The organism is Agrococcus terreus (assembly GCF_014645235.1).
Taxonomy (GTDB): Bacteria; Actinomycetota; Actinomycetes; order Actinomycetales; family Microbacteriaceae; genus Agrococcus; species Agrococcus terreus.
Map to the genome: position 1 here is coordinate 726,585 of NZ_BMLM01000002.1, position 55,744 is coordinate 782,328.

At 74.6% G+C, this 55,744-nt stretch carries 53 protein-coding genes (1 of these 53 running past the window's edge); 26 read left to right on the plus strand and 27 right to left on the minus strand.

Annotated elements, in window-relative coordinates; all coding sequences use genetic code 11:
• Positions 1-27: 27 nt before the first annotated feature.
• Entirely contained in the window at positions 28-351 is a 324-nt protein-coding gene (locus IEW90_RS13325) for a hypothetical protein (protein WP_188718751.1), read from the plus strand.
• 54 nt (positions 352-405) lie between these two features.
• On the opposite strand, the gene IEW90_RS13330 is transcribed toward IEW90_RS13325, so the two are convergent.
• Positions 406-2,637, minus strand: coding sequence for an ATP-dependent Clp protease ATP-binding subunit (locus IEW90_RS13330; protein ID WP_308421884.1), 2,232 nt, complete (start codon positions 2,635-2,637; stop codon positions 406-408).
• 114 nt (positions 2,638-2,751) lie between these two features.
• Here IEW90_RS13330 and IEW90_RS13335 point away from each other — a divergent pair, with 114 nt between their 5' ends.
• The 3 genes from IEW90_RS13335 (at position 2,752) to IEW90_RS13345 (ending at position 5,164) form a co-directional block, all read left to right on the plus strand.
• Complete coding sequence (locus IEW90_RS13335; protein WP_188718752.1) at positions 2,752-3,528, plus strand: alpha/beta fold hydrolase; 777 nt, start codon at positions 2,752-2,754, stop codon at positions 3,526-3,528.
• Between the two features lie 95 nt (positions 3,529-3,623).
• Entirely contained in the window at positions 3,624-4,370 is a 747-nt protein-coding gene (locus IEW90_RS13340; protein ID WP_229679679.1) for a Pr6Pr family membrane protein, read from the plus strand.
• 197 nt (positions 4,371-4,567) lie between these two features.
• Complete coding sequence (locus IEW90_RS13345) at positions 4,568-5,164, plus strand: uridine kinase family protein (protein ID WP_188718753.1); 597 nt, start codon at positions 4,568-4,570, stop codon at positions 5,162-5,164.
• A 99-nt stretch (positions 5,165-5,263) separates the two neighbouring features.
• Here the strand turns inward: IEW90_RS13345 and IEW90_RS13350 are convergent, their stop codons facing one another.
• The 4 genes from IEW90_RS13350 to IEW90_RS13365 form a co-directional block, all read right to left on the minus strand.
• Positions 5,264-6,085 carry a hypothetical protein gene (locus IEW90_RS13350; protein ID WP_188718754.1) on the minus strand — a complete coding sequence of 274 codons (822 nt, stop codon included), beginning with the start codon at positions 6,083-6,085 and terminating at the stop codon, positions 5,264-5,266.
• A gap of 80 nt (positions 6,086-6,165) precedes the next feature.
• Positions 6,166-7,581, minus strand: coding sequence for a sensor histidine kinase (locus IEW90_RS13355; protein ID WP_229679680.1), 1,416 nt, complete (start codon positions 7,579-7,581; stop codon positions 6,166-6,168).
• Entirely contained in the window at positions 7,574-8,251 is a 678-nt protein-coding gene (locus IEW90_RS13360; protein ID WP_188718756.1) for a response regulator transcription factor, read from the minus strand. The genes IEW90_RS13355 and IEW90_RS13360 overlap by 8 nt, the downstream gene beginning before the upstream one ends.
• Positions 8,252-8,300: 49 nt before the next feature.
• Entirely contained in the window at positions 8,301-8,957 is a 657-nt protein-coding gene (locus IEW90_RS13365; protein ID WP_188718757.1) for a dihydrofolate reductase family protein, read from the minus strand.
• Positions 8,958-9,197: 240 nt separating this feature from the next.
• Between IEW90_RS13365 and IEW90_RS13370 the strand changes: the two genes are divergently transcribed.
• Complete coding sequence (locus tag IEW90_RS13370; protein ID WP_188718758.1) at positions 9,198-9,659, plus strand: Hsp20/alpha crystallin family protein; 462 nt, start codon at positions 9,198-9,200, stop codon at positions 9,657-9,659.
• A 48-nt stretch (positions 9,660-9,707) separates the two neighbouring features.
• On the opposite strand, the gene IEW90_RS13375 is transcribed toward IEW90_RS13370, so the two are convergent.
• The 6 genes from IEW90_RS13375 to dnaK form a co-directional block, all read right to left on the minus strand.
• The gene (locus IEW90_RS13375) at positions 9,708-10,391 is read right to left on the minus strand and encodes a hypothetical protein (RefSeq protein WP_188718759.1); all 684 of its coding nucleotides are present in this window, start codon (positions 10,389-10,391) and stop codon (positions 9,708-9,710) included.
• An 11-nt stretch (positions 10,392-10,402) separates the two neighbouring features.
• Positions 10,403-11,506, minus strand: coding sequence for a hypothetical protein (locus tag IEW90_RS13380; protein WP_188718760.1), 1,104 nt, complete (start codon positions 11,504-11,506; stop codon positions 10,403-10,405).
• A gap of 82 nt (positions 11,507-11,588) precedes the next feature.
• Positions 11,589-12,023 (minus strand): heat shock protein transcriptional repressor HspR, encoded by a 435-nt coding sequence (locus tag IEW90_RS13385; protein WP_188718761.1) that lies wholly within the window; start codon positions 12,021-12,023, stop codon positions 11,589-11,591.
• A complete protein-coding gene (locus IEW90_RS13390; protein ID WP_188718762.1) occupies positions 12,023-12,979 on the minus strand; it encodes a DnaJ C-terminal domain-containing protein in 957 nt (318 codons plus the stop codon). Before IEW90_RS13390 ends, IEW90_RS13385 begins: the two co-directional genes overlap by 1 nt.
• A gap of 17 nt (positions 12,980-12,996) precedes the next feature.
• The gene (locus tag IEW90_RS13395) at positions 12,997-13,692 is read right to left on the minus strand and encodes a nucleotide exchange factor GrpE (protein ID WP_188718763.1); all 696 of its coding nucleotides are present in this window, start codon (positions 13,690-13,692) and stop codon (positions 12,997-12,999) included.
• Positions 13,689-15,554 carry a molecular chaperone DnaK gene (dnaK, locus tag IEW90_RS13400; protein ID WP_188718764.1) on the minus strand — a complete coding sequence of 622 codons (1,866 nt, stop codon included), beginning with the start codon at positions 15,552-15,554 and terminating at the stop codon, positions 13,689-13,691. Before dnaK ends, IEW90_RS13395 begins: the two co-directional genes overlap by 4 nt.
• A 260-nt stretch (positions 15,555-15,814) precedes the next feature.
• On the opposite strand from dnaK, the gene IEW90_RS13405 reads away from it, so the two are divergent.
• Entirely contained in the window at positions 15,815-16,498 is a 684-nt protein-coding gene (locus tag IEW90_RS13405) for a DUF1345 domain-containing protein (protein WP_188718765.1), read from the plus strand.
• A gap of 28 nt (positions 16,499-16,526) precedes the next feature.
• On the opposite strand, the gene IEW90_RS13410 is transcribed toward IEW90_RS13405, so the two are convergent.
• Together IEW90_RS13410 and IEW90_RS13415 are read right to left on the minus strand one after the other, a co-directional pair.
• The gene (locus IEW90_RS13410; protein ID WP_188718766.1) at positions 16,527-17,678 is read right to left on the minus strand and encodes a cation:proton antiporter; all 1,152 of its coding nucleotides are present in this window, start codon (positions 17,676-17,678) and stop codon (positions 16,527-16,529) included.
• Positions 17,679-17,680: 2 nt separating this feature from the next.
• The gene (locus IEW90_RS13415; protein ID WP_188718767.1) at positions 17,681-18,163 is read right to left on the minus strand and encodes a cation:proton antiporter regulatory subunit; all 483 of its coding nucleotides are present in this window, start codon (positions 18,161-18,163) and stop codon (positions 17,681-17,683) included.
• 193 nt (positions 18,164-18,356) lie between these two features.
• Here IEW90_RS13415 and IEW90_RS13420 point away from each other — a divergent pair, with 193 nt between their 5' ends.
• Positions 18,357-19,829, plus strand: a complete 1,473-nt coding sequence (locus IEW90_RS13420; RefSeq protein ID WP_188718768.1) for an MFS transporter — start codon at positions 18,357-18,359, stop codon at positions 19,827-19,829.
• Positions 19,830-19,938: 109 nt separating this feature from the next.
• Here IEW90_RS13420 and IEW90_RS13425 read toward each other — a convergent pair whose 3' ends face one another.
• Positions 19,939-20,859 carry a putative endonuclease domain-containing protein gene (locus IEW90_RS13425; RefSeq protein ID WP_188718769.1) on the minus strand — a complete coding sequence of 307 codons (921 nt, stop codon included), beginning with the start codon at positions 20,857-20,859 and terminating at the stop codon, positions 19,939-19,941.
• Positions 20,860-21,008: 149 nt separating this feature from the next.
• On the opposite strand from IEW90_RS13425, the gene IEW90_RS13430 reads away from it, so the two are divergent.
• The gene (locus IEW90_RS13430) at positions 21,009-21,557 is read left to right on the plus strand and encodes a 2'-5' RNA ligase family protein (RefSeq protein ID WP_229679681.1); all 549 of its coding nucleotides are present in this window, start codon (positions 21,009-21,011) and stop codon (positions 21,555-21,557) included.
• A gap of 69 nt (positions 21,558-21,626) precedes the next feature.
• Here IEW90_RS13430 and IEW90_RS13435 read toward each other — a convergent pair whose 3' ends face one another.
• Together IEW90_RS13435 and dcd are read right to left on the minus strand one after the other, a co-directional pair.
• Positions 21,627-22,544: a hypothetical protein gene (locus tag IEW90_RS13435; RefSeq protein ID WP_188718770.1), complete on the minus strand. Its 918-nt coding sequence runs from the start codon at positions 22,542-22,544 to the stop codon at positions 21,627-21,629.
• Between the two features lie 64 nt (positions 22,545-22,608).
• Entirely contained in the window at positions 22,609-23,190 is a 582-nt protein-coding gene (gene dcd / locus IEW90_RS13440; RefSeq protein WP_188718771.1) for a dCTP deaminase, read from the minus strand.
• A gap of 103 nt (positions 23,191-23,293) precedes the next feature.
• On the opposite strand from dcd, the gene IEW90_RS13445 reads away from it, so the two are divergent.
• Complete coding sequence (locus IEW90_RS13445) at positions 23,294-23,740, plus strand: hypothetical protein (RefSeq protein ID WP_188718772.1); 447 nt, start codon at positions 23,294-23,296, stop codon at positions 23,738-23,740.
• 73 nt (positions 23,741-23,813) lie between these two features.
• Here IEW90_RS13445 and IEW90_RS13450 read toward each other — a convergent pair whose 3' ends face one another.
• Entirely contained in the window at positions 23,814-24,665 is an 852-nt protein-coding gene (locus IEW90_RS13450) for a DUF1206 domain-containing protein (RefSeq protein ID WP_188718773.1), read from the minus strand.
• A 139-nt stretch (positions 24,666-24,804) separates the two neighbouring features.
• On the opposite strand from IEW90_RS13450, the gene IEW90_RS13455 reads away from it, so the two are divergent.
• Positions 24,805-27,432: a DUF4062 domain-containing protein gene (locus IEW90_RS13455; protein ID WP_188718774.1), complete on the plus strand. Its 2,628-nt coding sequence runs from the start codon at positions 24,805-24,807 to the stop codon at positions 27,430-27,432.
• Between the two features lie 11 nt (positions 27,433-27,443).
• On the plus strand, positions 27,444-30,068 hold the full coding sequence (locus IEW90_RS13460; protein ID WP_188718775.1) for an ATP-binding protein: 2,625 nt from the start codon (positions 27,444-27,446) through the stop codon (positions 30,066-30,068).
• A 124-nt stretch (positions 30,069-30,192) separates the two neighbouring features.
• On the opposite strand, the gene IEW90_RS13465 is transcribed toward IEW90_RS13460, so the two are convergent.
• Both IEW90_RS13465 and IEW90_RS13470 read right to left on the minus strand, forming a co-directional pair.
• A complete protein-coding gene (locus IEW90_RS13465; RefSeq protein WP_188718776.1) occupies positions 30,193-31,308 on the minus strand; it encodes a carboxylate-amine ligase in 1,116 nt (371 codons plus the stop codon).
• 114 nt (positions 31,309-31,422) lie between these two features.
• The gene (locus IEW90_RS13470) at positions 31,423-32,526 is read right to left on the minus strand and encodes a carboxylate-amine ligase (protein WP_188718777.1); all 1,104 of its coding nucleotides are present in this window, start codon (positions 32,524-32,526) and stop codon (positions 31,423-31,425) included.
• An 81-nt stretch (positions 32,527-32,607) separates the two neighbouring features.
• On the opposite strand from IEW90_RS13470, the gene ku reads away from it, so the two are divergent.
• A complete protein-coding gene (gene ku / locus IEW90_RS13475; protein ID WP_188718778.1) occupies positions 32,608-33,690 on the plus strand; it encodes a non-homologous end joining protein Ku in 1,083 nt (360 codons plus the stop codon).
• 1 nt (position 33,691) lies between these two features.
• Positions 33,692-36,319, plus strand: a complete 2,628-nt coding sequence (locus tag IEW90_RS13480) for an ATP-dependent DNA ligase (RefSeq protein ID WP_229679682.1) — start codon at positions 33,692-33,694, stop codon at positions 36,317-36,319.
• A 172-nt stretch (positions 36,320-36,491) separates the two neighbouring features.
• Here the strand turns inward: IEW90_RS13480 and IEW90_RS13485 are convergent, their stop codons facing one another.
• Positions 36,492-37,010 carry a DinB family protein gene (locus IEW90_RS13485; protein WP_188718779.1) on the minus strand — a complete coding sequence of 173 codons (519 nt, stop codon included), beginning with the start codon at positions 37,008-37,010 and terminating at the stop codon, positions 36,492-36,494.
• A 112-nt stretch (positions 37,011-37,122) separates the two neighbouring features.
• Between IEW90_RS13485 and IEW90_RS13490 the strand changes: the two genes are divergently transcribed.
• The 5 genes from IEW90_RS13490 to paaZ all read left to right on the plus strand — a co-directional run bounded on the left by IEW90_RS13490 (position 37,123) and on the right by paaZ (position 42,688).
• Positions 37,123-37,347 carry a hypothetical protein gene (locus tag IEW90_RS13490; protein ID WP_188718780.1) on the plus strand — a complete coding sequence of 75 codons (225 nt, stop codon included), beginning with the start codon at positions 37,123-37,125 and terminating at the stop codon, positions 37,345-37,347.
• A gap of 198 nt (positions 37,348-37,545) precedes the next feature.
• A complete protein-coding gene (locus IEW90_RS13495) occupies positions 37,546-38,730 on the plus strand; it encodes a thiolase family protein (RefSeq protein ID WP_188718781.1) in 1,185 nt (394 codons plus the stop codon).
• Between the two features lie 97 nt (positions 38,731-38,827).
• Entirely contained in the window at positions 38,828-39,577 is a 750-nt protein-coding gene (locus IEW90_RS13500) for an enoyl-CoA hydratase/isomerase family protein (protein WP_188718782.1), read from the plus strand.
• On the plus strand, positions 39,574-40,458 hold the full coding sequence (locus tag IEW90_RS13505) for a 3-hydroxyacyl-CoA dehydrogenase family protein (protein ID WP_188718783.1): 885 nt from the start codon (positions 39,574-39,576) through the stop codon (positions 40,456-40,458). Before IEW90_RS13500 ends, IEW90_RS13505 begins: the two co-directional genes overlap by 4 nt.
• A 169-nt stretch (positions 40,459-40,627) precedes the next feature.
• Positions 40,628-42,688 (plus strand): phenylacetic acid degradation bifunctional protein PaaZ, encoded by a 2,061-nt coding sequence (gene paaZ, locus IEW90_RS13510; RefSeq protein WP_188718784.1) that lies wholly within the window; start codon positions 40,628-40,630, stop codon positions 42,686-42,688.
• Positions 42,689-42,816: 128 nt separating this feature from the next.
• Here the strand turns inward: paaZ and IEW90_RS13515 are convergent, their stop codons facing one another.
• From IEW90_RS13515 to paaI, 5 genes are all read right to left on the minus strand, one after another.
• Entirely contained in the window at positions 42,817-43,473 is a 657-nt protein-coding gene (locus IEW90_RS13515) for a LysM peptidoglycan-binding domain-containing protein (protein WP_188718785.1), read from the minus strand.
• A gap of 234 nt (positions 43,474-43,707) precedes the next feature.
• Positions 43,708-44,190, minus strand: a complete 483-nt coding sequence (locus tag IEW90_RS13520; protein WP_229679683.1) for a nucleotidyltransferase domain-containing protein — start codon at positions 44,188-44,190, stop codon at positions 43,708-43,710.
• Between the two features lie 50 nt (positions 44,191-44,240).
• Positions 44,241-44,852, minus strand: a complete 612-nt coding sequence (locus IEW90_RS13525) for a TetR/AcrR family transcriptional regulator (RefSeq protein WP_188718787.1) — start codon at positions 44,850-44,852, stop codon at positions 44,241-44,243.
• A 111-nt stretch (positions 44,853-44,963) separates the two neighbouring features.
• Entirely contained in the window at positions 44,964-46,289 is a 1,326-nt protein-coding gene (gene paaK, locus IEW90_RS13530; protein ID WP_188718788.1) for a phenylacetate--CoA ligase PaaK, read from the minus strand.
• Positions 46,290-46,366: 77 nt separating this feature from the next.
• Positions 46,367-46,861, minus strand: a complete 495-nt coding sequence (paaI, locus tag IEW90_RS13535) for a hydroxyphenylacetyl-CoA thioesterase PaaI (protein ID WP_229679684.1) — start codon at positions 46,859-46,861, stop codon at positions 46,367-46,369.
• Positions 46,862-47,006: 145 nt separating this feature from the next.
• Here paaI and paaA point away from each other — a divergent pair, with 145 nt between their 5' ends.
• The 8 genes from paaA (at position 47,007) to IEW90_RS13575 (ending at position 53,456) form a co-directional block, all read left to right on the plus strand.
• Entirely contained in the window at positions 47,007-47,999 is a 993-nt protein-coding gene (paaA, locus tag IEW90_RS13540) for a 1,2-phenylacetyl-CoA epoxidase subunit PaaA (protein WP_188718789.1), read from the plus strand.
• A 119-nt stretch (positions 48,000-48,118) separates the two neighbouring features.
• Complete coding sequence (gene paaB / locus IEW90_RS13545; protein WP_188718790.1) at positions 48,119-48,424, plus strand: 1,2-phenylacetyl-CoA epoxidase subunit PaaB; 306 nt, start codon at positions 48,119-48,121, stop codon at positions 48,422-48,424.
• Positions 48,421-49,320 (plus strand): 1,2-phenylacetyl-CoA epoxidase subunit PaaC, encoded by a 900-nt coding sequence (paaC, locus tag IEW90_RS13550; protein WP_188718791.1) that lies wholly within the window; start codon positions 48,421-48,423, stop codon positions 49,318-49,320. Before paaB ends, paaC begins: the two co-directional genes overlap by 4 nt.
• The gene (gene paaD, locus IEW90_RS13555; RefSeq protein ID WP_188718792.1) at positions 49,320-49,820 is read left to right on the plus strand and encodes a 1,2-phenylacetyl-CoA epoxidase subunit PaaD; all 501 of its coding nucleotides are present in this window, start codon (positions 49,320-49,322) and stop codon (positions 49,818-49,820) included. Before paaC ends, paaD begins: the two co-directional genes overlap by 1 nt.
• A gap of 16 nt (positions 49,821-49,836) precedes the next feature.
• Positions 49,837-50,979, plus strand: a complete 1,143-nt coding sequence (gene paaE, locus IEW90_RS13560; protein ID WP_188718793.1) for a 1,2-phenylacetyl-CoA epoxidase subunit PaaE — start codon at positions 49,837-49,839, stop codon at positions 50,977-50,979.
• Positions 50,980-51,081: 102 nt separating this feature from the next.
• Complete coding sequence (locus IEW90_RS13565) at positions 51,082-51,855, plus strand: enoyl-CoA hydratase/isomerase family protein (RefSeq protein ID WP_188718794.1); 774 nt, start codon at positions 51,082-51,084, stop codon at positions 51,853-51,855.
• Positions 51,856-51,905: 50 nt separating this feature from the next.
• Positions 51,906-52,646, plus strand: coding sequence for a maleylpyruvate isomerase family mycothiol-dependent enzyme (locus tag IEW90_RS13570; protein WP_188718795.1), 741 nt, complete (start codon positions 51,906-51,908; stop codon positions 52,644-52,646).
• A gap of 96 nt (positions 52,647-52,742) precedes the next feature.
• Positions 52,743-53,456, plus strand: coding sequence for a DUF805 domain-containing protein (locus tag IEW90_RS13575; protein ID WP_188718796.1), 714 nt, complete (start codon positions 52,743-52,745; stop codon positions 53,454-53,456).
• Between the two features lie 37 nt (positions 53,457-53,493).
• Here the strand turns inward: IEW90_RS13575 and IEW90_RS13580 are convergent, their stop codons facing one another.
• Both IEW90_RS13580 and IEW90_RS13585 read right to left on the minus strand, forming a co-directional pair.
• On the minus strand, positions 53,494-53,928 hold the full coding sequence (locus IEW90_RS13580) for a class I SAM-dependent methyltransferase (RefSeq protein WP_188718797.1): 435 nt from the start codon (positions 53,926-53,928) through the stop codon (positions 53,494-53,496).
• Between the two features lie 169 nt (positions 53,929-54,097).
• Positions 54,098-55,744, minus strand: partial view of an ATP-dependent Clp protease ATP-binding subunit gene (locus IEW90_RS13585; RefSeq protein ID WP_188718798.1) — the 3' portion only. 876 nt of this gene lie beyond the right edge of the window; 1,647 of the gene's 2,523 nt are visible here — the last part of the coding sequence; its start codon lies off the right edge, out of view; its stop codon occupies positions 54,098-54,100.

Genomic DNA, 55,744 nt, shown 5'->3' on the forward strand with positions numbered 1-55,744 from the left:
GAGGATCCGGCTCCGGCGAGGAGCATCATGCGGCGCAACGTCCTCCACCTCATCGCCCTGGCGGTCGGTGTCGTCATGGCGCTCGGCGCGATCGGCTGGATCGGCTCGCACCTCGCCGCCACCGTGTCGGCCGCACGAGCCGCCGAGGTCGACGCGATGGCCCTGCTCGTCGCCGACGGCGGCGCCGTCGCGCTGCTCGTCGTGCAGGCTCTGCTGCTCGTCGCGGGCATCGTCATCGCCTGGCTCGGCTACCGCCGCTTCTCCGACGATCGCGCTGTCGCGGCCGCGCAGTTCTCGGTCCACAACCCGGGCGCTGCGGGCAACCAGATCGGCCAGATCGGCTCCTACTAGCTCCGCACGACGACGGGCCCGGATGCGCGCATCCGGGCCCGTCGTCGTCCGGGATCAGTCGTCGAGGAGCTCGCCCTCGTCCGCGTCGTCGTCGCCGTTCCCGGCGTCGAACGACCACTGCGCGGGCCGGTCGGCGCCTGCCGGGCCGACCCACAGGGCCGAGCCGCCAGGCGCGACGTCGACGATCACGGTGTCGCCGTCGCGCACCTCGCCCGCGAGGATCGCCCTCGCGAGGCGGTCGTCGATCTCGCGCTGCATGAGCCGGCGCAGCGGCCTCGCGCCGTACATCGGGTCATAGCCGCGCTCGCCCAGCCATCGCCGCGCCGCATCCTCGACCTCCACCACGAGCCGCCGGTCGCGCAGGCGCCGGTCGAGGCCGCGCACCTGGATGTCGACGATCGCGCCGAGCTCCTCGGCCGAGAGCGCGTCGAACACGACGATGTCGTCGAGCCGGTTCACGAACTCCGGCTTGAACGCCTGCCGCACGGCTCCGAGCACCTCGTTGCGCGCCGTCTCGGGCGAGATGGTCGGGTCGGTGAGGTACGCCGACCCGAGGTTCGAGGTGAGGATGAGGATGGTGTTGCGGAAGTCGACCGTGCGGCCCTGGCCGTCGGTGAGGCGGCCGTCGTCGAGCACCTGCAGCAGCAGGTCGAAGACCTCCGGATGCGCCTTCTCGACCTCGTCCATGAGCACGACCGAGTAGGGCCGGCGCCGCACGGCCTCGGTGAGCTGGCCGCCCTGCTCGTAGCCGACGTACCCGGGCGGGGCGCCGACGAGCCGCGCGACGGAGTGCTTCTCGCCGTACTCCGACATGTCGATGCGCACGAGCGCCTTCTCGTCGTCGAAGAGCAGCTCGGCGAGCGCCTTCGCGAGCTCGGTCTTGCCGACGCCCGTCGGGCCGAGGAAGAGGAACGAGCCGGTGGGCTTGTCAGGGTCGCTGACGCCCGCGCGCGTGCGGCGCACCGCGTCCGACACCGCGGCGACGGCGGCACGCTGGCCGACGACGCGCCGCCCCAGCTCGTCCTCCAGCGCGAGCAGCTTCTCGGTCTCGCCCTGGAGCAGGCGCCCGACGGGGATGCCCGTCCACGCGGCGACCACGCCCGCGATGTCGTCGGCGGACACCTGGTCGCCGACCATGCGCGCGCCCGCCTCGGCCGCCGCGGACTCCGCCTCGTGGAGGTCGCGCTCGACCTTCGGGATCTCGCCGTAGAGCAGGCGCGAGGCTCGCTCGAGGTCGCCGTCGCGCTGGGCGCGCTCGGCGCGGCTGCGCAGCTCGTCGAGCTGCTCGCGCAGGTTGCCGATGCGGTTGAGGCTCGCGCGCTCGGCCTGCCAGCGGCCGTCGAGCTCGTCGAGCTGCGCGCGGTGGGCGGCGAGCGCCTGCTCCAGCTCGGCGAGGCGCTGCCGCGAGGCGTCGTCCTTCTCCTTCTTGAGCGCGAGCCGCTCGATCTCCATGCGGTCGACGGTGCGGCGCAGCTGGTCGATCTCGACCGGCGCCGAGTCGATCTCCATCCGCAGCCGGCTCGCCGCCTCGTCGATGAGGTCGATGGCCTTGTCGGGCAGCTGGCGGGCGGTGATGTAGCGGTTCGAGAGGGATGCGGCGGCCACGAGCGCGCTGTCGGCGATCGTCACCTTGTGGTGCGCCTCGTACCGCTCCTTGAGGCCGCGGAGGATCGCGACGGTGTCCTCGACGCTCGGCTCGCCCACGTAGACCTGCTGGAAGCGCCGCTCCATGGCGGCGTCCTTCTCGATGAACTCGCGGTACTCGTCGAGCGTCGTCGCGCCGATGAGGCGCAGCTCGCCGCGGGCGAGCATGGGCTTGAGCATGTTGCTCGCGCCCTGGCTGCCCTCGGCGGCGCCGGCGCCCATGATGATGTGCAGCTCGTCGATGAAGGTGATGATGCGGCCCTGCGCCTTGTCGATCTCGGCGAGCACGTTCTTCATGCGCTCCTCGAAGTCGCCGCGGTACTTGCTGCCGGCGATCATCGCGTTGACGTCGAGCGACACGATCGCCTTGCCCTTGAGGCTCTCGGGCACGTCGCCCGCGACGATGCGCTGGGCGAGGCCCTCGACGACGGCGGTCTTGCCGACGCCGGGCTCGCCGATGAGCACCGGGTTGTTCTTCGTGCGGCGCGAGAGCACCTGGCTGATCCGCCGGATCTCGCTGTCGCGGCCGATCACGGGATCGAGCCGCCCGGCGCGCGCGATCGCGGTCAGGTCGGTGCCGAACTGCTCGAGCGCCGAGCGCTGGTCGTCCTGACCGGGCATCATCCCGCCCATCCGTGCCATCCGTCTCCTCCTGGTCTGAACTTGAGTGGACTTGACTCAAGTTTACTCCTGCACCTGGGAATCCGCCAGGGATGAGGGGCGATCGGCCTGGATGCGGCGGGTAGCGTGAGGCGCGTGACCGACGCCGCCCCTGCCCTGCACACCACCCGCGTGGGCGAGGCGGGCTCGCCCGTCGTGTTCTGCCACGGCCTCTTCGGGCAGGGCAAGAACTGGTCGCAGATCGCGAAGGCGCTCGCCGACCGGCACCGCGTCACGCTCGTCGACATGCCCGACCACGGCCGCTCGCCGTGGTCGGAGCGGCTCGACTACGTCGCGATGGCGGATGCGGTGGCGAGCCTGCTCGACGAGCCCTCGACGCTCGTGGGCCACTCGATGGGCGGCAAGGCCGCCATGCTCGCGGCGCTCCGGCACCCCGAGCGGGTCGAGCGGCTCGTGGTCGTCGACGTCTCGCCCGTCGCCTACCGCTCGAGCGACGAGTTCCGCGGCTTCATCGACGCGATGCTCGCGATCGACCTGGATGCGCTGGGCTCGCGCGGCGAGGCGGATGCGGCGCTCGCGACGGCCGTGCCGGATCCGGGCATCCGCGGCTTCCTGCTGCAGAGCCTGCAGCGTGAGGGCGACGGCTGGCGCTGGCTGCCGAACCTCGAGATGCTGCGCCGCGACCTCGACGTGCTGCGCGGCTTCCCCGAGACCGACGCCGTCTACGAGGGACCGGTGCTGTGGATCGCGGGCGCCGACTCCGGCTACGTGCGCGACGAGTTCCGCGAGGCGATGGAGGCGCGCTTCCCTGCCGTGCGGAAGGTCACGGTGAAGGGCGCCGGCCACTGGGTGCACTCGCAGCAGCCCGCCGTCGTGACCGAGCTGCTGCGGCGGTTCCTCGGCGACGCCTGACACGCGCAGCGTCCCCGCTGGGCGCGGTCGCGCCCCTGCCGCCTCGAGCGCCGCGTCGCGCTGGGGCGCGCGTCCGCTCGTGCGATCCTGAGCGCGTGAGCTCCACCGCACCTGCCGCCGCCTCCGCGACCGCCGCATCCCTCTCGCGCCGCCTGCTGCTCGTCGGCCGGGCCGTCATCGCCGTCGCGATCCTCGCCGCCGTCATCGGCCAGCTCGTCACGAGCCTCGGCTTCTGGGCAGACCGCGGCGACCCCGACATCGGCCAGAACCTCGTGAACTTCTTCTCGTTCTTCACCATCGAGTCGAACCTGCTCGCGATGGTCGTGCTCGGCATCCTCGTCGCGGCGCAGCTCGGCCGGCCGCGCATCGGCCGCCGCTTCGACGTGCTGCTGCTGTGCGCCTCGACGTACATGGTCGTCACCGGCCTCGTCTACAACACGCTGCTGCGTGGCATCGAGCTGCCGCAGGGCTCGACGCTCGGATGGTCGAACGAAGTGCTGCACCTCATCGCGCCGCTCTGGATGCTCATCGACTGGCTCGTGAGCCCGCGCCGCCGCGACCTGCAGTGGCGCGACCTCGGCGTCGTCGCGATCTTCCCGCTCGTGTGGCTCGCGTACACGCTCCTGCGCGCACCGCTCGTCGACGACACCTTCGCCTCCGGGCGCGCGTACTGGTACCCGTACCCGTTCCTCAACCCCGAGAACCACGCGAACGGCTACGGCGGCGTCGCGATCATGTGCGTCGTCGTCGCTGCGGTCGTGCTGCTGGGCGGTGCGATCCTCATCGCGTACGCGCGCTGGCGCGCCCGCCGGCTCGAGCCGGTCGGCGCCCCCGCGGCCTGAGCGGCCCGCGCCGGCCGCCGTCGAGCGCGCCGTTGCCGACGCGACGCCCGATCGGGGACCCCTCCGCGCATCCGGGACCCCGTCGTGCGGGTCCCCGATGCGCGCAGGGGTCCCGGATCGGCGAGCGGGGCGAGCGCGCGGGGCGAGCGCGCGGCGACGGCGCCGCGACGCCCCGCGCGCGTGGGAAGATGGAGCCCATGCCCGACGCCGCCGAGCCCCGCGCCCGCGTCGTCCTCATCGGCGGGGCCTCCGGCTCCGGCAAGTCGCGCATCGCCGACCGCTCCGGCCTGCCGGTGCTGCGCCTCGACGACTACTACCGCGAGGGCGACGACCCGCTCCTCCCCCGCCTCGAGACCGGCGAGGTCGACTGGGACCACCCGGGCTCCTGGCACCGCGACCGCGCGCTCGACGCCCTCGAGGAGCTCGCCCGCACCGGGGCCACCGAGGCGCCGCTGTACGACATCTCGCGCAGCGCGACGCTCGGCAGCCACCCGGTCGAGCTCGGGGATGCGCGCACCTTCGTCGCCGAGGGCGTGTTCGTGGCCGAGGTGGTCGCCGAGGCCGAGCGCCGCGGCATCCTGGCCGACGCGCTCGTCGTGCGCCGATCGCGCTGGGTGACGATGGGCCTGCGGTTCGCCCGCGACCTGCGCGAGCACCGCAAGAGCCCGGCGTTCCTCGTGCGCCGCGGCATGCTGCTCGCGCGCCGCGAGCCGGCGATCGTCGCCGCGCTCACCGCCGCAGGCTGCCGCCCCGTGCGCGTGCGCGCCGCGCGTCGGATGCTCGCGCGCCGCTGACGCGCGCGACGGGCCCGCTCGCACCCCCCGAGCGGCACGGCAGAGGCCCCCGCGCCGCAGCGCGAGGGCCCCTTGGTGAGCGACGGCTCGGCGGAGGCGTCAGCTGACCTCGATGACCGACAGGTCGTCGGCGAGCTCGACGTCGACGTCGTCGTCGCCCATCGCGACCTCGACCTCGTAGCGGAGGCCGCCCTCGTCGTCGGTCTCGATGCTCACGAGCGCGCCGCCGCCGGCCGCGGCGATCGCGGCGTCGCGGATGTCGGCGATGCGCGAGGGGTCGAGCGCCGGGTCGTTCGAGGTGTCGTCGCCGTCGTCGTCGGCGCGGACGACCGGCTCGCCGTCGGCGAGCACGCGCACGTCGACCTCGGTGCCGTCGGGGAGGCGCACGTCGACGTCCCAGCCGTCGCGCTCCACCTCGATGCTCGTGGCCTCGCCGCCGCCGGCAGCCGCGATGGCGGCGTCGATCGCCGCGACGAGGTCGCTCGGCTCGTCGGAGCCGGCGGCGCCGCCGGGGCGGTCCTCGCCGCTCGGGGCGGGCGTCGTGCCCGGCTCGGCGGAGTCGTCGGGCGCGTCGGTCGCGCCCGGGCTCGCCGCGTCGCCGGTGGGCGCGGGCGCCGTCGCCGCGACGTCGCTGCGGCTCGGGTCGTCGTCGCCGTCACCCACGGCGTCGGCGATCGTCATGCCGATGCCGGCGACCGCGAGGATCGTCAGGGCCGCGCCGGAGCCGATGAGGACGGGGCGGAGGATGCCGCGGCCGCGCGTGGCGGGCTGCGCCTCGGCTGCGGCGACCTGCTCGGTGGCGGCGGTCTCGCCGGGCTGCGCGACGGGGCCTCGCGGCGCCGGGTCGTGCGCGGCTGCCGGCTCGGAGGGCGTGTTCGCGCCGGGAGTCGTCTCCGGGTCGCGGGGCGTCTGCTCGTTCATGGGTCCCACTGTCCCCGGGCGGCGCTGACGCGACTCTGAACGATGCTGAACGCCTGTTCAGCGAGCCCGTGCAGGACCCGTCAGGCCCGGGCCGCAGGCAGCTCGAGCACCATGCGGGCGCCGCCGAGCGGGGACGCGTCGGCCCACGCGTCGCCGCCGTGGGCGCGCGCGACCTCGCGCACGATCGCCAGGCCGAGCCCGGATCCGCCCTCGTCGCGCGCCCGCGACTCGTCGAGCCGCACGAAGCGCTCGAACACGCGCTCGCGCTCGGCGGGCGCGATGCCCGCGCCGTCGTCGTCGACCCACAGCATGGCCCGGCCGTCGCGCACGACCGTGCCGAGCGCCACCCGCCCGCGCGCGTGGCGCAGCGCGTTGTCGACGAGGTTGCGCACGGCGCGGGCGAGCAGGCGCGCATCCCCGTCGACCTGCGCGGCCCGCACCGCCGTGCCGTCGCCCGGGCGGCCGAGGCCGCGCAGCCGCTCGAGCTCGCCGTGCGCGAGGTCGTCGAGGTCGACCCGCCTGCGGGCGACGCCGCCGTGCTCGTCGAGCCGGGCGAGCAGCAGCAGGCCCTCGACGATGCCGTGCATCCGCTCGCCCTCGTCGAGCACCACCTCGGCGAGCTCGCCCGGCGGCGTCGTGGCGGGGTGGTCGCGCGACAGCTCGGCGAACTGCCGCATCGTGGCGAGCGGCGAGCGCAGCTCGTGCGAGGCGTCCGAGACGAACCGCTGGCGGGCGCTCGTACCCGCCTCGACGCGCGCCAGCATCCGGTTCATCGTGGCCGCGAGCCGGTCGACCTCGTCGTCGCGGCCGGTCGTCGGCACGCGGCGATCGAGGGCCGTCGCGTCGATCGCGTCGACCTGGGATCGGATGCGGTCGACGGGCGCGAGCGCGCGGCCGACGACGATCCACACGACCGTGCCGACGAGCACCACGGCGAGCGGCACGGCGATCGCGAGCAGGGCGGTCGCGGAGCGCACGGCGTTGTCGATGCCCTGCGCCGAGCGCGCGACGACGATCGTGCCGGGCCCGACCTGCGGGATCTCGACCTGCTCGGCGACGACGATGTGCCGCTCCCCGGCGAGGTCGACGAGCGCGGGCGCCTGCCCGACCGGCGCAGGCAGCGCCGCGGCCGCCTCGGCGTTGACGACGACGCCCGTGGCCGAGCGCAGCGCGACGAGCACGTCGTCGTCGCGCTCGACGAGCGCGGCGGTCTGGATGGTGCCGGCGTCGACGCCGTCGGCGAGCGCGGCGAGCTCGTCGGCGAGCTGCTCGCCGGCGGAGGCGACGAGCATTCGCTCGAGCGTCCACACCACGGCGACCCCGCCGAGGGCGAGGGCGACGGTGACGACCGCGAGCGCGGCGGCGAGGATGCGGAGGCGGATGGAGGCGCCACGGCGGCGCGGGCGCGAGGCGGCGCGGATCGGGGCGGGCTCGGCGGCGGATGCAGCGGCAGCACCCTCGGCGGCGCCAGCGGCGCCGCCCGCCCGCTCAGCCACCGTCGGCCGCCAGCCGGTAGCCGGCGCCGCGCACGGTCTGCACCGCATCCCGTCCGAACGGCCGGTCGACCTTCCGGCGGATGCGGCCGACGTACACCTCGACGATGTTCGCCTCGCCCTCGAAGTCCTCGTGCCAGACGTCGTCGAGCACCTCGCGCTTCGTGACGACCTCGCCGCGCCGCCGCATGAGCAGCTCGAGCACGGCGAGCTCGCGCGCCGTGAGCTCGATCTCGGCGTCGCCGCGGTGCACGGTGCGGGCCGCGGGGTCGAGGCGCAGGTCGCCCGCCTCGAGCACGGTCGGCCGCTCGCGGCCGCCGCGGCGCGCGAGGGCGCGGATGCGCGCCACGAGCACGGGGAACGAGAACGGCTTCGTGAGCCAGTCGTCGCCGCCGGTGTCGAGGCCCTCGACCTCGTCCCACTCGCCGTCCTTCGCCGTCAGGAAGAGCACGGGCGTCCAGATGCCCTCGGCGCGCATCGCCTGGCAGACGCGGTAGCCGCTCATGCCGGGCATCATCACGTCGAGCAGCACGACGTCGTAGGCGAACTCGCGCGCCCGCCAGAGCCCGTCGACGCCGTCGTGGGCGACGTCGACCGTCATCCCCTCCGCGGTCAGGCCGCGGCGCACGCCGTCGGCGAGGCGCACCTCGTCGTCGACCAGCAGCACCCGCATGCCCCGAGCATGGCCGCCCGGCGCTGACGCCGCGCTGAACGGCGCGCCGTCAGCCGCGATCCTCCTCGACCGCGACCTCCTTGCCGTCGACGACCTCGTAGGTGGCGGTGCGGAACGGCACGGGCCGCAGCACCATCGACACGGCGCCGCTCTCGGCGACCCGCACGTCCGACACCTCGAAGCCGCTCGGCCGCGCGACGTCGTCGAAGAGCCGCTTGCCGCGCCCGACGACGGTGGGGAAGACGATGAGCCGCAGCTCGTCGAGCAGCTGCTCGTCGATGAGCGTCTGCAGCAGCTGCCAGGAGCCGTGCACCTGCAGCTCGCCGTCGCCCTCGGCCTTCAGCGCCCGGATGCGCTCGACGACGTCGTCGGCGATGACGCTCTCGGTGCCCTGCCAGGGGGCGGAGGCGGCGTCGAGCGTCGTCGAGACGACGTGCTTGGGCGCGGTGTTGAGGCGCTGCGCGACCGGATCCTCGGGGTCGGTCACCTGCGGCCAGTAGGCGGCCATCATGTCGTAGGTCGTGCGGCCGAAGAGCAGCGCGTCGGTGCGCGCGAACCAGCCGGTGACGACCTCGCCGACGGTGTCGTCGAACGCGGGCGCGACCCAGCCGCCGTTGCGGAACCCGCCGGTCGCGTCCTCCTCGGCGCCGCCGGGGCCCTGCATGACGCCGTCGAGGCTCATGAACTCGTGCGCGACCAGTCGCATCCGGATCCCTCCGCTCGGCCGCTCCGTCGCGGCACCCGTCGAGCATGGCCGCAGCGGTAGGAGGCGCGCAAGGGTCGGGCCGGATCTCCGCTCGTTCTGAGGGTTCTCGAGGGTCGTCGTTGGCACTCTCCAAGGAAGAGTGCCAACAATTGATCGTGCTCCGCGGGGCTCCCTGCGGAGCCGCCAGACACCCGGGCTGGCCGCGCAGGGCGGCCGCCCCACGTGGAGGAGGTGGTTGTCATGGCACTGACCTTCGACCCGTTCCGCGAGATGGACCGGATGGCCGCGCGGCTCATGACGAGCGGCGGCACGCAGCGCAGCGCGAGCTGGATGCCCATGGACCTGTACCGCGCCGGCGACCACTACGTCGTGCACGTCGACCTGCCGGGCGTCGACCCGGGCTCCATCGACCTCGACGTCGACGCGAGCACCCTCACCATCCAGGCCGAGCGCACGCTCGGCGCCGCCGACGGCGCGCAGTGGCTCGCGCAGGAGCGGCCGGCCGGCCGCTACGTGCGGCAGCTGAGCCTCGGCAGCGACATCGACCAGGACGCGATCCACGCCGCGTACGAGCACGGCGTGCTCACGCTCACGATCCCGGTCGCCGAGCGCGCGAAGCCGCGCAAGATCACGGTGGAGCGGCGCGACGAGCAGGGCCAGCTGGGCGCCGGCGACCGCGCGACGGCCGACGCGGCGTCGTAGCCGCACGCGGCACCGCAGGATCAGCACGTGAGCGGGCCGCCGGGCGCACTACGCGCTCGGCGGCCCGCTCACGTGCGGATGCGGCGCGGCCGGCGGCCCGGCGGGTGGTACCGGCGGGGCGATCGGCGGTGCGCCCGCCGCCGCGGCGACCTCCGCGGCGGCCCGTCGCGCCTCGCGCCGCGCGATCGCGAGCCACGTGCGCGGTCCGGCGAGCCAGCCGACGAGCGCCGAGGCGCCGATCGACAGCAGCACCCACGCGAGCACCACGACCCACGCCGCCACGACGCCGCCGAGCAGCATGAGCAGCCCCAGCAGCCAGCTCGACAGGGTCGAGAGCACGGCCTGCAGCGCCGTGCCGAGCGCGGCGCCGCGGAGCGTGACAGCCGCCGCATCCGGGACGCCGCCGCGGCGCAGCCGCCGCACGCTCAGCCAGCAGCCGAGCGCGCCCGCGCCGACCGCGAGCACCACCGCCACGAGCACGACCGGCACGAGCCAGCCGGCGTCGAGCCCCTCGACCCAGCGCACGACGGGCATCGTCCACTCGCGATCGTCGAAGAGGTCGACGACCGCCGCGCGCAGCACCGCGACGACGAGCGCGGCGACCAGCAGCCCCCACACCAGCGCGGCCCCCGCTGACACGAGCGGCAGCCCGAGCGCGCCCGCCGCCCTGGCCGCGGCCGCCTGCGCGGGATCGAGCGGATCCGGCCGTCGCCTCGCACCCGTCCGCGCCATGCCCGGCGGCCTCACGCCCGCGTCTGCCACGCGTGCCGCCCGGTCCCCTCGAGCTCCGCCGCGTCGTGGGCGCGAGCGGCGGCCTCGGCCTCCGCGGCGACGCGCAGCGGGTCGATGCGCTCGCGCGAGGTCGAGAGGAAGAGCCAGCCGAACAGCAGCCCGACGCCGCCGGAGAGCACCACCGCGATCGCCAGGAGGCCGAAGAGCAGCGACCACATCGAGCCGGTGGTGAGCGACGCATCCGTGCTCACTAGCAGCGAGAACAGGCCCGTGAAGAGCGCGATCGGCCACGTCGCCGAGCCGACGAGGCCCGTGGCGGCCGTCGTGCAGAGCCACGCGAGCCACGCAGAGCGGTGCGGCCGCGCGATGCCCTCATGCCGCTGCCAGAGCGCCTGCGCGAGCCAGCCGACCGCGAGCAGGGTGCCGCACACGAGCAGCACGACGAGCGCGGTGGCCCACAGCCGCTCGGGCAGCGCCCAGAGCGCGACGGCGGACGAGAGCGAGTCGCCCTGGATCTCGTCGACGCCCTCGCCGCTCGCGTGCAGCAGCGCCGCGAACCCGACGACGAGCGTCGCGGCGACGAGCAGGTGCGTCGCGAGCGCCATGACCGTCTGCCCGAGCCACGCGCCGAGCAGCGCGGCGGCGCGCTGCCGGCCGGTCCAGGGGATGCGCGGCGGGGGCGCGTAGGCGTACGGGGGGCCGGCGTATCCGTACCGCTGCGTCGCGTGGCCAAGCCGCGGTGCGTCGCCGAGCTGCGGTGCGTAACCGGGCGGCGGCGCGTAGCCGGGCGGCGGCGGGGCGTACGCATGTGGCTGCGGCGCATGGCCTGGCGGCGGCGCGTACCCGGGAACCTGCCCAGCCCACCACGGACCCGAGGCCGGGTTCGCGACCGTCGCTGGCCGCCACGCGGGCGGCGGCGCGGCACGGCGCCGCGCGGCGCGCTCGGCCGCACGCTGCTCGAGCGCGGTCGCGGGCACGAGCCGGTCCTCCGGCGCGGCGGCCGAGGCCCGGAGGCGCGCTGCGCGGCCCGAGGCCGCCGCGCGCGCGGCCGCATCCGCCGGCACCGGCGAGTCGGCGCCGGGCGGCGGCGGTGCGCCGGTCGGGTCGTGCTCCACGGGGCGAACCTACGCGGACGCGCTGGACGACGGCCCGACGCGGCCGCCCCTCGGGGCGCCGGGCCGGGCCGGTCGCATCTGCTCAGTCGCGCCGCTGCGGGCGCCAGACGACGACCTGGTTGGCCTTCGTCGGGCGGGCACCCGCGCGGATCGTCGTGATGCCGGCGGTGCCGGCGGCGAACACGCGCCGCCCCTGCTGCTGCATCACCGCATCCGCGAGCGCCCCCTCGAGCTCGCGCACGCGGGCGCGCAGCTCGCGGTTCTCGTCGCTCATGTCGAGGATGCGGCGGATGCCCTCGAGCGAGACGCCCTCGCCCGAGAGCAGCTGCACCTGCCCCAGCCGCCCGATGTCGCGCATCGAGTAGCGGCGGGTGTTGCCCGCCGTGCGGCTCGGCTGCACGAGCCCGAGCCGGTCGTACTGGCGCAGCGTCTGCGCGTGCAGGCCCGCGAGCTCGGCGGCCGCCGCGATCGAGAAGATCGGGGAGGTCTCGTCGAAGCCCTCGGGCACGCCGCGCATCAGGACGCCTTCGCCTTCGCGATGAGGTCGGCGCGCGGCGACTCGGCCGGGCTCGCCGCCTGGAACGCCTCGAGGTGCTCCCGCTGCTCCTTGGTGAGGTGGCTCGGCACCGCCACCTGGATGGTCGCGAGCAGGTCGCCCGTGCCCTTCTTCGCGGCGACGCCGCGGCCCTTGACGCGCAGCACGCGGCCGGAGGGCGTGCCGGGCGCGACCTTGAGCCGCACCGGCTCGCCGCCGAGCGTCGGCACCTCGATCGTCGCCCCGAGCGCCGCCTCGGCGAACGTGACGGGCACGTCGACGCGCAGGTGAAGCCCGTCCATCGTGAAGACGGGATGCGGGCGCACCGCGACCGTCAGGATGAGGTCACCGGGCTCGCCGCCCGAGGGCGACGGGTCGCCCTTGCCGGCCAGCTTGATCCGCTGGCCGTCGTGGACGCCCGCGGGCACCTTCACGGTCATCGAGCGGCCGCCGACGGTGAGCTTGAGCGTGTCGCCCTGCACCGCCGACTGGAAGTCGAGCGCCGCGCGGGCCGTGACGTCGCGGCCCTTCGCGGGTCGGCGCTGGCCGAAGCCGCCACCGAACCCGCCGCCGCCTCCGAACATCCCGCCCAGCAGGTCCTCGAAGTCGCCCTGGGAGTACTGCACGCGCGGGCCGCCGCCGAAGCCGCCGAAGACGTCCTCGAAGCCGCCCGAGCCGCCGGGCGCGAAGCGCGGACGGCCGCCGGCCATCGCGCGCACCGCGTCGTACTCCTGCCGCTGCTTGGGGTCCGCGAGCACGGAGTGCGCCTCGGAGATCTCCTTGAAGCGCGCCTCCGCGTTCGCGTCACCCGGGTTCGAGTCCGGGTGGTACTGCCGCGCGAGCTTGCGGTACTGCTTCTTCAGGTCGGCAGCGGAGACGTCCTTCTGCACGCCGAGCACGGCGTAGAAGTCCTTGTCGAACCAGTCGTTGCTGGCCATCCGCCTCCTCCCCTAGCTCACTCGGCCGGCGCGAAGACCGCGACCTTGGCGACGCGCAGCACGCGCTCGCCGACGCGGTAGCCGACCTGCACGACGTCGGCGACGACCGTCTCGGTCACCTCCGGGTTCGGCAGCTGGGCGACGGCCTCGTGCTTCTCGATGTCGAACGCCTCGCCGACCTCGCCGATGCGCTCGACGCCGAGCTGCGCGAACGAGCCGCGCAGCTTCTGCGCGACGATCGCGAGCGGACCCTCGGCCAGGTCGCCGTGCTTCTCGGCGAGGTCCAGGTCGTCGAGCGCGGGCAGCAGCGCCTTGATGACGGAGGCGGTGGTCGCCTCCTTGTCGTTCGCGCGGTCCCGCTCGGTGCGGTTGCGGTAGTTGACGTACTCGGCGCGGAGGCGCTGCAGCTCGTCGAGGTGCTGCGCGGCCTTCGCCTCGAGCGCCTCGCGCTCGGCGGCGAGGCCGGCGGCCTCGCCCTCGAGCAGCGCGCGGTCCTCGGGGCTCAGGTCGTCGGCGGAGGCGTCCGCGGCGGGCTCGTCGCCCGCCGGGGCGGCCCCGGAGCCGGCGGCCGGAGCCGCCTGCTCGCGGGGCTCGCCCGTCTCGGGGTCGATCCGGCGCTTGTCGTGCACGCGCGGCTCGCCCTCCTGCTCGGTGCCCTCCTGCTGGCCCTCGGGCACGTCGCCCTCGGGACGGTCGTTCGCGGCGTCGGTCACTTCTTGTCGTCCTCGTCGTCCACGACCTCGGCGTCGACGACGTCGTCGTCGGCGCTCGAGGCGGCGGGCTGCTCGTCGGCGGGGGCGTCGCCCTCGGCCGGCTGCTGCGCCTGCGCCTGCTGGTAGATCGCCTCGCCGAGCTTGCCCTGCGACTGCTGCAGGCGCTCGACCGAGGTCTTCACGGCCTCGTCGTCGTCGCCCGCGAGCGCCGACTTCACGGCGTCGACGTCGGCCTGCACCTCGGTCTTGACGTCCTCAGGCAGCTGCTCAGCGTTGTCGGTGAGCACCTTCTCGACCGAGTAGACGAGCGTCTCGCCGGTGTTGCGGAGCTCCGCCGCCTCGCGTCGCGCGTGGTCGGCGGCCGCGTTCTCCTCGGCGTCCTTCACCATGCGGTCGATGTCGTCCTTCGAGAGGCTCGAGCCGCCCGTGATCGTCATCGACTGCTCGGCGCCCGTGCCCTTGTCCTTGGCGGACACGTGCACGATGCCGTTCGCGTCGATGTCGAAGGTGACCTCGACCTGCGGGATGCCGCGCGGGGCCGGGGCGATGCCCGTGAGCTCGAACGTGCCGAGCGCCTTGTTGTCGCGCGTGAAGTCGCGCTCGCCCTGGAAGACCTGGATCGCGACCGAGGGCTGGTTGTCCTCGGCGGTCGTGAAGGTCTCGGAGCGCTTCGTCGGGATCGCCGTGTTGCGGTCGATGAGCTTCGTCATCATGCCGCCCTTGGTCTCGATGCCGAGCGACAGCGGCGTGACGTCGATGAGGAGGACGTCCTTGCGCTCGCCCTTGAGGACGCCGGCCTGCAGGGCGGCGCCGACGGCGACGACCTCGTCCGGGTTCACGCCCTTGTTGGGCTCCTTGCCGCCGGTGAGCTGCTTCACGAGCTCGGTGACGGCGGGCATGCGGGTCGAGCCGCCGACGAGCACGACGTGCGCGATCTCGGAGACCGTGATGCCGGCCTCGCGGATGACGTCCTCGAAGGGCTTGCGGGTGCGCTCGAGCAGGTCCTTCGTGAGGTTCTCGAACTGCGCGCGGGTGAGCGTCTCCTCGAGGTTGGCGGGGCCGGCCTCGGTGAGCGAGAAGTAGGGCAGCTGGATGCTCGTCGACGACGAGGACGAGAGCTCCTTCTTGGCCTGCTCCGCGGCCTCCTTGAGGCGGCGCATCGCGATCTTGTCGTTCGAGACGTCGACGCCCGTCTGGTCCTTGAAGCGGCCCTTGAGCCACTCGACGACGCGCTCGTCCCAGTCGTCGCCGCCGAGGCGGTTGTCGCCGGCGGTCGCACGGACCTGGATGGTCGAGAAGTCGTCGTCCTTGCCCACCTCGAGGAGCGAGACGTCGAAGGTGCCGCCGCCGAGGTCGAAGACGAGGATGAGCTCGTCCTCCTTGCCCTTGTCGAGGCCGTACGCGAGCGCGGCCGCGGTGGGCTCGTTGATGATGCGCAGCACGTTGAGGCCCGAGATCTCGCCGGCCTCCTTCGTGGCCTGGCGCTCGGCGTCGTTGAAGTACGCCGGCACGGTGATGACCGCGTCGGTGACCTTCTCGCCGAGGTAGGTCTCGGCGTCGCGCTTCAGCTTGCCGAGGATGCGCGCCGAGATCTCCTGCGGCGTGAGCTGCTTGCCGTCGATCTCCTGCTTCCAGCTGGTGCCCATGTGGCGCTTGACCGACGAGATGGTGCGGTCGACGTTCGTGACGGCCTGGCGCTTGGCCGGCTCGCCGACGAGGGTCTCGCCGTCCTTGACGAAGGCGACGACCGACGGGGTCGTGCGGAAGCCCTCGGAGTTCGCGATGACGGTGGGCTCGCCGCCGTCGAGGAACGCGACGACGGAGTTGGTGGTGCCGAGGTCGATGCCGACTGCTCGTGCCATGGTTGGTCCTCCTCTGCGCGGATGCGCGGTGTGCCTGGTTCCGGTGGAGGAATCCACCGACGTCCCCCCAGATCGGCGGTGGACTCGTCCCCCGGAACCCCGGCCACGACCCGGCGCCCCTCGGGCGCACGACTTGAGTCGCGATGGCTCAACTTTCCCACCTTGAGTCGAGGCGTGTCAACTTCCTGGGCTGTGGATCCGCTCTGAGGATCGGGGCGGCTCCGGGCCGGTTCCCGCCGGCCGCCGGATAGCGTGGCCGCATGGCTCGGGAACGCCGCTGGCTCTATCGCGAGGTCACGCGGCACTCCGTCGCGTCGCTCGTCGCGGGCGTCTTCGCGAGCGTCGCCGTGGCCGTGCACGCTGCGGGCGGCGGCCGGCTCGACCACATCGGCACGACGATCGTGGCCCTGACGCTCGTGTTCGGCGCCTACGGTCCCGCGTTCCTCTGGCTCTCGGGCCTCGCGTTCGCCGGGCTCTCGGGCGATCGGCTGCGCGCCCGCGTGCGCCGCTCGGAGGAGCGCAGCCGGTTCGTGCGGTGGCTCTACCTCGGCGGGCCGCGCTCCTGGGCGCTGCTCATCGTGCTCATCGGCGTCGTCTCCGTCGTGCTGCTCGCCACGCGCGGCGACGCCGACCTGCTCGTGCTCGCGTCCTGCGTCGTGGGCGTCGTCGGCACCTGGGTGCTGCTCGTCGCGATCTTCGCGATCGAGCACATGCGCGGATGGGCGGAGCGGGGCGGGCTCGCGTTCCCGGGCGAGGGGTCGCGAGGCTTCGCCGACTTCGTCTACCTCTCCGTGCAGCTCTCGACCACCTTCTCCTCGGCCGACGTCGCGCTCGAGACGACGGATGCGCGGCGCCTCGCGACCCTGCAGTCCGTCGTCGCGTTCGCCTACAACGCGGTCGTCATCGCGGTGCTGGCCTCGCTGCTGGTCTCGATCGCGGGCTGACCGACCCGCGCGGCCGCCTCGCCGAGGGCTAGGCGATCACGCGCCGCGGCGAGCGCACGATCCAGCGCGCGAGCAGCGGCCCGCCGATCGCCGTGAGCAGCACGTAGCAGGCGGCGAGCGCCCCCACCTCGGGGTAGCCGGCCGCCACCGCGACCGCCGCGATCACGATCGAGAACTCGCCGCGCGCCACCAGCGCCGCGCCGGCGCGCAGCCGGCCCTTCCGCTGCACCCCGTCGCGCCGCGCCGCGATCCAGCCCGTGCCGAGCTTCGTCGCCGACGTGACGACCGCGAGCAGGATCGCCGCGGGCAGCACCGGCAGCAGGTCGGCCGGCACGATCGGCAGGCCGAACGAGAAGAAGAAGATCGCCGCGAACAGATCGCGCAGCGGCCCCAGGATCGAGCGGGCGCGCTCGGCGATCGAGGGCGGCACCGCGATGCCGACGAGGAACGCGCCCACCGCCGCCGAGGCGCCCAGCAGCTGCGTGAGGCCCGCCACGAGCAGCGTCACGCCGAGCAGGCGCAGCAGCACCTGCTCGTCGCTCGGGTGGCTGAGCAGCCGGCCGAGGCCGTCCGAGGCGCGGCGAGCGGCGACGAGGATCGCCGTCACCGCGCCCACCGCGAGCGCCACCGCGCCGAGCGCCTGCCACCACTCAGCGCCCGTGAGCACCGCGATGAGCACGGGCAGGAAGATCGCCATCGCGATGTCCTCGATGACGAGCAGGCTCAGCACCGCCGGCGTCTCGCGGTTGCCGAGCCGGCCCAGGTCGTCGAGCAGCCGCGCCACGATGCCCGATGACGACACCCACGTGACGCCCGCGATCGCGAGGCACGCGGGCAGCGGCATCCCGAGCAGCAGCGCCACGAGGAAGCCGGCTGTCGCGTTGAGCCCGACGTCGACGAGGCCCGAGCGCCCGTGCCGCTGCAGCGACTGCTGCAGCTCCTGCGCCGTGAACTCCAGCCCCAGCATGAGCAGCAGCAGGAGCACGCCGATCTCGGCCGCGGGGCCGATGAACGGCTCCGCGTGGCCGAGGTCGACGAATCCGCCCGCCCCGACCGCGAGGCCTGCGAGCAGCATGAGCGGGATCGGCGAGATGCCGATGCGGTGCGCGGCGAGTCCCAGCAACGAGACCCCGAGGACGACCGCGCCCAGCTCGAGCAGCAGGGCGGCGACCTCGTGCACGGCTAGCCCCGGCTGAGCCGCTCGCGCAGCTGCGCGAGGCCCTCCTGCGAGCCGATCGCGACGAGGATGTCGCCGCCCAGCAGCTGGTCGTCGGGGCCGGGCGCCGCGATGACGTCGTCGGCGCGCACGATCGCGACGATCGAGCATCCGGTCCTCGTGCGCGCCTTCGTCGCCCCGAGCGGGCGGCCCGCGTAGGCCGAGCCCTCGTCGAGCCGGATGCGCGCCGACTCGAGCCCGGGGATCTCGCGGGTGAGGTCGAGCATCCCCTCGGCGATGCGCGGCGCGCCCAGCACGTCGGCGAGCGCGTCCACCTCGTCGTCGGCGAGCGCGAGCTCAAGCCGCACGTCGTCGGGGTCGTCGCGGCCGAGCACGCACAGGTCGGCCTGGCCGTCGCGGTGCACGACGATGCTGAGCGGCACGCCGCGCCGCGTCGTCAGGTCGTACCGGACGCCGATGCCGGGCAGGAGCGTCTGCGTGATCTCCACCTCCGCATCATCCCACCGCGGGCTCGCCGCGGCACCGCAGGTTCGGCGCAGGGATGCGGGCGCTGCGGCGGCGGTCGGCTCGGCCGGCATCGGGGCCGTCCGGCCCGGCGACCGCTCCGGCGGGCGCGACGCGCCACCCGCGGTTCGCCCGCGCGACGCCGTCGCGCCACCTCGCGGCAATACGCTCGGCACCATGAGCGCCCCTCAGGCATCGCGGCCAGCCTCCGACCCCGCCGAGCTCGTGCAGCCGTCGCAGGCGGGCGTCGCGCCCGTCGAGCGGCGGGAGCTGCGCCGCCGCGCGACCGCCTGGGCGCTGTGGGACTGGGGATCCGCGTCGTTCAACGCCGTCGTGACGACCTTCGTCTTCAGCCGGTACATCGCCTCCGACCTCTTCGTCGACCCGGCGATCGTCGACGCCGCCGGCGAGGACGGCTCGCCGGAGCTCACCCGCGCGCTCGCCGAGAACGCGTCGATCGTCGCGTGGGCCGTCGCGATCGCGGGCGTGCTCGTGGCACTGCTCGCGCCCGTGATCGGGCAGCGCTCCGACGGCGGCGGGCGCCGCAAGCTCTGGGTCGCGGTGAACACCGGCGTGACGATCGTCGCGATGGTCGGGATGTTCTTCGTCGCGCCCGTGCCCGAGTACATCTGGCTCGGCGCCGCGCTGCTCGCGGTCGGCAACCTGTTCTTCGAGTTCGCATCGGTCAACTACAACGCGATGCTGCACCAGGTGTCGACGAAGGCGTCGCTCGGCCGCACCTCCGGCTTCGGCTGGGGCATGGGCTACGTGGGCGGCATCGTGCTGCTGGGCGTGCTGCTCGTGGTGTTCATCGGCACGGGCGACTCGGGCGGCCTCGTGCCGCTGCCGAGCGGCCGTGACGGGGGCGCGCTCGACATCCGCTTCGCCGTGCTCGCCTCGGCGGTGTGGTTCCTCGTGTTCGCGATCCCGCTGCTGCTGCGCGTGCCCGAGCTGCCGCCGACGGGCGCCGCCCCGCCGCGCGTGGGCCTGCTCGAGTCGTACCGCATCCTCTTCCGCACCATCGGCCGCATCGGCCGCCAGGCGCCGCGCACGCTGCTCTTCCTCGTCGCCTCCGCGGTCTTCCGCGACGGGCTGTCGGGCGTGTTCACCTTCGGCGCGATCATCGCCTCGTCGGTGTTCGGCTTCTCGTCGTCGGAGGTCATCCTCTTCGCGATCGCCGCGAACGTCACCGCGGGCATCGGCACCTTCGTGGGCGGCTGGGCCGACGACCGCTTCGGGCCGAAGGTCGTCATCATCGTCTCGCTCGTGGCGCTCGTGCTCTCCGGATCCGCGGTGCTGTTCGTCGAGGGCAAGGGGCTCTTCTGGGTCTTCGGCCTCGCGCTCTCGACCTTCGTCGGCCCCGTGCAGGCGGCCTCGCGCTCGTTCATGGCGCGCATCACGCCGGAGGGCCGCGAGGGCGAGATGTTCGGCCTCTACGCGACCACGGGCCGCGCGGTGTCGTTCCTCGCACCGGCGCTGTTCGGCGTGTTCGTCTCGATCGCCGGCGACACCCGCTTCGGCATCCTCGGCATCGTGCTCGTGCTGCTCGTGGGCCTCCTGCTCGTGCTCCCCGTGCACCCGAGGCCGACCCTCATCGACTCCCCCACAGCGCCGCCCGCCCCGCCGCGCACCCCCGAGTCCCCGCGCTGACCCGCCTCGCGACAGCCGCACATGTGCACGAAGTGGTTGTTCTCGCGCGCGCAGAGCAACCGTTTCCTGCACATGTGCGGTCAGGAGCCGCTCCGGAGCGGGGATGCCATCAGGCGCGGCGCGCGAAGGCGGCAGACAGGCGCTGGATGAGCGGCGTCGCCGGGCCGCGGACGTCGGCGCTCGTCGCACGCACCACGATCCAGTCCTCCGCCTCGAACGCCGCGTAGCGACCGATGTCGCGCTGCCACTGGCGTCGCTCGCGGTGCCCGTCTCCCTCGAACTCGATGGCGATGCGCAGATCGCGGTAGCCGAGATCCGGCCGGCGCTCCTGGCCGTCGATGAGCACGAGCGGGTGCACCTCGGGCTCGGGGAAGCCCGCCAGGACGATCGCACGCCTCGTCACGCTCTCCCACCGCGAGTCGACGCCCTGCCGTGCGTCGCGGAGCGCAGCGCGGAGCGCGGGCACGCCGTTGTGGCCGCGGCACCGCGCGAGGAAGGCCTCGAGCGCAACGGGATCGGCGTGCGGGCGCGTGGGCAGCTCGAGGTCCGGGTAGCGCCAGGAGTCGGTGAGGAGCGCGTCGACGACGTGGACGAGCGGCTCGTGGGGCATGCGCCGGGCGAGCGTGAGCGCTGTCGCGACGGGGCCGAGCACGGGCAGGCCGCGGTGCGCGCCGACGTCGAGCAGCCCGGCCGCGTACGCGATCTGCCGCGTGCCGCGCCCGGTGCCGCGCGTCGCGCCGTGCGGGCGGGCGATGACGAGAGGCTCTTCCTGCCGCCAGTCCGAGGGGAGCGGCAGGCCCCAGAGCCGCGCTGCGGTCTCGGCCGCGAACACGTGCCCCGCGCCCATCCGCTCCGCGTACGCCTGCGCCGCCTCGAGGAGCGACCCGATGCTGTGCGCGCGGACGCCGTGGAACGGCCGCAGCAGGTCGGACGCTCGCATCCGCTGCCGCGTGACTCCGTGGCTCGCGCCCTCGGCGGCCCGGAACGGCCGCCCGGCGATGGCGTCGGGCAATGGGTTCGGCGTGCGCATGCGCGCATCCTCGTCTCCTGCCCGATCCGCCCGCGCCGTAACCGCCTCCGCCTGTGGACGACCCGCACATGTGCATGAAACGGCCGTTCTGACACCGCCAGAGCAACCGTTTCATGCACATGTGCGGGTGACTGCGGGAGGGTGAGGGGGTGGAGCGGGAGCGGGAGCGGGTGCGGGCGAGCAGCGTCGAGCTCCTGCTCGAGGCCGCGAGCGAGGAGGCCGTGCGGCGCGAGTGGGCGATGCTCGAGGCGGCCGGGCTCTCGAGCATGGGCGCGCACCGCTCGCCGAGCAACCGGCCGCACGTCACGCTGCTCGCGGTGCCCGGGCTGCCCGTGCCGGAGCTCCCGTCCGGTCCGCTCGAGCCTGCGCTCGCGCCCGCGCTCCCCATCGCGCTCCGGCTCGGGCCGCCCGCGCTGCTGCCGGGCGACGGCGAGCGGCGCGTGCTCGCGCGCGCGGTCGAGCGCACGGAGGAGCTCCTCGCACTGCGCGCCGCGGTGCTCCACGCCTCGGGAACGCCCGTCGAGGGCGCCCACGACGCATCCGCCTGGCTCCCCCACGTCACGCTCGCGAAGCGGCTCCGCGCGACCGAGCTGCCGCGCGCGCTCGCGCTGCTCGGCGGCCCGATCGAGGCGACCGCCATCGGCCTCCGGCACTGGGATCCGGAGTCCGGGAGGGTCACGGCCGTCGCCGACGCGTGACGCCCGTCGACAGCCCGCGTCGAGCGTCGTGCCGTGATGCTCGGCGCGACGGATCGCGATGAGACCCGCTCAGGCGATCCGCGTCGACGGCAGCGCCCGCACGGCCTCGAGCCGGTCGTCGCCGAGGATGCGGCCGACGAGCCTGGCGCTGCCGGCGACGACCGTCGAGTCGAGGTCGAGGTCGGTCGCGACCATCCAGGCCGGCCGACCCTGCGGCTCGGAGGGCCACAGCAGGTTGGGCGTGCGGCCGGGGCCGATGGGGTGGCGGGCGTCCGGTGCCGGCCAGCCCAGGCCGGCGGTATCGACCCACGCCGGGTCCTCGAGGTCTCGCAGCCGCCCGCGCAGCAGCACGTGCCCTCGCCCCCATCCTTCGCGCGGGAGGCCGAGCACGAGGCCGTCGCGCATCGCCATCCGCACCTGCGGATCCACGCTCGCGGCCGCCTCGAGGCGAGCGCGGCGCGTCAGCTCCTCCTGGAGCCGGGCGCGCTCGGCCGACGTCATCGTCTCGTCGCCCGCGACCATGACCGCGAAGCCCGTGCCCTCGAAGTCGAGGCCCCGGCCCTCCCAGACCGCCGCGAGCAGCTCGGCGTCGCCCTCCTCGGCGAGCACCGTCTCGAGGATCGCGGTCAGGACCTCGAGCGGCGCGTCGCCCTCCTCGGGCGGGTTGAGGTAGCGCCCGTCGCCCAGCGCCACCTGGTGCTCGCCCACGGCGCCGTACCAGGTGCCCTCGGCGAGCTCGAGGCCGAGCAGCTCAGCGGTCTCGGCCCACGTCACGCCGACGGGCTTCGGCTGGAACGGCAGCTCGGGGTGCTGCGGGTCGCGGCGCGAGCCGTCCGGCGGCAGGCTGAGGCTCGCCGGGTGCAGCACCCGCGCGTACGCCTCGAACACGTCCGGCACCACGGCCGCGACCGTGCCGTCCTCGGCGAGCGCCGCCTGGATCCAGCGCCCGACCTCGACGTCGCGCTCCACCTGCAGCGGCCCGCTCATCGCGCGCCCCTCCGCGCCGCACGATCCGCCCCCGGCATCGGGGGGCTCGTCCGCGGCGCCACGCTCATCCCTCGATCCGCGTCCGATGGAACGACAGGTGCGAGCGGCTCGCGGTCGGGCCGCGCTGGCCCTGGTAGCGGTTGAGGTTCGAGCCCTGGCCGTAGGGATGCTCGGACGGGCTCGAGAGCTGGAAGTAGCAGACCTGGCCGATCTTCATGCCCGGCCACAGCTTGATGGGCAGGGTCGACACGTTCGACAGCTCGAGCGTGACGTGGCCGGAGAAGCCGGGGTCGATGAAGCCCGCGGTCGAGTGCGTGAGGAGTCCCAGTCGGCCGAGCGACGACTTGCCCTCGAGCCGCGCCGCGACGTCGTCGGGCAGCGAGATCCGCTCGTAGGTGGCGCCGAGCACGAACTCGCCCGGGTGCAGGATGAACGCCTCGTCGGGGCCGACCTCGACGAGCCGCGTGAGGTCGGGCTGGTCCTCGGCCGGGTCGATGAACGGGTACTTGTGGTTGTCGAAGAGCCGGAAGCCGCGGTCGAGCCGCACGTCCACGCTCGAGGGCTGCAGCATCGCCAGGTCGAGGGGCTCGAGCCCCAGGTCGCCGGAGTCGAGGCGGGCGCGGATGTCGCGGTCGCTGAGCAGCACCCGATGAGGCTACCGCGCAGCCCGTTCCGGACGGCTCGACGGACGGCGGATCCGCATCGCGCGCACAGGGGGACGGGAGGACGATGGATGCAGGAGGTGCGCCATGCATCGAGGTCGTCGGCTCGAGGACTGGGTCGAGCTCGCCGCCGCGGCCGTCGCGAAGGCGCGCGGAGCGCTCGGCGACGACGAGGTGGAGCGCCGGATCGCGGCGAGCGTCTCGGAGGAGGACCGCGAGACGGTCGTTCGGGTGCTGCGCACCCTGGGCCGCGACCTGCAGGTGCACGGCATGGACCTCACCGCGCTCGACGCGCGGCTGCGGGTGCACGACGCGCCGCACGTGCCGGCGGCACCGGAGGACGGCGCGGGCGAGGAGCCCACCGGTGGCGCCGCGGCGCGGCGCGGGCGCGAGGCGACCCTCGGCGACCTGCCGCCGGAGGCGCTGCGCGATGGCGAGCGCGGTGCGGTCCGGCCCGCCGATCTCGCGAAGCGGCTCGCGCGGCTGCGGAACCCGATCCTCCCCCACCCGCGGCACAAGCCCCCGGCGCGGTAGCGCCGGCCGCCTCCCTCCGGTCGAGCCGGCCGCGGAACGGCTCAGCCCGCGGATGGTGCGGGGAGCGCCGTCGCTACCAGCGCGGCCAGGCCGCGCGCGCGAAGCAGTAGGCGCCGTAGAGCATGAGGCCGAGGGCGATGAACACGAGCAGCACCTGCCCGAACGGCACGGTCGTCAGCGACTGCAGCGCGCCGTCGAGGCCGCCGGCCTCCGACGCGTCGTGCTGCACCGCCGCGACCACGAAGAGGACGCCGACGATCGCGACCGCGATGCCCTTCGCCACGTAGCCCGCGGTGCCGCTGCCCTCGACGAGCCTCCGGTACCGCGCGGGCGGGGCGACATCCTCGAGGAACTTCTTCTTCACGCCCTTGACGATGAAGTAGACCCCGACGCCGGCGACCGCGAGGCCGAGCGCGCCGATGAGCACGAGCCCGAACGGCGCCGACATCAGCTGCGACGAGAACGACTGCGCCTGCCCCTCCGAGTCGGAGGAGCCGCCCATCGCGGCCGTGAGCGCCGTCACGCCCACCGCCGCGTACGCGACGCCGCGGCCGGCCGACTTCGCGGCGTCCTGCTTGTCGTGCCGCGCGTCGGCGATCGCGGTCGCGAACGCGAGGAGGCCGAGGCCCAGCATCGAGATCGCGACGAACCACAGCGCGACGCCGCCGACGGGCGTCTCTCGCAGCGCCTGCATCGCGCCGGACTGGTCGGCGCTCTCGCCGCCCCCGCCGAACGCGACGCCGAGCGCGATGACGCCGATGATGATGTGCACGACCCCGTTGGCGACCATGCCCGCGCCCTGCACCCAGCGCGCCGCCGGGTGGTCCTTCGCCTGCGCGGCGGCGCCCTGCGCCCCGCTCGCGGCCCTCGATGCGCCGCGCTTCGCGCTCGAGGCGGCGTCGCGGGCCCGATCTCCTGTGCTCATGCTGCACACCGTACGCTCGGCGCGCCGGGAGCCCGCTGGTCGCAGGCTCAGCGGAACCGCGGCGAACGCCCCGGCGGCCGTCCCCCAAGGATCGCTCAGGATGGTGGCGGTCCAGCCATGCGCGGGCCATGATGTCGCCATGACCGGCGGCGGCCGTCCCGTGATCCGCACCCCCGACCAGCGGATCCGCGTGTTCGTGAGCTCGACCCTGCGCGAGCTCGCCGAGGAGCGCCGCGCCGCCCGGGCCGCGATCGAGCGGATGCGCCTCGCGCCCGTCATGTTCGAGCTCGGCGCGCGGCCCCACCCGCCCCGCGAGCTCTACCGCTCGTACCTCGCGCAGAGCGACGTCTTCGTGGGCATCTACGCCGACAGCTACGGCTGGGTCGCGCCCGGTCAGGAGATCTCCGGGCTCGAGGACGAGTACGACCTCGTGCCCGACGGCATGCCGAAGCTCATCTACATCCGCGCCTCCGACCGGCGCGACCCGCGCCTCGACGCGCTCATCGGCCGCATCCAGACCGACGACACCGCCGCCTACCTGCCGTTCGTGTCGGCCGAGGACCTCGAGGAGCAGGTGTCGACCGACCTCGCGACGCTGCTCGCCGAGCGGTTCGACGAGTCGCGCCAGCAGCTCGCAGGCGGCGGGCCGGAGGAGATCCCGCCCACGCCGAGCCCGCGCATCCCCGTGCCGTACACCAGCACGATCGGGCGCGACCGCGAGGTCGAGGAGGTGCGGGCGCTGCTCGCGGGTGACGACCGGCTCGTGAGCCTCGTGGGCCCCGGCGGCATCGGCAAGAGCCGCCTCGCGATCGAGATCGCGCGCGCCACCGAGGACCTCTTCCCCGACGGCCGCTACTTCATGCCGCTCGAGGGCGTGCTCGAGCCGGGCCTGCTGCTGCCGACGATCGCCTACGTGCTCGGCATCCGCGACAACGGCGAGGCGGCGCTCGAGGAGCGCGTCGCCCGCGCCCTCTCCGGCCGCCGCGTGCTGCTCGTGCTCGACAACTTCGAGCAGATCGTCGACGCCGCGCCGCTGCTCGTGCGGCTCTACGACCTCGCGCCGCAGACGACGATGCTCGTGACGAGCCGTGCGGTGCTGCGGGTGCGCGGCGAGCGCGTCTACGAGGTGCGGGCGCTCGGGCTGCCGGCCGCGGGCGCGCGGCCCGGCATCGAGCGGGTGCAGCGCTCGTCGGCGGGCGCCCTGTTCGTCGACCGCGCCCGCGCCGTCAAGGACGACTTCGCACTGACAGAGGAGAGCGCGGCGGCCGTCGCCGAGGTCTGCCGGCAGCTGGAGGGCCTGCCGCTCGGCATCGAGCTGGCCGCCGCGAAGTCGCGCCTGCTCACGCCGCGGCAGATCGCCGACCGGCTCGAGCGCAGCCTGCCGATGCTCACGGCGGCCGCGCGCGACCTGCCGGACCGGCACCGCACGATGCGCGCGACGATCGACTGGAGCGTCAGCCTCCTGCCGCCCGAGCAGCGGGCGCTGCTGGCCGACCTCGGCGTCTTCGCCCGCCAGTTCACGCTGGAGGCGGTCGAGGCGATCGGCCGCGGCCGGCCCTGGGAGGGGCAGGAGGTCGAGGCGATCGAGGCACTCGTCGACGCCTCGCTCGTCAAGCGCGGCGAGCTGAGCGGCCGCACCGTGCTCTCGCTGCTGCAGGTGGTGCGCGAGCACTCGCTCGAGCGGCTGCGCGAGCAGGGCGACGTGGGCCGGATGCGCGCGGCGCACGCCGACCACTACAGCGCGCTCGTGGAGCGCGTCGCGCCGGGCCTGCGGGGCGCCGGCCAGGGCGAGGCGGTCGTGCAGCTGGGCCTCGAGCTGCCCAACCTCCGCGCCGCCGTGCGGCACCTCGTGCACACCGACCGGCTCGACGACGCCGGCGACTACGCGTGGCGGATGCTCGTCTACTGGTGGATCGCCGGCTTCTTCGGCGAGGTGCGGGTGTGGATGCTCGAGCTGCTCGGCAAGGACCGCCCCATCACGGCGCACACGCGCGCCGTCGCGCGCTTCTTCGTGCTGTGGAGCGAGCTGTGGCAGGCGCCGACCGAGGCGGTCGTCGAGGGGCTCGGCGAGTGCGTGCGCCTGTTCGACGAGTCGGGCGACGAGGATGCGGCGGCGATGGCGACGGCGGCCCGCGCGACCGCCCGGCTGCAGCTGCCGCATCCGGCCCTCGACCTCGCCGACGAGGAGCTCGCCGTGGCGGTCGAGCGGCTGCGGGCGCTCGGCAACGCGTGGGCGGAGGCGATCACCGAGGTCTCACGCGGCCGGCTCGCGTGGCTGCGCGGCCGCACCGACGAGGCGCAGGCGCGCTTCGACCGCGCGACCGAGGTGGCGGCGGCGAGCGGCGACCTCTTCACCCTGTCGGTCGCGGGCAACCACCAGGCGCGGCTGCAGCTCGTGCGCGGCGAGGTCAACGCGGCGGAGTCCGGCTGCGTGCGCACGCTGCTCGTCTCGATCCGGCTGCACTTCGAGGAGGGCGTCGCGTACGGCCTCGAGGGGCTCTGCGCGGTCGCGGCGGCACGGGGCGACGGCGAGCGGGCCGGCGCGCTGTCGGCGGCGGCCGACCAGATCCGGCAGCGGATCGGCGTGTTCGACGCCGAGGCGTTCACGGTGCACACGCCGCAGCTCGACGCGATGCGGCGCAGGGATCCGGATGGGGTGGCCGCGGGCGAGCGGCACGGCCGCGACCTCTCGGTCGCCGAGGCGATCGCGCTCGCGCTGCCCGAGGACGAGCGCGGCGCGATCCGGACGGCGCTGGCCCAGTGGTGAGCGGCGCAGCGGTGAGCGGCATCCGCACCCCCGACCAGCGGCTGCGCATCTTCGTCTCCTCGACCCTCCGCGAGCTCGAGCCGGAGCGGCGCGCGGTGCGCGCGGCGATCGAGCGGCTGCGCCTCGCGCCCGTGATGTTCGAGCTCGGCGCGCGGCCGCATCCGCCCCGCGAGCTCTACCGCGCCTACCTCGAGCAGAGCGACGTCTTCGTGGGCGTCTACGGCGAGCGGTACGGCTGGGTCGCGCCGGGCGAGGAGGTGTCGGGCCTCGAGGACGAGTACCGGCTCGCGCCACCGGCGATGCCGCGCCTCATCTACCTGCGCGAGGACGGCGAGCGGGAGCCGCGGCTCGAGGCGCTCGTGGCGCGCATCCAGGACGACGACGCCGCGTCGTGGAAGGCGTTCCGCACGCCGGAGGAGCTCGCCGAGCTCGTCGAGGCCGACCTCGCGACGCTGCTCGCGGAGCGGTTCGACGCCTCCCGCACGCCGCCGACCGACGCCGACGAGCCCGCCCCGCGCGCGCCCGCCCTGCCGCTCGAGGCGCGCATCCCCTCCCCGTACACGCGGCTCATCGGCCGCGACGCCGAGGTCGCGTCGGTGCTCAGGATGCTGCAGGAGCAAGGCACGCGGCTCGTCACGCTGCTGGGCCCGGGCGGCATCGGCAAGAGCCGGCTGGCGATCGCGGTGGCGCAGGCGGCCGCGGAGTCGTTCCCGGGCGGGGCGGCGTTCGTGCCGCTCGAGAACGTGCTCGAGCCCGAGCTGCTGCTGCCGACGATCGGCTACGCCCTGGGGGTGCGCGACGCCGGCGACCTGCCGCTCGAGGAGCGCCTGTCGATCGCGCTCGCCGGGCGGCGGCTGCTGCTCGTGCTCGACAACTTCGAGCAGCTGCTCGAGGCGGCGCCCATCCTCGTGCGGCTCTTCACGATCGCGCCCGACGCCGTGCTGCTGGTGACGAGCCGCGCGCTGCTGCGGGTGCGCGGCGAGCGCGTGGTCGACGTGCCGCCGCTGCCGACGCACGACCCCGCCTCCCCCGACTCCGTCGCCCGCGCCCGCGGCGCCGCGGCCGTCGAGCTGCTGGTCGAGCGCGCGCGGGCGGTGAAGCCCGACTTCGAGGTGACCGACCAGAACGCGGAGGCGGTGGTCGGCATCTGCCGGATGCTCGAGGGCGTGCCGCTCGCGATCGAGCTCGCCGCCGCCCGCATGCGCGTGCTCACGCCCGCGGCGGTGCTGCAGCGGCTCGACCGCCAGCTGCCGCTGCTCGTCGACGCCTCGCGCGACCTGCCGCCGCGGCAGCGCACGCTGCGCTCGACGATCGACTGGTCGACGAGCCTGCTCGCCGAGGCCGAGCGGCGCGCGCTGCGCGACCTCTCCGTCTTCTCGCCCGGCTTCGCGCTCGAGTCGGTGGAGGCGCTCGCCCAGGCGCGCGGATGGGAGGCCGACGTCGTGGCGGTGCTCGGCACGCTCGTCGACAGCTCGCTGCTCGAGCAGACGGAGGTCGACGGCGCGGCCGTGTTCTCGATGCTCGCGACGGTGCGCGAGCACGGGGTGGAGCGGCTGCGCGAAGCGGGCGAGGAGGCCGCGGCGCGCGCGGCCCACGCTGCCGTCTACGTCGAGCTCGCCCAGCGCCAGGGCCGCGGCACGGGCATCGACCTGCAGGGCGGCGCGGTCGCCCGGCTCAATCTCGAGCGCGGCAACCTGCGGGCGGCCGTGCGGCACCTGCTCGGGGCGGGCGAGGCGGATGCGGCGGCCGACATGGCGTGGCGGCTGTTCCTCTACTGGTGGGTCGGCGGCTACCTCGCCGAGGTGGCGCTGTGGATGGAGGAGCTGCTCGGCCGCGACGAGCCGCTCGCGCCGCGCACCGAGGCGATCGCCACCTTCTACGTCTGCTGGCGCGACATGTGGGTCGCGCCCTCGCCGGCGCTCCCGCCGGCGCTGCTGCGCGCCGCCGAGCAGTACGCGGGGGCGGGCGACGAGCTGGGCGCGGCGATGGCCGTCGCCACGGCGGGCCTCGCCGAGGCGAGCACCGAGGCGCCCGACCTCGCGGCCGCGGTGGACCGCCTGGAGGAGGGCGCCCGACGCTTCCGGGCGCTGCGGGCCGGATGGGGCGAGTCGCTCGCGCTCGTCGCGCTCGGCCGGATCTCGGCCATCACGGGCGACACCGAGGGGGCCGCGCAGCGGTTCCAGCGCTCGATGGCGGCGGCGGTCGGCGGCGGCGACCGCTTCTCGGGCACGATCGCCACGCACCACCTGGCCCGGATGCGGCTCTTCGCCGGGCGGCTGGAGGAGTCGGAGGCGCTGTTCCTCGACGCGATCCAGGGCTCCGTGGCGCTGCGGCACGACGAGGGCATCGCGTACGCGCTCGAGGGGCTGGCGGCGATCGCCGCGGAGCGCGACGACGTCGAGCGCGCCGGCGTGCTCTCGGGCGCCGCCGACGCCATCCGCCGCCGCACGGCCATGTTCGACGCGCCGGCGTTCGTCTTCCACCCGCGCTACCTCGCGGCGCTCGCCGAGCGCGCCGATGCGGCCCGGCTGCGCGCCGCCGAGGAGCGCGGTCGCGACTACGGCGCGCTCGAGGCGGCCGCCTACGCGCTCGCCGGCCGCGGCGGTGCGCCCGCAGCAACCGCCGCGCCCGCCTGACGCTGCCGTGGACCTTCCGCCGATGCATCGGGTCGTCACTGGTGGCCCGCTGCGGGGCCGCCAAGGGGGCCACGAGCGACCACCCGTTCGCGGCATCGGCGCCGGCGTCGCGGGCCGGTGGCGCTCAGGCGGCGAAGCTCGTGCGCAGCAGCCGCCGCAGCGCGCCGTCGCCCTCCGAGAGCGCCGCGCGCTGCCGCTCGGCGCCCGTGCCCTCGCGGCGGATGCGCGCGACGGCGCCGTCGACGAGCGCGCGGTCGCCGCTCGCCTCGAGCGCGGGCGCCGCGTGCGCCAGCATCCGCTCGACCACCGTCCACGCGGGCGCCAGCTCGCCGGTCTCGGGATGCAGCAGGCCGTCGTCGAGGCCGTGCCGGGCGGCGTGCCACACGGCCGCGTCGACGAGCTCGGGCCGCGCGGCCGCCGGCGCGTGCGGGAGCAGGCCCGCGGCCGCCGCGTCGACGAGCGCACGCGAGAGCAGCGCCGCCGCGACCGCCTCCCCACCGCGCAGCTGCGCGTCGAAGAGCCGCAGCTCGAGCGTGGGGTAGCGCTCGGCGAGCCGCATCATCCATGCGATCGAGCCGAGGTCGAGCGTCGTGCCGAGCCCGACGAGCGCCCGGATCCGCTCGTCGTAGTCGGCGGCGTCCAGGAAGTCGGGCGGCACCGACGCGGTGGTGAAGCGGCGTCCGACGATCGTGCGCCAGCTCGCGAAGCCGGTGTCGTGGCCGGCGAAGCAGGGCGAGTTCGCGGTGAGCGCGAGGAGGGGCGCGAGCCACGGCCGCAGCCCCCGCATCGCCACGACGCCCTCCTCGCGGGAGGCGACGCCCACGTGCACGTGGAGGCCCATGATCCGGTGGTCGGCGGCGATCGCGCCGAGCTCGTCGCAGAATCGCTCGTAGCGGTCGCCCTCCGCCACCCGCGAGACGCCCGCGCCGACGGGTGCGCCGATGCTCGCGGCGACGAGCCCGCGGCGGTCGGCCGCGCCCGCGAGCGCTGCGCGGAACGCGCCGACGACGCGCGCGGCCGCGTCGCCGTCGGCGAGCACGGGCGATGAGAACTCGACCTGCGCCCGCAGGAACTCGTGGCCGATCCAGCCGACCGACGCGTCGCCGGGCGCGCCGTCGAGCTCGGCGATCACCTCGTCGGCCACGTCGACGGGGGCGAGCGTCTCGGGATCGAGGAGCATGACCTCCTCCTCGATGCCGAAGCTGCGCTGCGCCGTCACGAGGTGCTGGACCATCGTCATGCTCGGATCGTCCCCCAGATCGAGGGCCGCCGCCAGGGGGCACGCCTGCGCCTACGCCGTGAAGGCGCCCCGCAGCAGCGCGCCGAGGGCCGCCGCCAGGGGGCACGCCTGCGCCTACGCCGTGAAGGCGCCCCGCAGCAGCGCGCCGAGGGCCGGCAGCCCGTGCGCGAGCGCGGCGCGCTGCCGGTCGGCGCCGGTGCCGTCGACGCGCACGCGCGCGAGCCACGCGTCGACCCGCGCGAGGTCGCCCGAGGCCGCGAGCGCCGGACGAGCGTGCTCGAGCATCGCGGCCACGACGGTCCAGGCATCGGCCATCAGCGCCGTGCCCGGGTGGTGCAGCCCGGCGGCCATGCCGTGCTTCGCGGCGTGCCACAGCGCCGCCTCGACGAGCTCGGGAGCGGCGGATGCGGGCGCGTGCGGCAGCGCGCCGGCCGCCGCGACGTCGACGAGCGCGCGCACGAGGAGCGCGACCGCCACCGACTCGCCGCTCGTGAGCTGCGCATCGCACACGCGCACCTCGACGGTCGGGTGGTGCTCGCACAGCCGCATCGACCACCAGAGCGAGGCCCGATCGGTCGTCGTCCCGAGGCCGAGGAGGGCTGCGGCGCGGCGGTCGTAGTCGGCGGCGTCGGCGAAGGCGGGCGGGGCACCGGCGGTGGTGAGCCGCCGCGCGATGCCCGTGCGCCAGCTCGCGAACCCGGTGTCGGCGCCGCCGCTGACCGGGCTGCTCGCCGTGAGCGCGAGCAGCGGCGCGAGCCACGGCCGGAGCGCGTTCATGGCGCGCACGCCCTCGTCGCGGGAGGCGATGCCGACGTGGACGTGGAGGCCCTGCATCCGATGCTCGGGCAGCAGCGCGCCCATGAGCCCCTCGAAGCCCTCGTAGCGCTCGCCCTCGCGCACGCTCGTCGCGCCCTCGCCGACGGGCGAGCCGACGCTCGCCGCCATCGCGCCGACGCCCTCGGCGGCCGACGCGACTGCCGCGCGGAACCGCCGCAGCGCCGCATCCGCCTCCCCCTGGCCCGTGAGCACGGGCGAGGCGAACTCGAGCTGGGCGAGCAGCAGCTCCCGCTCGACGCCCTCGGCGTCGGCGGGCGGGATCGCGGCGAGCACCCGCTCGGCGACGTCGAGCGGCGCGAGCACGGCGGGGTCGAGGAGCACGATCTCCTCCTCGATGCCGAACGTCCGCAGGCGAGCGCGCGCAGGCGCCGTCATCGTCATGGGCACGAGCGTCCCAGCCGCATGCGTCGCGAGCCTTGGCATCCCCTGCGTGCTTCCAGGGAGCAGGGGGACACTCGGGCCATGCGAGCGATCTGGAAGGGCTCGATCTCGTTCGGGCTCGTGAACGTGCCGGTGAAGCTGTACTCGGCCACCGAGGAGCACGACCTCGCCCTCCACCAGGTGCACGACGCCGACCACGGGCGGATCCGGTACGAGCGCAAGTGCGAGGTGTGCGGCAAGAAGGTGCCCTACGACCACATCGACAAGGCCTACGACGACGGCGAGCAGACCGTCGTGCTCACCGAGGACGACCTGAAGTCGCTGCCCGCCGAGCGCAGCCGCGAGATCGAGGTGGTGGAGTTCGTGCCCACCGAGCAGGTCGACCCGATCCTGTTCGAGAAGAGCTACTACCTCGAGCCCGACTCGAAGAGCGCGAAGGCCTACGTGCTGCTGCGCCGCGTGCTCGAGGAGACCGACCGCACCGCGATCGTGCAGCTCTCGCTGCGGCAGCGCACGCGCCTCGGGGCGATGCGCGTGCAGGGCGACGTGCTGATGGTGCAGACCCTGCGCTGGGCCGACGAGGTGCGGGAGGCGACGTTCGAGTCGCTCGAGGGCGGCGCGCCGCGCATCACCGAGCGCGAGCTCGACCTGGCGCGGGCGGTCGTGGAGGACCTCGAGTCGGACTTCGACCCCTCCTCGTTCGAGGACGAGTACCAGGTGCAGATGCGCACGCTCGTCGAGGCGAAGCTCGAGCAGGGCGACGCGCTCGACACCGCGGCGACGTTCGGCGAGACCGACGACGACGAGGGCGCCGAGGTGATCGACCTCATGGAGGCGCTGCAGCGCTCGGTCGACCAGCGGCGGTCGGGCGGGTCGGGGTCGAAGGGGTCATCGTCCTCGTCCTCGTCCTCGTCCTCGTCCTCGTCCTCGTCCTCGAAGGCGTCGACGACGAAGTCCTCCGGGTCGACGTCGAAGGCAGCCGGCGCGAAGTCGACGTCGAAGGCGTCCGGGGCCAAGTCGACGTCGAAGCCCTCCTCGAGGTCGTCGACGTCCAAGGCATCCGGCAGCAAGGCATCCGGGACCAAGGCATCCGGCTCGAAGTCCTCCTCGAAGCCCAAGTCCTCCACGAACACCGCGAAGGCCAAGCCCAAGAAGGCCTCCTGACGTGCCGGCCGCCGAGCGGCTCGACATCGGCGGCCGCGTCGTGCGGCTGTCGAACCCGGCGAAGGTGCTCTACCCCGAGACGGGGACGACGAAGCGCGACGTCGTCGACTACTACGCGCAGGTCGCCGATGTGCTCATGGCCCATGCGGCCGGGCGCCCGGTCACGCGCAAGCGCTGGGTCGACGGCGTCGGCACGGAGCGCAAGCCCGGCGCGGTGTTCTTCCAGAAGCAGCTCGAGCGGGGCGCGCCCGACTGGCTCGAGACCGTCGACATCCAGCACTCGGAGGGCGTGAAGGCGTATCCGCTCGTCTCCGAGCCCGCGGCGCTGGTCTGGATGGCGAACCTCGCGGCGCTCGAGCTGCACGTGCCGCAGTGGCGGGCAGATGCGGGGTTCGGGGCGAGCATCGACAGCGAGCGGCAGCACCCCGACCGCCTCGTGCTCGACCTCGACCCCGGCGAGGGCGCCGACATCGACGACTGCGCCGAGGTGGCGCTGTGGGTGCGCGAGGTGCTCATCGACATGGGCCTCGACCCGATGCCGCTCACGAGCGGCAGCAAGGGCATCCACCTGTACGCCCGCCTCGACGGCACGCTCACGTCGCGGCAGGTGAGCGACGTCGCGCACGAGCTCGCGCGCTCGCTGGAGCAGCTGCACCCGGACCGGGTCGTGAGCGAGATGCGCAAGGCGAAGCGCGTCGGCAAGGTGATGCTCGACTGGAGCCAGAACTCCGCCGCCAAGACCACCGTCGCGCCCTACTCGCTGCGCGGGCGCGTGCGGCCGACCGTCGCGGCGCCGCGCACGTGGGAGGAGATCGAGCACGGGCACCTCGAGCAGCTCGAGTACCCCGAGGTGCTGCGGCGGCTCGATCGCGACGGCGACCTGCTCGCCGGGCTCGACGAGCAGCTCGATGCGCCGCGGGACGCGGCGCCGGCGCGCGGTCGGGCGACGGCATCGGCGGGGCGCGGGAAGGGCGGCACGGCGGCCTCGGCGAAGGGCGGCGCGGACGACCCGGCCCCCGCATCCGACCGCCTCTCGAAGTACCGCGAGATGCGCGACCCCGAGCGCACGCCCGAGCCGGTGCCGGCCGAGGCGCCGACGCCGCGCGACGAGTCGACCTTCGTCGTGCAGGAGCACCACGCGCGCCGCCTGCACTACGACTTCCGGCTCGAGCAGGAGGGCGTGCTCGTCTCGTGGGCGGTGCCGAAGGGGCCGCCCACCACCGCGGGCCGCAACCACCTCGCGGTGCAGACCGAGGACCATCCGCTCGAGTACGGCTCGTTCGCGGGCGAGATCCCGAAGGGCGAGTACGGCGCCGGCACCGTCACGATCTGGGACGAGGGCACCGTCGAGCTCGAGAAGTGGCGCGACGACGAGGTGATCGGCGTGCTGCACGGGCGCGACGACGGCGGGCTCGGCGGCGAGCCGTACCGCTTCGCGCTCATCCGCACCGACGCCGACAAGCGCCAGTGGCTGCTGCACCGCATGAAGGACCAGCGGAAGGGCGCGTGGTCGCGCGAGGCGCAGCGGAAGGCGGAGCGGGACGGGGATGCGGGTGCGGGTGCGGGCGCTGGCGCACCGGAGTCGGACTCGAAGGCGGCCGAGGGCGGGAAGCGCAGCTCGAAGGCGTCGAAGACCGTCGGCTCGCGCGCGACCGCCTCGCGCGCATCCGCCTCCTCCGGCGGCCGCCGCGAGCGCCTCCGTCCGATGCTCGCCTCGCCCGGCGAGCCGCGCGACCTCGACGACGAGCGGGAGTGGTCGCTCGAGGTGAAGTGGGATGGCTGGCGCGTGCTCGTGGAGGTCGACCACGGCGAGGTGCGGCTGCTGAGCCGCTCGGGCGGCGACCTCTCGGGCTCGTTCCCCGAGCTGCTCGAGCCGATCGCGAGCGCCGTGCGCACGGGGCAGGCGGTGCTCGACGGCGAGGTCGTCGTGCTGGGGATGGAGGGCGCCTCCGACTTCGGCGCGCTCCAGGCGCGGGCCGGGCTCACGGGCCGGGAGGCGCGCGCGGCGGCGAAGCGCTCTCCCGTGACGCTCCTGCTGTTCGACCTGCTCGAGGTGAACGGCGAGCGCATCCTCGACGTGCCGCTCGACGACCGGCACGGGCGCCTCGACGCGCTCGTCGCGACCTCGCGGCGCGTGCGCATCTCGAGGCCGCTGCGCGGCTCGCTGCAGCACGTGCTCGACGTGACGCGCGAGCGGGGGCTGGAGGGCGTCATCGCCAAGCGGCGCGACAGCCGCTACCGGCCGGGCGCGCGCTCGAGCGACTGGCTCAAGCTCAAGCACCAGCAGATGCGCGAGGTGGTCGTGGTCGGCTGGCTCGAGGGCAAGGGCGGGCTCGCCGGCACCGTGGGCTCGCTCGTGCTCGCGCGGCCGGAGGGGCGGAGGCTGCGCTACATCGGCCGGGTCGGCACGGGATTCAGCGGCGCCGAGCGCGACCGGCTGCGGGATGCGCTGCGGCCACGGCGCACGGCGCCCGCGATCGACGACGTGCCCGCCGACGTGCGGAAGCGCATCCGCTGGGTGCGCTCGGCCGTGGCCGAGGTGGAGCACTCGGAGGAGACCGCGTCGGGCGCGCTCCGCCACCCCGTGTGGCGCGGTCTCCGGCACGACAAGCGCGTGAGCGACCTGTAGCCCCACCCGCTGGTCTCTTCGCTGGTCGAGGACCTGCCGCCGCCCCACCCGCTGGTCTCTTCGCTGGTCGAGGAGCTGCCGCCGCCCCACCCGCTGGTCGAGGAGCGGCCGCCACCCCACCCGCTGGTCGAGGAGCGCCCGGCCTCCTCGACCAGCGGAGGGGTGGGAGACGTCAGCGCGCGACGTCGTGCACGTGGTGCTCGAGGTCGTGGAGCGCGTAGACGAGCAGCGTCTCCACGGTGAAGACCGACCCGTTCGAGCGGCGGCCGGGGCGCTGCAGCGCATGCGTCGGCACCGCCTCCGCCTCCTCCGCGAACGCGGCGGCCGCGAGGTCGAGCTCGACGGCGACCCGTTCCGGATCCTGCGTGGCGTAGCCGCCCTCGACGGCCGCGGCGTCCTGGTCCCAGTTCGCGAACTCCGGGTCGTCCTCGGTGAGCAGCTGGTCGAGCCGCGCGTGCATGACGCGGCAGACGTCGCGCATGTGCGCGCCGTACTCGAGCGGCGACCACGTCGCGTCGTCGGGCCGCTCGGCGACGCCCTCGCCGTGCAGGCGCGCGTGCATCGCCGCGGCGGCGGCGCGGATGCGGCCGCCCACCTCGTGCGGCTCGACGAGCGACGGGTCGAACCCGCACTCGGGGCACCGCTCGCGCAGCACCCAGGTCCAGTCCTTCGTGTCGGGCTCGATCGGCATGCTGCGAGCATCCCACCTCGGCTCGGGCGGCGCGCGGATCATCCTCCGGGATGACGCCCGCGCGACCAGGGGCGGACGCGGCCGCGGGGCCTGGATCCATAGCGTCGGAGGCATGGAGAGGGACGTCATGCTCATCGTCGACCTGCTGGAGCAGGTGGCGCTCACCGGCCTCGCGGGGCTCGCGATCGCGGCGGCCACCGTCGTGTCGATCGGCACCGTCGTGCTCGGCCTCGTCGCGCTCGCCGGCGAGCTCGCCGCCCGCCGCACCGCCCGCGCCGGCCGCCGCCCGATGCCCGCCGCCGCGCCGGGCATCCGCCCCGCGCCCGCCGCCTCCTGACCCCCGCGCCCCTGGTCTCAACCGGCCTATTGGTAGGGCATCGCGCTCAGCTCGATGCCCTACCAGGGAGCCGGTTGAGACCAGGCGGGCCCCGGCGTGCGCGCGCGTGTTGCGGCTCGCCTCCGACCCGGCCTACAGTGTTCCTGAACGATCGGTCACTAATTCGGCCGACGGCACGACGACGGAGTCAGGAGTCCCATGGCCGAGGCCTACCTCGTCGGCGGCGTGCGCACCCCCGTGGGTCGCTACGGCGGCGCGCTCGCCGGCGTCCGACCCGACGACCTCGCGGCGCTCGTGGTGCGCGAGGCCGTCGCCCGCGCATCCGCCCCCGGCGCCCGCATCGACGAGGTGCTGCTCGGCGCCGCCAACCAGGCCGGCGAGGACAACCGCAACGTCGCCCGCATGGCCGCGCTGCTCGCGGGCCTCCCCGACCACGTGCCCGGCATGACCCTCAACCGGCTCTGCGCCTCCGGGATGTCGGCCGTCACGACCGCCTCGCAGGCGATCCGCGCGGGCGACGCCGACCTGCTCGTCGCCGGTGGCGTCGAGTCGATGACGCGCGCGCCCTGGGTGCAGGCGAAGCCGGAGCGGCCGTGGGCGAAGCCCGGCGAGGCGTACGACACCTCGATCGGCTGGCGCTTCCCCAACCCGCAGCTCGTCGCGCGCGAGAAGGCCACGTACTCGATGCCCGAGACGGCCGAGGAGGTCGCGCGGCTCGACGGCATCAGCCGCGAGGACGCCGACGCGTTCGCGCTCGAGAGCCACCGCCGCGCGATCGACGCGATCGACGCTGGCCGCTTCGCCGCCGAGATCGTCGGCGTCGAGACGAGGGCCGGGCTCGTCGACACCGACGAGGGGCCGCGCCGCGAGACGACGGCGGATGCGCTCGCCCGCCTCCGCCCGGTCGTGGGCGGCGGGAGCGTGGTCACCGCGGGCAACAGCTCGAGCCTCAACGACGGCGCATCCGCGATCCTCGTCGCGAGCGAGGCGGCGGTCGCCGAGCACGGCCTCGCGCCGCGAGCCCGCATCGTCGCGCACGCCGCCGCGGGCCTCGCGCCCGAGGTGATGGGGCTCGGCCCCGTGCCCGCCACCGAGGCCGCGCTGCGGAAGGTGGGCCTCACGATCGACGACATCGGCTCGGTCGAGCTGAACGAGGCCTTCGCCTCCCAGTCGCTCGCGTGCATCCGCCGCCTCGGGCTCGACCCGGCCCGGGTGAACGCCGACGGCGGCGCGATCGCGCTCGGCCACCCGCTCGGCTCGTCGGGCTCGCGCCTCATCGTCACGCTGCTCGGCCGCATGGAGCGCGAGGGCAGCCGCTACGGCCTCGCCACCATGTGCGTCGGCGTCGGCCAGGGCACCGCGATCATCCTGGAGCGCGTGTGAGCCCCCGCCCCCGCATCCTCAACCGGTTCTGTGGTCAGCCGAGGGCACTATCCCCTCGGCCGACCACTGGCCCGGTCGAGATCCACGGAGGGGCACGATGAGCGAGACGCTGCGCATCGAGGAGCGCGACAGCCACGTGCTGGCCGTGCTCGACCGTCCCGAGAAGCGCAACGCCATCGACCAGGAGACGGTGGATGCGCTGCACCGGCTCTGCGCGCGCCTCGAGGTCGAGCGGCGCACGCTGATCCTCGCCGGGACGGGCGGCTCGTTCGCCGCGGGCGCCGACATCGCGCAGCTCCGCGAGCGCCGCGCCGCCGACGCGCTCGCCGGCATCAACACCCGCTGCTTCCAGCGCATCCGCGCCCTGCCGATGCCGGTGATCGCCGTGCTCGACGGCTACGCGCTCGGCGGCGGCGCCGAGCTCGCGTACGCCGCCGACATCCGGATCGGCACGCCCACGCTGCAGATCGGCAACCCCGAGACGGGGCTCGGCATCATCGCCGCCGCGGGCGCCACCTGGCGCCTGCAGGAGATCGTCGGCGACGCGCTCGCGAGCGAGCTGCTGCTCACCGGCCGTGTGCTCGGCGCCGACGAGGCCCTCGCCGCCGGGCTCGTCTCGGCCGTGCTCGAGCCGGAGGCCGCGCTCGCGCGGGCGGTCGAGCTCGCCGACCGCATCGCGCGGCTCGACCCGGCCGCCACGCAGGCGACGAAGCGGATGCTGCTCGCGCCCCGCGCCGCGCATCCGGAGGCCGACCTCGCCGAGCAGGCGGTGCTGTTCGAGAGCCCCGAGAAGGAGCGGCGGATGACCGCGTTCCTCGAGCGTCGATCGAAGCGGGAGCAGGCATGAGCGACAGCATCGACACCACCGACGCCGAGGTCGGCGCGGGCGCCCCGGAGCGCGTGGGCGTGCTGGGCGGCGGCCGCATGGGCGCCGGCATCGCGCACGCGTTCGTGCTCGCCGGCAGCCAGGTGGTCGTCGTCGAGCGCGACGCCGCCGCCGCCGCGAGCGCGCTCGAGCGGGTGCGCGAGAGCCTCCGCCGCAGCGTCGAGCGCGGCTGGGCCGAGCCGCTCGATGAGCTCGAGGGCCGCCTGACGACCGCGACCGACATGGCCGCCTTCGCGGGCTGCGGCCTCGTCGTCGAGGCGGTGCCCGAGGACGAGGCGCTCAAGGCGGATGCGCTCGCGCGCGTCGAGGCGGTGCTGGCGCCGACCGCGTCCCTCGCGAGCAACACCTCGTCCATCTCGATCACGCGCCTCGCGGCGGGCCTGGCGCGACCGGGCCGCTTCGTGGGCCTCCACTTCTTCAACCCGGTGCCGGCATCCGGCCTGGTCGAGATCGTGCTCGGCGAGGAGACCGGCGGCGACCTCGCGAACGCCGCGCGCGCCTGGGTCGAGGCGATCGGCAAGGTGCCCGTGACCGTGCACGACGCCCCGGGCTTCGCGTCGTCGCGGCTGGGCGTCGCGATCGGGCTCGAGGCGATCCGGATGGTCGAGGAGGGCGTCGCGAGCCCCGGCGACATCGATGCCGCGATGGAGCTCGGCTACAAGCACCCGATGGGCCCGCTGCGGCTCACCGACGTGGTGGGGCTCGACGTGCGCCTCGGCATCGCCGAGCAGCTCGAGCGCGACCTCGGGCCACGGTTCGCGCCGCCGGCGCTGCTGCGGCAGATGGTCGCGGAGGGCCGGCTCGGCCGGAAGGCCGGCCGAGGGTTCTACGACTGGGACTGACCGCCCGCCCGTCGCCGACGCACGCTTGCCCGCGCCGCACGCGCACCACAGCATCCATCGAACTTCCCCGAATACCCCCTTTCGGGCTGAAACGTACGGATTCAGGGAAGTTCGGCGAACAGACCGACACCGACACGACACGACCGCGAGAGCGAAGAGAGGGACGACGATGACCCGCACGCTGCCCAGCTACGTCCAGGACGCCTGGTGGGAGCCCGCCGAGGGCGCCCGCACGACGGAGGTGCGCGACGCGAGCACCGGCGAGCCGGTCGCGCTCGTCTCGACCGACGGCCTCGACGTCGCGGCCGCGCTCGAGCACGCGCGCCAGGTCGGCCACCACAGCCTCGCGCCGCTCACGTTCCACCAGCGCGCGATCCTGCTGAAGCGGATGGCGCTCGCCCTCACCGAGCGCAAGGGCGAGCTGTATGAGCTCTCGGCCCGCACGGGAGCGACGAAGGCCGACTCGTGGGTCGACATCGATGGCGGCATCGGCGTGCTCTTCGCCTACTCGAGCCGCGGCCGCCGCGAGATGCCGCAATCGACGGTGTACCTCGACGGCCCGGTCGAGCCGCTCTCGAAGGACGGCTCGTTCCTCGGCCGCCACATCGCCACCACGCTCCCCGGCGTCGCGGTGCAGATCAACGCCTTCAACTTCCCGGTCTGGGGCTCGCTCGAGAAGCTCGCGCCCGCCTTCCTCGCCGGCATGCCGACGCTCATCAAGCCCGCGACGCCCACGGGCTACGTCGCCGAGCACATGGTGCGCATCCTCGCCGAGACGGGCCTGCTGCCCGCCGGCTCGGTGCAGATCGTCTCGGGCTCCGCGCGCGACCTGCTCGACCACCTGCGCCTGGGCGACACGGTGGGCTTCACCGGCTCCGCCTCCACCGCCGACGGCCTCCGCGGCCATGCGGCCGTGCAGGACCGCGGCGTGCGCTTCACCGCCGAGACCGACTCGATCAACGCCTCGGTGCTGGGCCCGGATGCGGTGCCCGGCACCCCCGAGTTCGACGCGTACGTGCGCGGCCTCGTCGCCGAGATGACCTCCAAGGCGGGCCAGAAGTGCACCGCGATCCGCCGCGCGATCGTGCCGAGCGGCATGTCGGATGCGGTGGCCGAGGCCGTGCGCGAGCGCATCGCCGCGAAGGTCGTCGTGGGCGACCCGCGCGCCGAGGGCGTGACGATGGGCCCGCTGGCGTCGGTCGAGCAGCGCGACGAGGTGCTGCGCCAGGTGGGCCGCCTCACGGACGGCGGCGCCGAGGTGCTCGTGGGCGGCGGCGGCGCGATCGACGTGCTGCTCGCCGACGGCTCGCGGGGCGACGCCGATGGCGGCGCCTTCGTGGCGCCGACCCTGCTGCGCTTCGCCGACCCGGAGGCGGAGGCCCTCCACTCGATCGAGGCGTTCGGCCCGGTCTCGTCGCTCGTCGAGTACGGCTCGGCCGAGCAGGCGGCCGAGCTCGTCGGCCGCGGCGGCGGCTCGCTCGTCACCTCGGTCGCGAGCCACGACGGCGCGTTCGTCGCCGACCTCACGCGCCGCATCGCCCCGCACAACGGCCGCATCCTGCTGCTCGACCGCGACGACGCGCGCTCCTCCACGGGCCACGGCTCGCCGCTGCCGATGCTCGTGCACGGCGGCCCCGGCCGCGCCGGCGGCGGCGAGGAGCTGGGCGGCATCCGCTCGGTGCTCCACCACATGCAGCGCACCGCCATCCAGGGCAGCCCCGCGATGCTCACCGCCGTGACGGGCGTGTGGCATCCGGGCGCTCCGGTGTCGGCGGCGGGCGAGCACCCGTTCCGCAAGTCGCTCGCGGAGCTGCGCATCGGCGACCAGGTGGTCTCGGCGCCGCGCGAGGTCACGCTCGACGACATCGAGCACTTCGCCCGCTTCACGGGCGACGAGTTCTACGCGCACATGGACGAGGAGGCCGCGGCCGCGAACCCGTTCTTCCCCGGCCGGGTGGCCCACGGCTACCTGCTCGTGTCGTTCGCGGCGGGCCTGTTCGTGGAGCCCGCGCCGGGCCCGGTGCTGGCCAACACCGGCCTCGAGCACCTGAAGTTCATGACCCCGGTCTCGCCGGGCGACAGCATCCGCGTGACCCTCACGGCCAAGCAGATCACGCCGCGCGAGACCGAGGAGTACGGCGAGGTTCGCTGGGATGCGGTGCTCGAGAACCAGCACGACGAGGTCGTCGCGAAGTACGACGTGCTGACCTACGTGGCCAAGACCCGCTGACGACTCCTCGACCGGTCCAGTGGTCGGCGGAGCGGATCATCGCCTCGGCCGACCGCTGGCCCGGTCGAGATCGCGCGAACGGCCCGCCGCCGCGGATGCGGGGCGGGCCGTCGTCGTGCGCGGCGGGACTACTCCTGCGGGAGGTAGATCGACGCGCCCGCGCGGATGAGGTTCGGGTCGCTGATCGTGTCCTGGTTCACGGCGAAGATGCCGAGCCAGTGCGTCTCGAGGTCCTCGCGCTCGGCGATGTCGTAGAGCGTGTCGCCGGGCTCGATGACGACTGTCTCGTCCGATCGCTCGACGTCCGGCAGCTCGTACGACTTCGTGGTCGCCTCCTCGGCGGGCGCGGCGGCCTGCTCGGCCGGCGCCGCCTGCTGCGTGGCCTGCGTCGCCTGCTCGGTGGCCTGGCGCGGCTCGGCCGAGCCGCTCGCGCCGATCTGCGCCGAGCACGAGGGCCAGGCGCCCCAGCCCTGCGTGGCGAGCACGTTCTCGGCGACGCGGATCTGCTCGGCCCGCGAGGCGTCGGCCGGGTTGCCCGAGCCGCCGTTGGCCTGCCACGTCGACAGCGAGAACTGCAGGCCGCCGTAGTAGCCGTTGCCGGTGTTGATCGACCAGTTGCCGCCCGACTCGCACTGCGCGAGCGCGTCCCAGGTGGCGTCGCTCGCGGCGTTGGCCGCCGGGGCGACCATGAGGCCGGCGGCGACCGCCGCACCGGAGGCGGCGACGGCGAGGCCGGCGCGCAGGGCGCGCTTCGGGCGACGGGCGGTGATGGTGGGGTTCTGCATGTGCACTCCGCGGCCCCACCTGCCCGCGGCACCGGTCGGTGCCGCGCGTCCGCCCGGCCGGAACTCATCGATTCCGTGGCGCGAAGGGCTCTCGGGGCGGATGCGGTGGCAGCCCTTCGCGGTTGCAAGCCGTCGACGATACACCAAGATCACGATTGGGTAACGATCTTGCGGAACGCGCAGGATGGCGCGATGCGCGACGCCCTCGAGACGGACGTTCCGGTTCCGGCCCGGTCAGGACCCGGATCCGTCGAGCAGCCCGCGCAGCAGCGCCACGTCGTGCCTGTCGACATCGCGCAGCTCGTGGCCGTTCCGCAGCGCGAGCAGCGTGGCCGCATCCGCCACCACGAGCGCCTCGCCGTCCACCCTGCCGACGACGCGCGCCTCTGCTTGGTGCACGAGCGATCCGCCGTCGAGCAGCGCCTGCGTGCCGTCGCCGCCGCGCTCGATCCGCATCGGGTGCACGTCGACGGCGCGTGCGCCGTCGCGCAGCTCGACCCGCACGGGCGGCCAGTCCTCGACGACCCGGTAGCCGTCGGCCTCGAGCCACGCGATGAGCTCCGGCACGACGGATGCGTCGACGAAGAGGTCGAGGTCGCCGTGCGGCCGCGCCTGCCTGTCGAGCAGGGCATCCACCGCCCAGCCGCCGTTGCACTGGTACGTCGCGCCGAGCTCGGCGAGGTGCCGCGCGATGCGCGCGACCTCGACCGCGGGCATGCCGGCCCAGGCGTCCGCCGGCCCCCGGGCCGTACCGCCCGCAGCCGCCATCAGCGCGCCGTGAGCCCCGCGTCGACGTAGGCGAGCACCGCGTCGGCGAGCGCCTCGGGCGACGTGCGGCCGTCGGGTCGGTACCACTCGACGAGCGAGTTGACCATGCCGAACGTCAGCCGCTCCGCGAGCCGCGGATCGACCTCGGGCCGCAGCGTGCCCTCGTCGCGAGCGCGCTCGAAGAGCGCCCGCAGCCGGCCGTCGATCGCGCGGCGCCTCGCGAGCGCCGCCCGCTCGACCTCGGTGTTGCCGCGCAGGCGCAGCAGCAGCGTCACCGACGGCAGCTCGGCGGTGAGCACGAGCACCGCGCCGCGCAGCACGTGCCGGATGCGCGCATCCGCCGGCCCCGTGGTCGCCTCCGGCTCGTCGAACACCGCCTCGAGGCCGTCGAGCGCCTGCGCGAGGGCGACCTCGAGCATCTGCTCCTTCGAGTCGAAGTGGTGGTAGATCGCCGAGCGCGAGAGGCCGAGCCGCTCCGAGAGCATCCCGAGGCTCGTCGCCTCGTAGCCGTGGTCGTTGAACGCCTGCACGACGACCGCGAGCAGGCGGTCGCGGTCGTAGCCGGGGCGGCCGCGGCGGGCGGCCGCGCCGGGGGCGGCGTCGGTGGTCATCGGGTCCATCCTGTCAGCGGGGTCGCTGCGGAACGGCTCGCTCGCGGCGAGGGTGTCTCGTGACGCGAGCCGCCTGCGGCGGCGCGCTCCTCGACCTTGCGCGCGGAGGACTCACGGTCGTGAGTCCTCCGCGCGCAAGTCGTACACGCGCTTGTACTTGCCCTCCGAGCGCGGCAGCGAGCCCGACGGCACGACCTCGACGTCGACCGAGGTGCCGATCCGCTCCTTGATGCGGGCCTTCAGCACCTCCGCCGCGGCCGTCTCGATCACCGGCTTCACGCCGGGCGTGCACTCGATCTTCACGACCAGCCCGTCCATCCGGCCCCGCTTCACGAGCTCGAGCACGAAGTGCGGCGTGAGGTGCTCGATCTCGAGCGCGATCTCCTCGATCTGCGTCGGGAAGAGGTTCACGCCGCGGAGGATGATCATGTCGTCGTTGCGGCCGGTGATCTTCTCGATGCGCCGCATGGTCGGGCGGCCCGTGCCCGGCAGGAGGCGCGTGAGGTCGCGCGTGCGGTACCGCAGCACCGGGAACGCCTCCTTCGTGAGCGACGTGAAGACGAGCTCGCCCATCTCGCCGTCGGCGACAGGCTCGAGCGTCTCGGGGTCGACGACCTCCGGCAGGAAGTGGTCCTCCCAGATGTGCGGGCCGTCCTTCGTCTCGACGCACTCGTTGCCGACGCCCGGCCCCATCACCTCCGAGAGCCCGTAGATGTCGACCGCGTCGATGTCGAACCGCGCCTCGAGCTCGCGCCGCATCTCGTTCGTCCACGGCTCGGCGCCGAGCACGGCCACCTTGAGGCTCGTCTCGCGCGGGTCGAGGCCCTGCGCCTCGAACGCGTCGGCGATCGTGAGCAGGTACGAGGGGGTGCAGAGGATGGCGTCGGGCTCGAAGTCGCGGATGAGCTGCACCTGCCGCGCCGTCTGCCCGCCCGACACCGGGATCACGGTGCAGCCGAGCCGCTCGATGCCCGCGTGGGCGCCGAGGCCGCCCGTGAAGAGGCCGTAGCCGTAGGCGTTGTGCACCTTCCAGCCGCGCTGCACGCCGGCCGCGCGCAGCGACCGCGCGACGACCTCGGCCCAGTGGTCGAGGTCGCTCGCCGTGTAGCCGACGACGGTAGGGCGTCCCGTGGTGCCGGAGGACGCGTGGATGCGCACCACGTCCTCCATCGGCACCGCGAACATGCCGAAGGGGTAGCTCTGCCGCAGGTCCTCCTTCGTCGTGAAGGGGAGGCGGCGGAGGTCGTCGAGCGAGCGGATGTCGTCGGGGTGCACGCCGGCCTCGTCGAGCTTGCGGCGGTAGACGTCGACGTGCTCGTAGGCGTGCCGCACGCTCTGCTGCAGCCGCTCGAGCTGCAGGGCGCGCAGCTCCTCGAGGCCTAGCCGCTCGGCGGGGTCGAGCGTCTCGGTCGCGGCGGCGGTGGCGGTGCGGGGCATGGCGACTCCTTCGTCGATGCGGGGATGCGGGCGGGCGGGTTCGGGGAGGGACGGATGCGGCGCGCGTCAGCGCCCGCTCACGTGTCCACCGGGGTGTCGTCGACGGCGAGGCCCGCCGCCTCGAGCCCGGGCACCTCGGGCAGCGGCCGGTCGGTGGTGAACGAGCGGCCGCGGAACTCGGCGACGACGGCGCCGGACTCGTCGGCGACGCGCACGTCGTAGAGGCCGTTGCGGCCGGAGCGCCAGCGGCGCTCGGCGGTGGCGGTGAGGCGCGTGCCGACGTGGGAGGCGCGCGCGAAGGTGATGTCGGCGCCGGAGGCGACGGTGACGCGGTCGTCCTCGTTGCACGCGTAGGCGAAGGCGGTGTCGGCGAGCGCGAAGACGAAGCCGCCGTGGGTGATGCCGAAGCCGTTCGCCATCTCGTCGCGCACCGTCATCGAGAGCACGGCGCGGCCGCGCTCGAGCTCGACGATCTCGACGCCCATGGCGTCCTTGGCGGTGTCGGTGCGCGCCATGATCGTGGCGGCCCAGGTGGGGTCGAGGTCGGGCAGGATGCCCGTCGTTCCGGTCATGCGCTCTCCATCGAGTCGGCCGCCGCCGCGGCGCTCGACGCAGTCGGCGATCGCGGCTCCGACGCCCCCTCGACGGGCGCGTCGCGGTCCACTATACTCACTGAACGTTCGATCAGTAATTCCGATCTGCGAACAGGAGCCGACGATGACGCTGACCCACGGATCTTCCGCCACCAGTGCCCCCGCGACCGGTGCGGACGAGGCCGAGCTGCAGGCGCGCTTCGACGCGCTCATCGAGGCCGACCAGCGCATCGAGCCGCGCGACTGGATGCCGGATGCGTACCGCAAGACGCTCATCCGCCAGATCTCGCAGCACGCGCACTCCGAGATCATCGGCATGCAGCCGGAGGGCAACTGGATCTCGCGCGCGCCGAGCCTCAAGCGCAAGGCGATCCTCATGGCCAAGGTGCAGGACGAGGCCGGCCACGGGCTGTACCTCTACTCCGCCGCGCAGACGCTCGGCATCAGCCGCGACGAGATGACCGAGCAGCTCATCGAGTCGCGTGCCCGCTACTCCTCGATCTTCAACTACCCGACGCCCACGTGGGCCGACATGGGCGCGATCGGCTGGCTCGTCGACGGCGCCGCGATCTGCAACCAGGTGCCGCTGTGCCGCGCCTCCTACGGCCCCTACGGCCGCGCGATGGTGCGCATCTGCAAGGAGGAGTCGTTCCACCAGCGGCAGGGCTTCGAGATCCTGCTCGAGCTCAGCCAGGGCACGCCCGAGCAGCACCGGATGGCGCAGGAGGCGGTCGACCGCTGGTACTGGCCGTCGCTCATGATGTTCGGCCCGCCCGACGACGAGTCGCCGAACTCGGCGCAGTCGATGGCGTGGAAGATCAAGCGCTTCTCGAACGACGAGCTGCGCCAGCGCTTCGTCGGCATGCTCGTGCCGCAGGCCGAGGTGCTCGGGCTCACGCTGCCCGACCCGAACCTCCGCTGGAACGAGGACGCGGAGCAGTGGGACATGTCGGAGATCGACTGGACCGAGTTCCACGAGGTGCTCGCCGGCCGCGGCCCCGCGAACGCGCAGCGCATCCAGCACCGCCGCGACGCGCACGAGCAGGGCGCCTGGGTGCGCGAGGCCGCCGCCGCGTACGCCGAGAAGCAGGCCGCGCGCGATCGCGCCGCCGCCTGACCCGCTCCCCCGACCACTCCATCCGTCGCCGAGCTTCCCTGAATCCCCGCTTTCGAGGCGGAGAGCGGGGATTCGGGGAAGCTCGACGCACCAGACCGACCGACCAAGAGGAGACGAGGATGTCGACCCCCGGTGACGTGGCAGGCGAGGCCTGGCCGCTCTACGAGGTGTTCGTGCGCGCGAGCCGAGGCCTGAGCCACGTGCACGTCGGCTCGCTGCACGCCCCCGACGACGACATGGCGCTGCGCAACGCGCGCGACCTCTACACGCGCCGCAACGAGGGCGTCTCGGTGTGGGTGGTGCGCTCGACGGCGATCACGACGAGCGACCCCGACCAGAAGGGCGCGTTCTTCGAGAGCCCGGCGGGCAAGAACTACCGCCACGCGAAGTACTACGACAAGAGCGCGGAGGTGCCGCACCTGTGAGCCCCCAGCCTCCCGCGAACGAGCGCCGCAGCGCCGCGGCCGTCGACGCCCAGTACGAGGCCGAGGCCGCCGAGGCCCACGGCGACGTCACGGTCGACGAGCTCGACCTCGCCGCCGAGCTCGCCGGCGCAGGCGGCACCGCCTCCGAGGACGTCGCCGAGTACGCGCTCCGCCTCGGCGACGACGCCCTCATCCTGAGCCAGCGCCTCGGCTGGTGGATCTCGCGCGCGCCCGAGCTCGAGGAGGACATGGCGCTCGGCAACATCGCGCTCGACCTGCTCGGCCACGCCCGCTCCCTCCTGCACTACGCCGGCACCGCCTCCGGCCGCTCCGAGGACGACCTCGCCTACTGGCGCGACGAGCCGGAGTTCCGCTGCGCCTGGCTCTTCCAGCAGCCGAACGGCGACTTCGCGCACACCATCGCGCGCGGCGTCATCGCCTCCGCGTACATGCAGGAGCTCTACACCGCGCTGTCGACCTCGACGGATGCGACCCTCGCGGCCATCGCGGCGAAGGCCGTCAAGGAGGTCGCGTACCACCGCGACCACGCCGTGCAGTGGACCCTGCGGCTCGCGGGCGGCACCGAGGAGTCGCGGGCGCGGATGCTCGTCGCCCTCACCGACACCTGGCCGTACACCGACGAGCTCTTCCGCGACGACGCCCTCACCGAGCGCCTCGCGGGCGTCGTGCCCGCGCCCTCGAGCCTCCGACCCGCCTTCGACGAGGTGCTCGGCGCCGTGCTCGCCGAGGCGGAGATCGCGGAGGCCGACTTCACGAACCGCAAGATCGGCCAGTCGTCCGGCGGCGGCCGCCACGGCAACCACTCGACGCACCTCGGCCCGCTGCTCGCCGAGATGCAGGTGCTCGCCCGCCGCCACCCGGGGGCGACGTGGTGATGGCCGCCGCCCCCGTGCTCGACATCGCGCGCGCCCGCCGCGTCGCCGCGGCCGTGGTCGACCCCGAGGTGCCCGTGCTCACGATCGACGACCTCGGCGTGCTCCGCGACGTGCGCGACGAGGCCGGCACGGTCGTCGTCACGCTCACGCCCACCTACTCGGGCTGCCCCGCGATCGACCAGATGCGCGACGACGTGCTGCTCGCGCTCACCGCCGAGGGCTTCCGCGACATCCGCGTCGACTTCACGCTCTCCCCCGCGTGGACGACCGACTGGATGTCGGAGGCCGGCAAGGCGAAGCTCGAGCAGTTCGGCATCGCGCCGCCCACGCACCGCGCCGGCGAGCGGCAGGGCCCGATCCCGCTCTCGCTCGGCGTCAAGTGCCCGCGCTGCGGCAGCCTGCGCACGCGCGAGGTGTCGCGCTTCGGCTCGACGGCCTGCAAGAGCCACTTCGAGTGCCTCGCCTGCCTCGAGCCCTTCGACCACTTCAAGGTGCACTGAGCATGGGAGGGCACTGATGGCCGCCATCAACCTCGGCAGCACCGGCCTGCCCGGCGGCACCGCCACCGCGCGCCGCCGCGGCCGCTTCCACCGCCTCGCGGTCGCCGACGTGCGGCCGCTCACCGCCGACTCCGTCGAGGTCACCTTCGCCGTGCCCGAGGAGCTCCAGCACGAGTACGCGTACGTCGCCGGCCAGCACCTCGCGCTGCGGGCGAGCGTCGACGGGCAGGAGCTGCGCCGCAGCTACTCCATCTGCCGCCCGCCGGTGCCCGGATCCATCTCGGTCGCGATCAAGCGCGACCTCGGCGGACGGTTCTCCACCTGGGCGAACGAGGAGCTGCAGCCCGGCACCGAGATCGATGTCATGAGCCCGCAGGGCACGTTCGTGTCGAGCCTCGACACGCTCGCCGGCGCGCACGTGGTCGGCATCGCGGCAGGCTCGGGCATCACGCCGATGATGGCGCTCGCGCACGAGGTGCTCGCGGGCTCTCCCGACGCCACGTTCTCGCTCGTGTTCTCGAACCGGTCGACGCTCGACGTGATGTTCGTCGAGGAGCTCGCCGACCTCAAGGACCGCTACCCCGCCCGCCTCGCGCTGCACCACGTGCTCTCGCGCGAGCAGCGCGCGTCGCCGCTCATGTCGGGGCGCATCGACGAGGAGCGGCTGCGCGCGATCCTGTCGTCGATCATCCGGCCGGAGTCGGTGGACGAGTGGTTCCTGTGCGGCCCGTTCGAGCTCGTGCAGCTGTGCCGCGACGTGCTCGCCGACGTGGGCGTCGACCCGGCGCACGTGCGCTTCGAGCTCTTCACCACCGGCCGGCCGCTCGACGCGGGCGGCGACCGCGGGCGGCCGGTGGAGGCGAAGGCCGGCGAGGACACCTGGACGCTCGACTTCACCCTCGACGGCCAGTCGTCGCAGGTGCAGAGCCCCGTCGCGGCGCGCGAGTCGATCCTCAACGCGGCGCTGCGCGTGCGGCCCGACGTGCCGTTCGCGTGCGCGGGCGGCGTCTGCGGCACGTGCCGCGCACGAGTCGTGGAGGGCAGCGTCTCGATGAGCGAGAACTACGCCCTCGAGCCCGACGAGCTGGAGCGCGGCTACGTGCTCACCTGCCAGTCGCACCCGAAGGGCGAGCGCGTCGTGGTCGACTACGACGTCTGACGCCTCCGCTTTCGCAGGCTCAGCGGCGAGCAGACGAGATAGTCCCGCCCGCGCGCCGCAGAGCCTGCAATCGTGGACCCAGCACCGAACGAAGGAGTCCGGATGATCGACCTCACCATCGACGGCGGCGTCGCCGAGATCGCGCTCGCCGCCCCCGAGAAGCGGAACGCGCTCGACGAGGCGGCAATCGCCGAGCTGTCGGATGCGTACGCCGAGGCCGAGCGGGCGGGCGTCCGCGCGCTCGTGCTGCGCGGCGAGGGCAAGGGCTTCTGCGCGGGCCGCGACATCAGCCGCGTCGACCCGCGCGACGACGACGTGGAGGGGTTCCTCGCCGGCCGCGTCCAGCCGCTCCTCGAGCGCATGAGCGCGTTCCCCGCGCCCACGTTCGCGGCCGCGCACGGCGCCGCGCTCGGCGTGGGCCTCGGCCTGCTCATCGCCACCGACGTCGTGTACGTCGCCGAGACCGCGAAGCTCGGCAGCCCCTTCGCGGCGCTCGGCGCGACCCTCGACTCCGGCGGCCACGCGCTCTTCGTCGAGCGGCTCGGCGCGCACCGCACGCTCGACCTCATCTACTCCGGCCGGCTCATGACGGGCGCGGAGGCGGTGGCGGCGGGCCTGTTCTCGCAGGTGCTGCCCGACGACGAGCTGCTCGACGCCACGCGCGCCGCGGCCTCCCGCGCCGCCGAGGGACCCACGCAGGCGTTCCTCGCCTCGAAGCGGCTCGTGGCGCAGCTGCGCGACGAGCGGCTCGGGCTGTGGCGCTCGATGGCCGACGAGAACGTCGCGCAGGCGGCGCTCTGCGACACCGACGACTACCGCGAGGGCTTCGCCGCGTTCCAGCAGAAGCGGCCGCCGGTCTTCACCGGTCGCTCCTGACCCCCTGGACGGGTGGCCGCCGCGTCGGCGGCGAGCCGTACGCTCGCCGCATGACCACCGCCGACGGGCGCCTCGACGGGCGCGACCGCCTCGCGCGGCTCGCGCAGCTGCAGGGCGGGTTCCTCGCGAGCGCCGAGCGCGCCGACCCCGCCACGAAGGTGCCCTCGTGCGGCCGCTGGGACGTGCGGCAGCTCGTCGTGCACCTCTCGCGCATCCACCACTGGGCCGCCGCGCAGGCGGCGCGGCGGCAGGAGGTGCCGCTCGGCCGCGGCCCGTTCGACCTGCCGGCGCTCTACGCCGAGTGCGCGGCGGAGCTGCGCGACGCGCTCGCAACGCTCGACCACGATGCGCGCGCCTGGACGCTGCTCGACGACGGCGTGCCGAAGGCCGAGCAGACCGGCACCGTGCGCTTCTGGCACCGGCGCCAGCTGCTCGAGACGCTCGTGCACCTCTGGGACCTCCGCACCGCCACGGGCGAGGGCTACGACGGCGACGACGCCGACTGGCTCGACTGCCTCGACGAGGTGGTCGGCACGATGCATCCGCGCCAGGTGCGCCTCGGCCGCATCCCGGCGCCGGCCGCGCGCATCGTGCTCGCGCCCGACGAGGTCGAGCGTCGCTGGACGCTGACGGGCGCGTCGGCGGATGCGCCCGAGGCGGTCGTGCGCGGCCCTGTCCGCTCGCTCGCGCTGCTCGTGTGGGGCCGTGATCACCTCGGCGACGCGACCCTCCGCGTCAAGGGCGATCGAGCGCTCGTCGCGGCCGAGCTCGCGCACGGAATGACGCCGTGACGCGCGGCCCGATCCGCGTCCTGACCGGCGACTTCGCTGAGCCTGCCGTCATCCGCGCGTCACGCGAGGGGTACGCGCATGCACCATGATGGAGGGGTGACCATCCCGAACGCGGTTCCGCTCGGCCAGCCGCTCGTCGGCGCGTCGTTCGGGCAGGCCGTGCGCCGCTTCTTCCAGCAGTACGTGGGCTTCTCGGGACGCGCGAGCCGCAGCGAGTTCTGGTGGGCCGTGCTGTTCACCCAGCTCGTGATGCTCCTGCCGGTCGGCGCCCTCATGGTCACCCTCGTCGCGGTGATGCCAGGCATCGCGGCGGCCGAGGCCGCCGGCAGCTCGGCCCGGGTCGACGACGCGGCGATCCTGGGCGCCGTGACCACGCTGCTCGTCGTCTCCGGCGTCGTCGTGATCGCCTCGTTCGCCCTCGCGCTGCCGACGTACGCCCTCATGTGGCGCCGCCTGCAGGACGCGAACTTCCACGGCGCGTTCGCGCTCCTGTCGCTCGTGGGCCTCAGCATCGTGCCGTTCGTCATGGCGTTCTTCCCGTCGAGCCCGCTCTCGATCCGCTTCGACCCCGCCGCGCGCGCCGCGGCATGGGGGCAGCCCGTGGCGCCCGTGCCCGCGGGGGGTCCCGCGCACCCGGCCTCCGGCACGTGGACGGCGCCCGTCGCCGCGCCCGCCTACGACCCGGCGTTCGGGCAGCCCTCAGCGCCCTACGGCGGCGCGGTCTACGGCGGCGCCCCCTACGGCGACCCGGTCGAGCAGCCGTACGGACCGCCGCCCGCCAGCGGCCCGTACGACGCCCCGCGCGGCTGAGCCGCGCCGCTCCTCGGGCGGCCGTGCCGCGGCCGGCTCAGCGCTCGAGCGGCACCGCGACGAGCGGGTCGCCGCCGTCGGTCCACAGCTGCGCGCCCGGCACCGTCGCGGCCGCGAGGTGCGCGAGCGCCTGCGCCTCGAGCTCGGGATGCCGGCCGTCGAGCGCGCCGACGCGGATCGCGACCACGAGGTCGTAGGGCGCCTCGCCGCGCGGCAGGCGCAGGGTCTCGGCCGCCGCCACGCGGAACCGCACGCCCGGCACGTCGCACGAGCGCTCCGCCGCGGCGATCGCGGCCGGCGAGCGGTCGACCCCGAGCACGGCGCCGCCGCCGGGCTCCCCCGCACCCACCCGCTCGGCGATCGCGCGGGCGAGCGCGCCCGGTCCGCACCCCACCTCGAGCACCCGCATCCCGCGCTCGAGCGGGAGCGCCGCGAGGGCCGCGGCGAGCCGGGGCGAGAGCGTCGCTGCCATGGGCACGACGGTCGCACACGGCCGGGCGGAGGGCAAGGGGCCACCCGACCGTCCGGCCGAGGCGCGCCTCGCGTCCGCCGACCCGATCGCCCGGACGGGACCCCGCACACCGGGGCCGCGTCGTGCGATCGGGTCCACCTGAGGCGTCGGCCGACCCGACCGCCGCGCGTCACATCGCGGGCGCGCGCTCCTCGTCGACCGCTTCGACCGTCAGCGCCCCGTCGGCCACGTCGACCCGCACGTCGCCGCGCTCGAGCCCGCCGACGATGAGGTCGGCCACGCGGTCCTCGACCTCCCGCTGGATGAGGCGGCGCAGCGGCCGCGCGCCGTACTCCGGCTCGTAGCCGTGCTCGGCGAGCCAGTCGAGCGCCGCATCCGTCACGTCGAGGCGCAGGTCCTGCGCGGCGAGCCGGTCGCCGACGCGGTCGAGCAGCAGCGTGACGATCTGCCGCAGCTGCTCGCGCTCGAGCTTGCGGAACAGCACGATCTCGTCGATGCGGTTGATGAGCTCCGGGCGCATCTGCTCGCGCAGCCTGCCCATCACCTTCGCGCGCAGCTCGCCGTCCGAGCCGTCGCCGCCGCCCGCCTGGAAGCCGATCGGCCCCGCCTTCGAGGCCAGGAGCTCGGATCCGAGGTTCGACGTCATGATGACGACGGTGTTGCGGAAGTCGACCGTGCGGCCCTGGCCGTCGGTGAGGCGGCCGTCCTCGAGCACCTGCAGCAGCAGGTTGAAGACGTCCGGATGCGCCTTCTCGATCTCGTCGAGCAGCACGACCGAGTACGGCTGGCGCCGCACCCTCTCGGTGAGCTGGCCCGCCTCGTCGTAGCCGACGTACCCGGGAGGGGCGCCGATGAGCCGCGCGACCGTGTGCCGCTCGCCGAACTCCGACATGTCGAATCTCACGAGCGCGCCCTCGGAGCCGAACAGGCTCGACGCGAGCGCCTTCGCGAGCTCGGTCTTGCCGACGCCCGTGGGGCCGAGGAACAGGAACGAGCCGATGGGCCGCGCCGCGTCGCCGAGGCCCGACCGCGAGCGCCGCACCGCCTTCGCGACCGCGCTCACCGCCTCGTCCTGCGCGACGACCCGCTCGTGCAGCTCCTCCTCGAGGCGGGCGAGCCGCTGGCGGTCGCCCTCCGTGAGGCGGGACGCGGGGATGCCGGTTGCGCGCGAGACGACCTCGGCGATGTCGGCCTCGTCGACGACGCCGTCCTCGCCGGATCCGCTCTCGATCGACGCCTGGATCGCGGCGATCCGGTCGCGGATGCGGGTGGCCTCCTCGAACTCCTCGGCCTCGACGGCCTGGCGCTTCTCGTCCTCGAGGTGCGTGAGCTCGCGCTGCAGCGCCTCGACGTCGACCTTCGCGCCGAGCCGCAGGCGCAGCCGTGCGCCCGCCTGGTCGATGAGGTCGATGGCCTTGTCGGGCAGGAAGCGGTCGCTGATGTAGCGGTGCGAGAGCTCGACCGCCGCCTCGATCGCCTTGTCCGTGTACGAGACGCGGTGGTGCTCCTCGTACGCCGACTTCAGGCCGTCGAGGATGCGCACGGCGTCCTCGACGCTCGGCTCGGCGACCAGCACGGGCTGGAAGCGGCGGGTGAGCGCCGCATCCTTCTCGATGCGGCGGAACTCCGCGAGCGTCGTCGCGCCGATCATGTGGAGGTCGCCGCGCGCGAGCCGGGGCTTGAGGATGTTCGCGGCGTCCATGCCGCCCTCGCCGCCGCCTCCGGCGCCGAGGATGGTGTGGAGCTCGTCGATGAAGACGATGAGCTCGTCCTTGTGCTCGGTGATCTCGTCCATCGCCTTCGTGATGCGCTCCTC

Bases quoted from the DNA above. Each gene is read 5' to 3' on its own strand.
- IEW90_RS13325 (WP_188718751.1), top strand. From the start codon at position 28: ATGCGGCGCAACGTCCTCCACCTCATCGCCCTGGCGGTCGGTGTCGTC.
- IEW90_RS13330 (WP_308421884.1), bottom strand. From the start codon at position 2,637: ATGGCACGGATGGGCGGGATGATGCCCGGTCAGGACGACCAGCGCTCG.
- IEW90_RS13345 (WP_188718753.1), top strand. From the start codon at position 4,568: ATGCCCGACGCCGCCGAGCCCCGCGCCCGCGTCGTCCTCATCGGCGGG.
- IEW90_RS13350 (WP_188718754.1), bottom strand. From the start codon at position 6,085: ATGAACGAGCAGACGCCCCGCGACCCGGAGACGACTCCCGGCGCGAAC.
- IEW90_RS13360 (WP_188718756.1), bottom strand. From the start codon at position 8,251: ATGCGGGTGCTGCTGGTCGACGACGAGGTGCGCCTCGCCGACGGCGTG.
- IEW90_RS13365 (WP_188718757.1), bottom strand. From the start codon at position 8,957: ATGCGACTGGTCGCGCACGAGTTCATGAGCCTCGACGGCGTCATGCAG.
- IEW90_RS13370 (WP_188718758.1), top strand. From the start codon at position 9,198: ATGGCACTGACCTTCGACCCGTTCCGCGAGATGGACCGGATGGCCGCG.
- IEW90_RS13375 (WP_188718759.1), bottom strand. From the start codon at position 10,391: ATGGCGCGGACGGGTGCGAGGCGACGGCCGGATCCGCTCGATCCCGCG.
- IEW90_RS13385 (WP_188718761.1), bottom strand. From the start codon at position 12,023: ATGCGCGGCGTGCCCGAGGGCTTCGACGAGACCTCCCCGATCTTCTCG.
- IEW90_RS13390 (WP_188718762.1), bottom strand. From the start codon at position 12,979: ATGGCCAGCAACGACTGGTTCGACAAGGACTTCTACGCCGTGCTCGGC.
- dnaK (WP_188718764.1), bottom strand. From the start codon at position 15,554: ATGGCACGAGCAGTCGGCATCGACCTCGGCACCACCAACTCCGTCGTC.
- IEW90_RS13405 (WP_188718765.1), top strand. From the start codon at position 15,815: ATGGCTCGGGAACGCCGCTGGCTCTATCGCGAGGTCACGCGGCACTCC.
- IEW90_RS13420 (WP_188718768.1), top strand. From the start codon at position 18,357: ATGAGCGCCCCTCAGGCATCGCGGCCAGCCTCCGACCCCGCCGAGCTC.
- IEW90_RS13425 (WP_188718769.1), bottom strand. From the start codon at position 20,859: ATGCGCACGCCGAACCCATTGCCCGACGCCATCGCCGGGCGGCCGTTC.
- IEW90_RS13435 (WP_188718770.1), bottom strand. From the start codon at position 22,544: ATGAGCGGGCCGCTGCAGGTGGAGCGCGACGTCGAGGTCGGGCGCTGG.
- IEW90_RS13445 (WP_188718772.1), top strand. From the start codon at position 23,294: ATGCATCGAGGTCGTCGGCTCGAGGACTGGGTCGAGCTCGCCGCCGCG.
- IEW90_RS13450 (WP_188718773.1), bottom strand. From the start codon at position 24,665: ATGAGCACAGGAGATCGGGCCCGCGACGCCGCCTCGAGCGCGAAGCGC.
- IEW90_RS13455 (WP_188718774.1), top strand. From the start codon at position 24,805: ATGACCGGCGGCGGCCGTCCCGTGATCCGCACCCCCGACCAGCGGATC.
- IEW90_RS13465 (WP_188718776.1), bottom strand. From the start codon at position 31,308: ATGACGATGGTCCAGCACCTCGTGACGGCGCAGCGCAGCTTCGGCATC.
- IEW90_RS13470 (WP_188718777.1), bottom strand. From the start codon at position 32,526: ATGACGATGACGGCGCCTGCGCGCGCTCGCCTGCGGACGTTCGGCATC.
- ku (WP_188718778.1), top strand. From the start codon at position 32,608: ATGCGAGCGATCTGGAAGGGCTCGATCTCGTTCGGGCTCGTGAACGTG.
- IEW90_RS13485 (WP_188718779.1), bottom strand. From the start codon at position 37,010: ATGCCGATCGAGCCCGACACGAAGGACTGGACCTGGGTGCTGCGCGAG.
- IEW90_RS13490 (WP_188718780.1), top strand. From the start codon at position 37,123: ATGGAGAGGGACGTCATGCTCATCGTCGACCTGCTGGAGCAGGTGGCG.
- IEW90_RS13495 (WP_188718781.1), top strand. From the start codon at position 37,546: ATGGCCGAGGCCTACCTCGTCGGCGGCGTGCGCACCCCCGTGGGTCGC.
- IEW90_RS13500 (WP_188718782.1), top strand. From the start codon at position 38,828: ATGAGCGAGACGCTGCGCATCGAGGAGCGCGACAGCCACGTGCTGGCC.
- IEW90_RS13505 (WP_188718783.1), top strand. From the start codon at position 39,574: ATGAGCGACAGCATCGACACCACCGACGCCGAGGTCGGCGCGGGCGCC.
- paaZ (WP_188718784.1), top strand. From the start codon at position 40,628: ATGACCCGCACGCTGCCCAGCTACGTCCAGGACGCCTGGTGGGAGCCC.
- IEW90_RS13515 (WP_188718785.1), bottom strand. From the start codon at position 43,473: ATGCAGAACCCCACCATCACCGCCCGTCGCCCGAAGCGCGCCCTGCGC.
- IEW90_RS13520 (WP_229679683.1), bottom strand. From the start codon at position 44,190: ATGCCCGCGGTCGAGGTCGCGCGCATCGCGCGGCACCTCGCCGAGCTC.
- IEW90_RS13525 (WP_188718787.1), bottom strand. From the start codon at position 44,852: ATGACCACCGACGCCGCCCCCGGCGCGGCCGCCCGCCGCGGCCGCCCC.
- paaK (WP_188718788.1), bottom strand. From the start codon at position 46,289: ATGCCCCGCACCGCCACCGCCGCCGCGACCGAGACGCTCGACCCCGCC.
- paaI (WP_229679684.1), bottom strand. From the start codon at position 46,861: ATGACCGGAACGACGGGCATCCTGCCCGACCTCGACCCCACCTGGGCC.
- paaA (WP_188718789.1), top strand. From the start codon at position 47,007: ATGACGCTGACCCACGGATCTTCCGCCACCAGTGCCCCCGCGACCGGT.
- paaB (WP_188718790.1), top strand. From the start codon at position 48,119: ATGTCGACCCCCGGTGACGTGGCAGGCGAGGCCTGGCCGCTCTACGAG.
- paaD (WP_188718792.1), top strand. From the start codon at position 49,320: ATGGCCGCCGCCCCCGTGCTCGACATCGCGCGCGCCCGCCGCGTCGCC.
- paaE (WP_188718793.1), top strand. From the start codon at position 49,837: ATGGCCGCCATCAACCTCGGCAGCACCGGCCTGCCCGGCGGCACCGCC.
- IEW90_RS13565 (WP_188718794.1), top strand. From the start codon at position 51,082: ATGATCGACCTCACCATCGACGGCGGCGTCGCCGAGATCGCGCTCGCC.
- IEW90_RS13570 (WP_188718795.1), top strand. From the start codon at position 51,906: ATGACCACCGCCGACGGGCGCCTCGACGGGCGCGACCGCCTCGCGCGG.
- IEW90_RS13580 (WP_188718797.1), bottom strand. From the start codon at position 53,928: ATGGCAGCGACGCTCTCGCCCCGGCTCGCCGCGGCCCTCGCGGCGCTC.